At 39.8% G+C, this 57,671-nt stretch carries 47 protein-coding genes, 1 tRNA gene and 10 pseudogenes (1 of these 58 running past the window's edge); 32 read left to right on the forward strand and 26 right to left on the reverse strand.

The window, feature by feature from the left end; translation table 11 throughout:
- A protein-coding gene (locus A8O14_RS05935) for a helix-turn-helix transcriptional regulator (RefSeq protein WP_068948672.1) crosses the window boundary here: on the forward strand, positions 1-319 show its 3' portion. The gene continues 23 nt to the left of window position 1, outside the view; only the last 319 of its 342 coding nucleotides appear in the window; the start codon falls outside the window, past its left edge; it ends in the stop codon at positions 317-319.
- A complete protein-coding gene (locus tag A8O14_RS05940; RefSeq protein ID WP_068948673.1) occupies positions 319-1,626 on the forward strand; it encodes a type II toxin-antitoxin system HipA family toxin in 1,308 nt (435 codons plus the stop codon). Before A8O14_RS05935 ends, A8O14_RS05940 begins: the two co-directional genes overlap by 1 nt.
- A 29-nt stretch (positions 1,627-1,655) precedes the next feature.
- Here A8O14_RS05940 and A8O14_RS05945 read toward each other — a convergent pair whose 3' ends face one another.
- Positions 1,656-2,423 carry a metallophosphoesterase gene (locus tag A8O14_RS05945; RefSeq protein WP_068948674.1) on the reverse strand — a complete coding sequence of 256 codons (768 nt, stop codon included), beginning with the start codon at positions 2,421-2,423 and terminating at the stop codon, positions 1,656-1,658.
- Between the two features lie 155 nt (positions 2,424-2,578).
- On the opposite strand from A8O14_RS05945, the gene A8O14_RS05950 reads away from it, so the two are divergent.
- Positions 2,579-3,184, forward strand: a complete 606-nt coding sequence (locus tag A8O14_RS05950; protein WP_068948675.1) for a 3'-5' exonuclease — start codon at positions 2,579-2,581, stop codon at positions 3,182-3,184.
- A gap of 272 nt (positions 3,185-3,456) precedes the next feature.
- On the opposite strand, the gene A8O14_RS05955 is transcribed toward A8O14_RS05950, so the two are convergent.
- Both A8O14_RS05955 and A8O14_RS05960 read right to left on the reverse strand, forming a co-directional pair.
- Positions 3,457-4,056, reverse strand: coding sequence for a hypothetical protein (locus A8O14_RS05955; RefSeq protein ID WP_145915336.1), 600 nt, complete (start codon positions 4,054-4,056; stop codon positions 3,457-3,459).
- A 76-nt stretch (positions 4,057-4,132) separates the two neighbouring features.
- Positions 4,133-4,717: pseudogene (locus A8O14_RS05960) on the reverse strand (type I restriction endonuclease); the annotation flags it as partial.
- A gap of 144 nt (positions 4,718-4,861) precedes the next feature.
- Here A8O14_RS05960 and A8O14_RS05965 point away from each other — a divergent pair.
- From A8O14_RS05965 to A8O14_RS05975, 3 genes are all read left to right on the forward strand, one after another.
- Positions 4,862-5,164: a hypothetical protein gene (locus tag A8O14_RS05965; protein ID WP_068948678.1), complete on the forward strand. Its 303-nt coding sequence runs from the start codon at positions 4,862-4,864 to the stop codon at positions 5,162-5,164.
- Positions 5,165-5,213: 49 nt separating this feature from the next.
- On the forward strand, positions 5,214-6,902 hold the full coding sequence (locus tag A8O14_RS05970) for an ATP-dependent nuclease (protein ID WP_068948679.1): 1,689 nt from the start codon (positions 5,214-5,216) through the stop codon (positions 6,900-6,902).
- Between the two features lie 86 nt (positions 6,903-6,988).
- A complete protein-coding gene (locus A8O14_RS05975) occupies positions 6,989-7,315 on the forward strand; it encodes a hypothetical protein (RefSeq protein WP_068948680.1) in 327 nt (108 codons plus the stop codon).
- Positions 7,316-7,412: 97 nt separating this feature from the next.
- On the opposite strand, the gene A8O14_RS05980 is transcribed toward A8O14_RS05975, so the two are convergent.
- Positions 7,413-7,502, reverse strand: a tRNA-Ser gene (locus tag A8O14_RS05980).
- A gap of 158 nt (positions 7,503-7,660) precedes the next feature.
- Here A8O14_RS05980 and A8O14_RS05985 point away from each other — a divergent pair.
- Both A8O14_RS05985 and A8O14_RS05990 read left to right on the forward strand, forming a co-directional pair.
- Positions 7,661-7,918 (forward strand): type II toxin-antitoxin system Phd/YefM family antitoxin, encoded by a 258-nt coding sequence (locus A8O14_RS05985; protein ID WP_068948681.1) that lies wholly within the window; start codon positions 7,661-7,663, stop codon positions 7,916-7,918.
- Between the two features lie 8 nt (positions 7,919-7,926).
- On the forward strand, positions 7,927-8,337 hold the full coding sequence (locus A8O14_RS05990; RefSeq protein ID WP_068948682.1) for a type II toxin-antitoxin system VapC family toxin: 411 nt from the start codon (positions 7,927-7,929) through the stop codon (positions 8,335-8,337).
- A gap of 3 nt (positions 8,338-8,340) precedes the next feature.
- Here the strand turns inward: A8O14_RS05990 and A8O14_RS05995 are convergent, their stop codons facing one another.
- On the reverse strand, positions 8,341-9,474 hold the full coding sequence (locus tag A8O14_RS05995; protein WP_068948683.1) for an NAD(P)/FAD-dependent oxidoreductase: 1,134 nt from the start codon (positions 9,472-9,474) through the stop codon (positions 8,341-8,343).
- A gap of 100 nt (positions 9,475-9,574) precedes the next feature.
- Here A8O14_RS05995 and pgi point away from each other — a divergent pair, with 100 nt between their 5' ends.
- The 4 genes from pgi (at position 9,575) to A8O14_RS06015 (ending at position 13,198) form a co-directional block, all read left to right on the forward strand.
- Complete coding sequence (gene pgi / locus A8O14_RS06000; protein WP_068948684.1) at positions 9,575-11,077, forward strand: glucose-6-phosphate isomerase; 1,503 nt, start codon at positions 9,575-9,577, stop codon at positions 11,075-11,077.
- Between the two features lie 81 nt (positions 11,078-11,158).
- Positions 11,159-11,419 (forward strand): AbrB/MazE/SpoVT family DNA-binding domain-containing protein, encoded by a 261-nt coding sequence (locus A8O14_RS06005; protein WP_216217794.1) that lies wholly within the window; start codon positions 11,159-11,161, stop codon positions 11,417-11,419.
- Positions 11,419-11,787, forward strand: coding sequence for a type II toxin-antitoxin system PemK/MazF family toxin (locus tag A8O14_RS06010; RefSeq protein ID WP_068948685.1), 369 nt, complete (start codon positions 11,419-11,421; stop codon positions 11,785-11,787). Before A8O14_RS06005 ends, A8O14_RS06010 begins: the two co-directional genes overlap by 1 nt.
- A gap of 25 nt (positions 11,788-11,812) precedes the next feature.
- Entirely contained in the window at positions 11,813-13,198 is a 1,386-nt protein-coding gene (locus A8O14_RS06015; RefSeq protein ID WP_068948686.1) for a phosphomannomutase/phosphoglucomutase, read from the forward strand.
- A 144-nt stretch (positions 13,199-13,342) separates the two neighbouring features.
- Here A8O14_RS06015 and A8O14_RS06020 read toward each other — a convergent pair.
- The 3 genes and pseudogenes from A8O14_RS06020 to A8O14_RS06035 form a co-directional block, all read right to left on the reverse strand.
- Positions 13,343-14,431 (reverse strand): annotated as a pseudogene (locus A8O14_RS06020) (IS3 family transposase).
- Between the two features lie 145 nt (positions 14,432-14,576).
- Positions 14,577-14,771, reverse strand: a complete 195-nt coding sequence (locus tag A8O14_RS06030; RefSeq protein ID WP_099092304.1) for a transposase — start codon at positions 14,769-14,771, stop codon at positions 14,577-14,579.
- 61 nt (positions 14,772-14,832) lie between these two features.
- Positions 14,833-15,162: a VanZ family protein gene (locus A8O14_RS06035; RefSeq protein WP_099092331.1), complete on the reverse strand. Its 330-nt coding sequence runs from the start codon at positions 15,160-15,162 to the stop codon at positions 14,833-14,835.
- A 354-nt stretch (positions 15,163-15,516) separates the two neighbouring features.
- Here A8O14_RS06035 and A8O14_RS11675 point away from each other — a divergent pair.
- Positions 15,517-16,674: pseudogene (locus A8O14_RS11675) on the forward strand (IS3 family transposase).
- 35 nt (positions 16,675-16,709) lie between these two features.
- Positions 16,710-16,919, forward strand: a pseudogene (locus A8O14_RS11500) (integrase core domain-containing protein); the annotation flags it as partial.
- A 355-nt stretch (positions 16,920-17,274) separates the two neighbouring features.
- Here A8O14_RS11500 and A8O14_RS06050 read toward each other — a convergent pair.
- The 7 genes and pseudogenes from A8O14_RS06050 to A8O14_RS06080 form a co-directional block, all read right to left on the reverse strand.
- Positions 17,275-17,835 carry a WcaF family extracellular polysaccharide biosynthesis acetyltransferase gene (locus A8O14_RS06050; RefSeq protein WP_068948689.1) on the reverse strand — a complete coding sequence of 187 codons (561 nt, stop codon included), beginning with the start codon at positions 17,833-17,835 and terminating at the stop codon, positions 17,275-17,277.
- Positions 17,832-18,797: an NAD-dependent epimerase/dehydratase family protein gene (locus A8O14_RS06055; RefSeq protein WP_068948690.1), complete on the reverse strand. Its 966-nt coding sequence runs from the start codon at positions 18,795-18,797 to the stop codon at positions 17,832-17,834. The genes A8O14_RS06050 and A8O14_RS06055 overlap by 4 nt, the downstream gene beginning before the upstream one ends.
- A gap of 6 nt (positions 18,798-18,803) precedes the next feature.
- Positions 18,804-20,033 carry a glycosyltransferase WbuB gene (locus tag A8O14_RS06060; RefSeq protein WP_068948691.1) on the reverse strand — a complete coding sequence of 410 codons (1,230 nt, stop codon included), beginning with the start codon at positions 20,031-20,033 and terminating at the stop codon, positions 18,804-18,806.
- Positions 20,034-20,042: 9 nt separating this feature from the next.
- Positions 20,043-21,215, reverse strand: a complete 1,173-nt coding sequence (locus A8O14_RS06065; protein ID WP_068948692.1) for a glycosyltransferase — start codon at positions 21,213-21,215, stop codon at positions 20,043-20,045.
- A 243-nt stretch (positions 21,216-21,458) separates the two neighbouring features.
- Entirely contained in the window at positions 21,459-22,481 is a 1,023-nt protein-coding gene (locus A8O14_RS06070; RefSeq protein ID WP_456107070.1) for a nucleotide sugar dehydrogenase, read from the reverse strand.
- A pseudogene (locus tag A8O14_RS06075) lies at positions 22,478-23,441 on the reverse strand (UDP-glucuronic acid decarboxylase family protein). The gene A8O14_RS06070 and the pseudogene A8O14_RS06075 overlap by 4 nt, the downstream one beginning before the upstream one ends.
- A 25-nt stretch (positions 23,442-23,466) precedes the next feature.
- Positions 23,467-24,825, reverse strand: a complete 1,359-nt coding sequence (locus A8O14_RS06080; protein WP_068948693.1) for an undecaprenyl-phosphate glucose phosphotransferase — start codon at positions 24,823-24,825, stop codon at positions 23,467-23,469.
- Positions 24,826-24,998: 173 nt separating this feature from the next.
- Between A8O14_RS06080 and A8O14_RS06085 the strand changes: the two genes are divergently transcribed.
- From A8O14_RS06085 to A8O14_RS11925, 8 genes and pseudogenes are all read left to right on the forward strand, one after another.
- The gene (locus tag A8O14_RS06085; RefSeq protein WP_068948694.1) at positions 24,999-26,462 is read left to right on the forward strand and encodes a UbiA family prenyltransferase; all 1,464 of its coding nucleotides are present in this window, start codon (positions 24,999-25,001) and stop codon (positions 26,460-26,462) included.
- A gap of 1 nt (position 26,463) precedes the next feature.
- Positions 26,464-26,889 carry a GtrA family protein gene (locus A8O14_RS06090; protein ID WP_216235808.1) on the forward strand — a complete coding sequence of 142 codons (426 nt, stop codon included), beginning with the start codon at positions 26,464-26,466 and terminating at the stop codon, positions 26,887-26,889.
- Entirely contained in the window at positions 26,886-28,184 is a 1,299-nt protein-coding gene (locus A8O14_RS06095) for an FAD-binding protein (RefSeq protein WP_068948695.1), read from the forward strand. Before A8O14_RS06090 ends, A8O14_RS06095 begins: the two co-directional genes overlap by 4 nt.
- Entirely contained in the window at positions 28,181-28,918 is a 738-nt protein-coding gene (locus A8O14_RS06100; protein ID WP_068948696.1) for an SDR family NAD(P)-dependent oxidoreductase, read from the forward strand. Before A8O14_RS06095 ends, A8O14_RS06100 begins: the two co-directional genes overlap by 4 nt.
- Positions 28,919-28,922: 4 nt before the next feature.
- The gene (locus A8O14_RS06105; protein ID WP_068948697.1) at positions 28,923-29,462 is read left to right on the forward strand and encodes a hypothetical protein; all 540 of its coding nucleotides are present in this window, start codon (positions 28,923-28,925) and stop codon (positions 29,460-29,462) included.
- Positions 29,463-29,512: 50 nt separating this feature from the next.
- The gene (locus A8O14_RS06110; RefSeq protein WP_068948698.1) at positions 29,513-30,484 is read left to right on the forward strand and encodes a hypothetical protein; all 972 of its coding nucleotides are present in this window, start codon (positions 29,513-29,515) and stop codon (positions 30,482-30,484) included.
- The gene (locus tag A8O14_RS06115) at positions 30,474-31,430 is read left to right on the forward strand and encodes a UbiA family prenyltransferase (RefSeq protein ID WP_068948699.1); all 957 of its coding nucleotides are present in this window, start codon (positions 30,474-30,476) and stop codon (positions 31,428-31,430) included. Before A8O14_RS06110 ends, A8O14_RS06115 begins: the two co-directional genes overlap by 11 nt.
- 107 nt (positions 31,431-31,537) lie before the next feature.
- Positions 31,538-32,353: pseudogene (locus A8O14_RS11925) on the forward strand (IS3 family transposase); the annotation flags it as partial.
- 225 nt (positions 32,354-32,578) lie between these two features.
- On the opposite strand, the gene A8O14_RS06130 reads toward A8O14_RS11925, so the two are convergent.
- On the reverse strand, positions 32,579-33,865 hold the full coding sequence (locus A8O14_RS06130; protein ID WP_068948253.1) for an IS110 family RNA-guided transposase: 1,287 nt from the start codon (positions 33,863-33,865) through the stop codon (positions 32,579-32,581).
- A gap of 81 nt (positions 33,866-33,946) precedes the next feature.
- On the opposite strand from A8O14_RS06130, the pseudogene A8O14_RS11505 reads away from it, so the two are divergent.
- Positions 33,947-34,219: pseudogene (locus tag A8O14_RS11505) on the forward strand (integrase core domain-containing protein); the annotation flags it as partial.
- A gap of 48 nt (positions 34,220-34,267) precedes the next feature.
- Here A8O14_RS11505 and A8O14_RS12010 read toward each other — a convergent pair.
- The 6 genes from A8O14_RS12010 to A8O14_RS06160 all read right to left on the reverse strand — a co-directional run bounded on the left by A8O14_RS12010 (position 34,268) and on the right by A8O14_RS06160 (position 42,074).
- A complete protein-coding gene (locus A8O14_RS12010; protein WP_068948700.1) occupies positions 34,268-35,317 on the reverse strand; it encodes an acyltransferase family protein in 1,050 nt (349 codons plus the stop codon).
- A gap of 62 nt (positions 35,318-35,379) precedes the next feature.
- Entirely contained in the window at positions 35,380-36,990 is a 1,611-nt protein-coding gene (locus tag A8O14_RS06140; RefSeq protein ID WP_068948701.1) for a hypothetical protein, read from the reverse strand.
- Positions 36,977-38,038, reverse strand: coding sequence for a CgeB family protein (locus A8O14_RS06145; protein WP_068948702.1), 1,062 nt, complete (start codon positions 38,036-38,038; stop codon positions 36,977-36,979). The genes A8O14_RS06140 and A8O14_RS06145 overlap by 14 nt, the downstream gene beginning before the upstream one ends.
- Before the next feature lie 5 nt (positions 38,039-38,043).
- Positions 38,044-39,531 carry an O-antigen polymerase gene (locus A8O14_RS06150; RefSeq protein ID WP_068948703.1) on the reverse strand — a complete coding sequence of 496 codons (1,488 nt, stop codon included), beginning with the start codon at positions 39,529-39,531 and terminating at the stop codon, positions 38,044-38,046.
- A 15-nt stretch (positions 39,532-39,546) separates the two neighbouring features.
- Positions 39,547-41,028, reverse strand: a complete 1,482-nt coding sequence (locus A8O14_RS06155; protein ID WP_145915338.1) for a lipopolysaccharide biosynthesis protein — start codon at positions 41,026-41,028, stop codon at positions 39,547-39,549.
- 71 nt (positions 41,029-41,099) lie between these two features.
- Complete coding sequence (locus tag A8O14_RS06160) at positions 41,100-42,074, reverse strand: NAD-dependent epimerase/dehydratase family protein (protein ID WP_068949745.1); 975 nt, start codon at positions 42,072-42,074, stop codon at positions 41,100-41,102.
- Between the two features lie 33 nt (positions 42,075-42,107).
- Between A8O14_RS06160 and A8O14_RS06165 the strand changes: the two genes are divergently transcribed.
- Complete coding sequence (locus A8O14_RS06165; RefSeq protein ID WP_082913116.1) at positions 42,108-43,145, forward strand: glycosyltransferase family 9 protein; 1,038 nt, start codon at positions 42,108-42,110, stop codon at positions 43,143-43,145.
- A 38-nt stretch (positions 43,146-43,183) separates the two neighbouring features.
- Here the strand turns inward: A8O14_RS06165 and A8O14_RS06170 are convergent, their stop codons facing one another.
- The 3 genes from A8O14_RS06170 to A8O14_RS06180 all read right to left on the reverse strand — a co-directional run bounded on the left by A8O14_RS06170 (position 43,184) and on the right by A8O14_RS06180 (position 47,263).
- A complete protein-coding gene (locus A8O14_RS06170) occupies positions 43,184-45,484 on the reverse strand; it encodes a GNVR domain-containing protein (protein WP_068948706.1) in 2,301 nt (766 codons plus the stop codon).
- A gap of 8 nt (positions 45,485-45,492) precedes the next feature.
- Positions 45,493-46,584, reverse strand: coding sequence for a polysaccharide biosynthesis/export family protein (locus tag A8O14_RS06175; RefSeq protein WP_161484813.1), 1,092 nt, complete (start codon positions 46,582-46,584; stop codon positions 45,493-45,495).
- 160 nt (positions 46,585-46,744) lie between these two features.
- Complete coding sequence (locus tag A8O14_RS06180; RefSeq protein ID WP_082913118.1) at positions 46,745-47,263, reverse strand: arsenate reductase/protein-tyrosine-phosphatase family protein; 519 nt, start codon at positions 47,261-47,263, stop codon at positions 46,745-46,747.
- A gap of 601 nt (positions 47,264-47,864) precedes the next feature.
- Between A8O14_RS06180 and A8O14_RS06190 the strand changes: the two genes are divergently transcribed.
- The 3 genes and pseudogenes from A8O14_RS06190 to A8O14_RS11930 all read left to right on the forward strand — a co-directional run.
- Positions 47,865-48,551, forward strand: a complete 687-nt coding sequence (locus A8O14_RS06190; protein WP_161484814.1) for a bactofilin family protein — start codon at positions 47,865-47,867, stop codon at positions 48,549-48,551.
- Between the two features lie 92 nt (positions 48,552-48,643).
- Positions 48,644-49,447 (forward strand): hypothetical protein, encoded by an 804-nt coding sequence (locus tag A8O14_RS06195; protein WP_068948710.1) that lies wholly within the window; start codon positions 48,644-48,646, stop codon positions 49,445-49,447.
- Positions 49,448-49,901: 454 nt separating this feature from the next.
- Positions 49,902-50,717, forward strand: a pseudogene (locus A8O14_RS11930) (IS3 family transposase); the annotation flags it as partial.
- A gap of 225 nt (positions 50,718-50,942) precedes the next feature.
- On the opposite strand, the gene A8O14_RS06210 reads toward A8O14_RS11930, so the two are convergent.
- Entirely contained in the window at positions 50,943-52,229 is a 1,287-nt protein-coding gene (locus A8O14_RS06210; RefSeq protein ID WP_068948711.1) for an IS110 family RNA-guided transposase, read from the reverse strand.
- A gap of 82 nt (positions 52,230-52,311) precedes the next feature.
- Here A8O14_RS06210 and A8O14_RS11510 point away from each other — a divergent pair.
- From A8O14_RS11510 to A8O14_RS06230, 5 genes and pseudogenes are all read left to right on the forward strand, one after another.
- A pseudogene (locus A8O14_RS11510) lies at positions 52,312-52,584 on the forward strand (integrase core domain-containing protein); the annotation flags it as partial.
- 59 nt (positions 52,585-52,643) lie between these two features.
- Positions 52,644-52,790, forward strand: coding sequence for an IS3 family transposase (locus tag A8O14_RS12015; RefSeq protein ID WP_370623044.1), 147 nt, complete (start codon positions 52,644-52,646; stop codon positions 52,788-52,790).
- Positions 52,791-52,979: 189 nt separating this feature from the next.
- Complete coding sequence (locus A8O14_RS06215; protein ID WP_068948712.1) at positions 52,980-54,608, forward strand: DUF1800 domain-containing protein; 1,629 nt, start codon at positions 52,980-52,982, stop codon at positions 54,606-54,608.
- Positions 54,609-54,622: 14 nt separating this feature from the next.
- Positions 54,623-55,942, forward strand: coding sequence for a DUF1501 domain-containing protein (locus A8O14_RS06220; RefSeq protein ID WP_161484815.1), 1,320 nt, complete (start codon positions 54,623-54,625; stop codon positions 55,940-55,942).
- A 347-nt stretch (positions 55,943-56,289) separates the two neighbouring features.
- Positions 56,290-57,402: pseudogene (locus A8O14_RS06230) on the forward strand (IS3 family transposase).
- The last annotated feature ends 269 nt before the right edge of the window (positions 57,403-57,671 follow it).

The raw sequence follows: 57,671 nt of genomic DNA on the forward strand, positions 1-57,671 counted from the left end.
CCTAGCATCAAAGCAACTTGGCCAATCCGCTGAAATAGCGCAATGCCTAGTGTCCTTACGCCTTGCCCGTCACGTTCGCCAAGGTGAGGCTGCGGTTCGTGCCGGCCTTGCTCGTGCAACTGCCCAGCGCATTGAAAAAGGTGATCCTGGCGTTGCCATTGGCGCGCTCCTGCGCTACTTAGATGCAATCGCTCCAGGCATGACCCTAGTGCAACTCTTAAGCGGCAATGATCCTGCAATCGCTGCCTTGGAGCGTCGTTCGCGCCCTCAACGTGTACGTGACTTAAGTACAGCTGAACTGAAAGCGCTTGATTTCTGATGGCAAACACAACTAAAGACCTGTTTGTCTTTGCCAATCTTGATGGTGAATTTGTACCAGCAGGACAACTACAAGTAGATGAGGAAGGCTCAAGGCTCATTGCCTCTTCATTTGCCTATGGCTTGCGCTACTTAGATAGGGGCAATGCACAGGAAATTGACCCTGTTGCCCTTAGCCTTAAGAATAAAAGCGAGATCAAAGGCAAGCGCCTCGTTCCACCAAATGGCCTAGAAGCTTTTGGCGGAATTCGGGATGCTGCTCCTGATTCTTGGGGAAGAAGAGTTATTGAGGCAAGACTTAAGGTTCCAGCTAATAGCCTGCCAGAATCAACCTACCTTCTTGAGGCTGGTAGCGATCGCATTGGGGCGTTAGATGTTCGAGCCTCCTTAGATCAAGAAGAGCGCCTTACTCATGAAAGTATTCACAATCTATCTTACGTACTGGAAGGTGCGCAAAAGATTGAGGCTGGCTTACCAGTTTCCGAAGCACTATCCAGAATTTTGATTGTGGGTAGCGGCCTAGGGGGTATGCGCCCAAAGGCAAGCGTGCGTGATGATGACAATATTTTATGGATGGCCAAGTTCCCAGGCAATACTGATGGAGTCTTAGATGTACCAAGCATTGAATACGCCACCCTCAAACTTGCAGAATTAGCTGGCCTCAATGTAGCGCAAACTCAATTAGAGCAAGTTGGCAAGAAAAAGGTGTTGATGGTTAAACGCTTCGATCGCTCTTGGACCGCTGCAGCTCGTTCAGTAGAAATTCGTCATCATGTGGTTAGCGCCCTCACCCTCGTTGCTTGCCACGAATCGGAGTCCAATACAAAAAGCTATATGGATATTGCAGATGCTATACGCAGATATTGCCTGGTTCAAACAGTCAAATCGGATATAGAAGAACTATATGCACGCATGATCTTTAACCTTTTTGTCAGCAACGATGATGATCATCTACGCAATCATGCCTTCTTATGGAATCAGGAGCTTAAAGGCTGGAGCCTAAGCCCACTCTATGATGTGATGCCACATGCAGTCATTGCAAGCGAGCGCTATCAACATCTAGGTATTGGGCCTCAAGGCAAGCTAGCAACCCTAGACAATGCCTATGCCGCTAAAGAACGCTTTGGTCTATCTGCGCAGCAAGCAAGCTCCATTATTGATCGCGTATGGCGAGTAACTAGGCAGTGGAAAACACACTTCGAAAGCCTTGGAATTCCTGCAGATCAAATTGAAGGAATCTCCCGGGCGTTTAGGCACATTGATGATATTTGCAGTCCCGGATTAATTAAGACTTTAGCTAAGGGTTAATCCCTCGTTAAGAAGGTCTTGCTGGACAACTAGATTTCAACAATAAGGGCTGGATTGAATTCTGGGTTTTCAGCGTGATTAGATCGAACATAACCGCGGGGATTACAAACTACCCTAGTGCCATTCATTTCATAATCGCAGGAATCATGCGTATGCCCATGAATCCATAGAGACATCTTGCCAAAGAGGTGCGCCAACTCCGAAGAAAAGCAGGCGGACAATAAATCTTGCTTATAGCGCTCTGCAACTGAGCCCATTGAGGGTAGATGGTGCGTAATCACCACTGTCTTGCCATCAAATGGTCTCTCTAGCTCCTGCTGTAGCCAAGCCAATGATTTTTCATGTAATTGAATCGATTTTTTCGGGGAAAAATTTCTTCCTCCATCGCGTATTGCTCTAAAGTCATTTAAGTAAAGCTCGCCATACGATAAGCATTTAGACTTTAGATCCTGACCAAATAATAAAAAGTCAGTCCATAACGTAGCCCCCAAGAAGCGGATGGGAGTATTTGATTTTGGATCCTGTAGTTGCAGCACATCATCATCTAAAAAATGAATTCCGTTCTCAGTGGATGTGTTCCTCATCCGTTCAATGGCGTGAACACGCTGGGAACCATAGAACTCATGATTGCCAGCCACATAAATAATCTCTTGATTCGGAAACGATTTTCTAGCCCAAGTTATACCCTCGGAGCGCAGGCTAATATCACCGGCCAGGACAATAACATCTGCCACATTCAATGCAGGTGAAAAGTCGGCAAATTCTAAATGCAAATCACTTAGTACATGAATTTTCATAATTTAGATATGTCGCCATGATGATCTTGATATTGAGATCTAGTGTAGTCAATAAATTAACCATGACGTCCTACAAGGAATTGAGCTTGGCATTGACGTTAGCCTTGGGGGACTCTACATTATCAACACACTACTAAAAACCGTGTTCATCAAAAATGTATCAAGAACAAAACTATTTCTCGCTTGATTTAGAGCTCAATAATGCCCAAGATAATTCCACAGTAAATCCAAAGATCATTCAAATAGGGTTAGCAGTCGGAAACTACCATGACTATGTCAATCAATCCCTATCTACGTATAAATGGTTCTTAGATCCTAAAGAGCCTATTTTTGAGTTCATCACCCAATTAACAGGCATTTGCAATCAGGATATTTCTGACTATGCAGTTCCACATGAACAAGCAGCTAAAGAAATTGGTGAAATTATTACTAAGCGCAATTGCTTTGTTAATCCCATTACCTGGGGCGGTGGCGATTCACTTGAACTGAAATCTGAATTTAAAGATCGAGGTATCACCTTTCCCCATTTTGGTCGTCGCTGGATCGATGTCAAAACTTGGTATAGCTTGCACATGCTTGCCATGGGCAAAAAACCCAGTGGCGGCCTGTCCTCAGGCCTGGGTTCTTTTAAGCTTCAATTTGAAGGCAGTCCACATAGAGCAGATGTTGATGCTCTCAATACCTTGAGGCTTTTCTTTGAAATCCTTCACAGGCACAATCGGATATATCAACTGGTAAACGATGCCAAGGCTTTGAAATAGCCGTATCTATATACCTAAAAATAGGGTTATTTTGATTCCGCTGGATTTGATTATTTGAACTTTCCAAATCTTTGGGAAAAAATGAAGGCTTGCAACACATTTACAGATAACCCTTCACAGTATCAATTGCTTGATCCTCACGATATAAGCTAAGTTGTAGACGAAAAAGGGCTATATCTGCTGTTTTGTAGACAAAATGAGGTGCTTATGGCGTCTAAAGACATTTCTGTCTACATGCCACTGATTTTGAGTGGCATGTAATTCAGACCTATCTATATCCCCATATTGCCTAAATGCTGAGCGATACGATCCATTGGGTTTTCGGAGCTAGCCAGTGGCGCACCTAAGGTGGATGTTCGCGCCCGAATAGGCTGAAGCGTCTGCAGTGGCGTGATCTTTGCATTGGCGAAGCTAGGCTCTGGCATCCCTATTGAGTTGTAGATGGATTCAATCGTAGATTGCCATTGCTCTGGTTTATTAGTTTGCACAAACACCTGCATATAAAAAGGATCGGTCAGATACTTGTAAAAGCATTGAGCCTTAGCCGAATGATCAACCTCATCTTCGCGAGAGTTTAAGTATTTGATGATCTGGTGCTTGGCCTCTAATACTAGCTCGGCAGGTTTCTTCTGCTTGTTAGATACTGACATTGCGTTATCAACAAATTGACTTTCGATTTCATATTTATGAAGAGCATCTTGCAAACTCACCACAGTAACTTGCAAATCCTCAACCTGCTTTTCTAGATCTCGTTTTTCATTGATGATCTTTTGGATTCGTTCGCACCCACGCTTTGACTTGATGTCGCCAGAGGCTTCTTCATTAGGCTTGTTATTGTTCTCGGGGCTCGAATCCACAGGTCCAGGGTTCAACACCCGATTGATCAATTCTTCTGCGCTTTCAGTCTGAATGGCTGGCTGTGGGAGAACATCTACATTGATTGCAGCTGGTAGCCATTACCAGCAGAATACGGTTAGCGCCATTGGCCACAGCTTCAATTGTTCTGTTCACTGCATTGACTTGGTAATACCTTGGAGCGCGCCCAGTGCCATCATCGTAATAAGGCATCTCTACCGTATTTTTTGCCTCAGGGGTATTTACACCCTTCCATTTGCAGTAACGCGCCCACAGCTCTTCTGGTGTTGGGAATGCCTCTAAAGAAAGCTCTTGTTCAACCTTATCTGCCAGACCAGTTCGGTCGTGCATTAAGAATGCATCGCCATTTGAACTAAATACAAATGGCACATCCAGCGTTTCCGCATAATCTAGTGCCTGCTGCATTCCGGCACCCACGCTTAAATTATTTTCTTTGGCCTCTATTACGGCAATTGGGATATTGGATTTGTAATACAGAACATAATCAGCGCGCTTTTGTTTTCCGCGCGTATGTAACTTGCCGCGCACAATGATGCGCCCCTTGGTGAAGCTCAATTCTTCACGAATTTGAGTATAAAGATCCCATCCAGCTTTCAAAATGGCCGGGGTAATGAACTTAGTACAAATATCACGTTCGCTAAGGGATTTCTTACTCATTCAATAATGCCAAAAGTTATATGTATCCCTTAATAATATAAGGAAATCAGTCATTTACTGGCATTTTTAGTGGTTAGAGAGATTGGATCACTTTTTAAGCATTTATGCGCATAAACTGGGACTAGATTAGCCATTAGGAAATCCATGAAACATCAATTTTGCTTAATTACATTATTAATATACGGGCTTGCCCATGGGCAAGCCATTTATGGACCAAATGTCGAGTACAAGGGCTACGTACAAACCTCACCCAATGGTGTATCGAATTCATATAGCGCCACTGGAGCATTGCAGGGGTCTGCTCAAGTGCAAGGCAATCAAACTAATTTTTATGGGTCCCAAGGTCAGTATCAGGGAAATATTCAAGCGCCCATTGTTACGCCACCCAACACGACTATTAGCACACCGCGACAAGTTAATCAGTCACCATCGATTAAAGGATGGTAGTAACTCATAAATTCCAAAATTTAGCGGCCCAACACCTTAGGAGCGTTAATTGAAATTAGTAAGCTTTTCAGCAAAGAATTATAGAAGTATCACGTCCGCACATAAAATTACCCTATCAGACGTCACTGTATTAATTGGCCGAAATAATGAAGGAAAATCTAACCTTCTAAGGGCCCTTGGGACTGCGATGGTCCTACTGCAAAATCATGCTGCAGGTAAGAACGCCCTGAGGCGCATCAGAACACTGCTTACCTCAGATGACGCCTATACGTGGAAACGAGATTTCCCAATTCAATTCCAAAACCGTAAAACTTCAGCTTTCACAGTTTTAAATTTAGAATTTCAATTAACAGAAGACGAATTAAATGAGTTCTATGATGAAATTAAGTCTAATTTAAATGGACTTCTGCCCCTTGAAATACAGCTTGGTAAAGATAATGAGCCGAAGTTTAGGGTTGTAAAGTCAGGCAAAGGCGCCAAATCACTGACGCAAAAATCGGAAAGAATTGCTCAATTTATTGCCTCCCGAATTCACTTTAACTATATTCCAGCCATAAGGACTGAAAGAGATACGTTAAACCTAATTGGAACGCTCGTAGAGCAAGAGCTAAAAACGCTCGAAGAAGAGCCTAGCTATAAGGATGCATTAGATACGATCTTCAAACTTCAACAGCCTATTCTTGATAATTTGTCTCTCCAGGTAAAGGATGCGCTTCATGAATTTTTACCTAATATCAATTCAGTACGTATTGACATCCTAGAGCCGTCAAGAAGATACGCCTCAAGACGAGAGGTGAACGTAATAGTGGATGACGGCGTAGCAACAAATATTGAACAGAAAGGAGATGGTGTTAAAAGCTTAGCAGCCCTTGGTTTATTGAAAAGTAAGAACGCTAAACCTGGAGCCTCGATACTTGCGATTGAAGAGCCAGAGTCACACCTTCACCCTGCAGCGATCCACCAAGTAAATGAAATAATTCAATCAATATCCCAAACATCTCAAGTTTTAATTACTACGCATAATCCGCTTTTTGTAAAAAGAGCAGACCTTAAATCAAATATTATAGTAACCGATGGAGGGGCCACTCCCGCCAAAAACATTTCTCAAATTAGAGACCTACTAGGAATTAAGGCGTCTGATAACCTTATAAATGCAAGCTATGTACTTGTTGTTGAGGGAGCTGAAGATGCGAAAGCATTGAGGGCAATTCTTCCAACCCTAAGTGAAAAACTGAACAAGGCTCTTAAGCAGAACTTACTTGTTATTGATAGTCTTGGGGGCTCTGGAAAACTTTCGTACAAATTATCCCAACTTAAAAATGCTTTATGCGCTACTTATGTCTTACTTGATGATGATCAAGCCGGCCTTGATGCGTTTCATAATGCAAATTCTAGTGAGCTACTTTCACATGCCTATTGTACTTTTACTATTTGTAAAGGAAAAAACAATGCTGAGTTTGAAGATGTAATTGACATCGACCTATATAAGGACGCCGTATTAAAAAGTTTCGGGGTTGAAATTAACGCGAATAAACTTAAAGGTAAATTAAAGTGGTCTCAAAGGATTGAAGCCGCCTTCAAAAGCCAAGGAAAGCAATTTGATAATCAAATTCTTGCTGCTCTAAAAAAATGCGTAGCAAATGAAATTGAAAAAAATCCACATCAATCTCTAGACAAACATCAAAGAGATAGCATTGATGCCCTTGTCGTCGCGCTTGAGAAGCTGGTAAACCTTTAATATTTAACTCAATCACAACCATCGGAACACCCCCACAGGTAAATCAAGTACCCAGCATCAAGGGTTGGTAATTGGATAATGGAGGTATGACTACATACTCTTCATCCAATTGCTCTCAAAAATTTTCAGTAGATATGTTTAGCGAACGGCGCCCTCTAAGTGAGAGCCCTTGGCTACACATAGGTAAATTCGATGATTTGAACCAAGCCATCAATAGCTGCAAAAAGGTAGTTGATGATTTTTTGAGTTCTCGCGTAAATCTGGCCGAAAGTGCTGACCAGCTAGTTGCTGACTTTCTGTATCACGGCGATGTCCCAACCATCAGTGGCGCCGAGAATCTACGCTCTTTTGATGTCTATGAATACCTTGCTGAACGTAGCTCGCAAATACATAACCTAAAGGGATCTAATTAGGCCCAAATTGAGACGCTGTTTGTGTGGTGGGTAGAGTGGTGGGTAGAGGAGCCCCAAAAACAAAGAGCCCCATGATTAGGGGCTCTGCTGTCGTATATGGCGGAAGAGGTGAGATTCGAACTCACGGAGGACTTTCATCCTCGCCAGTTTTCAAGACTGGTGCATTCAACCGCTCTGCCACTCTTCCATTTGCGATTTCAGCCTTAGATTATAAGTAATTCAGTCTAGTCCTAGATAAAAATCCCATTTTCTGTATTTGGGGGTTCTCAAATAGTCTATTTAACAGAACACCTAGGCTTATGATTTCTGCTAAACTAGTCAGGTATCTAGTCAGGAGAAATAGCCATGAATAACCACTGGGCTGTACAGGATGCCAAAGCAAAATTCAGCGAGCTTCTTAACGCTTGTCTTGCCGAAGGACCTCAAGTAGTCACAAAGCGCGGTCATGAGACTGCAGTTCTAATCACGATCAAGGAGTGGAATACATTGAAAAAATTAGCGAAACCATCACTCAAATTACTTCTGCTATCGGAGGAAGCGAGGGGTGAATTAATCATTCCCAAGCGTGGCCAAGGCGTTTCTCGCAAACCTATCAAACTTTGAGATAGCGCATGTACTTATTGGACACTAACATCATCTCCGAGTTACGGAGACCCAAACCACATGGTGCTGTCTTGCAGTGGTACAAAAACATTGCCGAGGACGATTTATTCATATCTGCGGTAACTATCGGCGAAATTCAATCGGGCATTGAACTAACACGTACGCAAGATAAAAAGAAAGCTGAAACATTAGAGCAATGGCTACAAAGTATTTCTAATATTCACAATGTATTACCAATGACAGGTTCTACCTTTAGGCTTTGGGCAAAGCTGATGCACAGCCAAACAAATACTGTTAGGGAAGATGCAATGATTGCCGCAACAGCTATTGAAAAAGATTTGATAGTCGTAACGCGAAATACCAAAGACTTCAAGCGCTTCAAGCTTCAATTACTAAACCCCTTCGAAGCGATTCATTAAAGACTAGGAGCGCTTGATTAATCCCTTTAAATACATAGCAATCGCAATACTGGAGGTTAATCCTGGGGACTCAAAGCCATATAAGTTAAAGAGGCCTTGAAGGCTGTGATCTTGTGGCGTATTGAAACAGAAGTCTCCAGCTGGGCTATTGGGCGGGACAATTTTGGCTCTCACGCCTGAATAATCTGGCTGCAAGCTATTGTCTTTGAGGTCTGGCCAGTAGCGTCTCACGGCTTCATAGAATCCATCCCCCCGCTTTGGGTTCACGGTGTAATCAATTTGCTCTTCAGCATCAATCTCAAGCCACTCTACATCTGGCCCAAACTTCGCTTGACCACCCATGTCTAGCGTGAGATGTACGCCCAGACCTCCAGGCTCAGGAATGGGATAGATTAAGTGAGTAAAAGGGGATTTTCCTGAGAGGGAAAAGTAATTTCCTTTAGCGAAATACGCTTTGGGTATTTGCTCTGGGTCTAAGCCTTCAATCTGTTGCGCTACTGCTGGTGCACTCATACCGGCGCAATTAATGAGTAGTTTCGTCTGCAATTTCATACCATCGGGGCCACCGATGTCTAATTCAAAACCACCCTGCGCACCAGATCCAATTGGCTTTGCACTCATCAGTGGCGATTGATAAGCAATCATGCCGCCTGCATCTTCAAAGCCACCCAAGAGCGAGAGCATATAAGCATGGCTGTCCACAATACCGGTACTAGCAGAAAGAATCGCTGCTGAACATTTCAATTTTGGCTCAAGTTGCTTTGCCTCTTCACCTGAAATCATTTTAATTTCTGGCACACCATTATTTTGGGCTTTATAGAGAATAGCTTGCAAAGCATCAATCTGATTTTCATCAGTCGCAACAATCAATTTACCATAGGGCTGAGTAGCCACTTGATGGCTGCGACAGTACTCATAGAGGAGTCGATTACCTGCCACACAGAGTTTTGCCTTCAGAGAATCTTTGGGATAGTAAATGCCCGCATGAATTACCTCGCTATTACGAGCACTGCTGACGGTACCAAAGGCATTTTCTCGTTCAAGTAGTATCGTTTCTCGACCCTGAAGCGCCATTTCTCGAGCAACGGCCAGACCGACTACTCCAGCCCCAATGACGACACAGTCAACTTGCTCCATCTATTTGTCTCACCCAGTATTTATTAGTATGAATATACCGAAATCCTAACATTTTCAGTGCTTAGGGCGGATTGTCATCCCTTATTGATAGAATCGAGGGATGACTTCCAGGCCCTTGCAAAACCCAGATAACCCAACTAACAGCACCTTTACGGCGGTTGACGTAGTACTCGACACCGCCTATCAACATATTGATGCGGCAGAATGGAAAAAGCTATTTTCTGTAGCCAAAAAATCTAAGGTAAAAGAGTTTATTGCTGATATGTTTGCAGGCAAGCATATCAATTTCAGTGAAGATCGCCCTGCATTGCATTCTGCACTTCGCAATCTTCCTAAATCCCCTGTGTTTCTGGATGGCATAGATGTCATGCCAGCAATCGCGGATGTTTGGCGTCGTATTGATGCCCTTTGTAATAAATGGGTTGGCGTTACTGATGTGATTCATATTGGCATTGGGGGTTCGGACTTTGGCCCCCGTTTAGCAATTGAGGCTCTGGCCCATGTTCCCGGTATTGAAAGTCGTGGCATGCGCATGCACTTCTTGGCTAATATTGATACTGCCGAGCTAGCCCGCATTTTGGATCGGGCACAACCGAATAGTACCCGCGTCATTATTGTTTCAAAGTCATTTACTACTCTTGAAACGACCATGAATGCAAAAGCCGTGGTCAATTGGCTTAAAGATAATGACTGTACAAAGGGGCAAATAACGAATTCTTTATTTGCAGTAACTGCCAATGTGCCTGCTGCTAAAGAGTTTGGTATTGAGGAAGACAACATTTATCCATTTTGGGATTGGGTTGGCGGACGTTATTCCGTTTGGTCAGCGGTGGGCTTGCCCATTGCCTTGCAATACGGCTTTAAAACCTTTGAAGAGTTTTTAGCTGGTGCGCACGCAATGGATTTGCATTTTAAGAATGCGCCACTAGAAGAGAATCTTCCAGTGATCATGGCCTTAGCCTTGTTACATCAACAGCAAAAACAGGGCATTACAGCCTATGCAGCTATTCCCTATGCGGATGCCTTGGATGCATTTCCGAAGTGGCTACAACAACTCGATATGGAAAGTAATGGTAAGAGTGTGGACCGTAACGGCAAGCCGGTGAAGTATTCCTCACCAGTCGTTTTTGGAAGCACAGGTAGTAATGCTCAGCACTCCTATTTCCAACTGCTTCATCAAGGCCCAGATATTATCCCGATTGACTTCATAGCAGTTCGCAAGCCGATGAGTGAGCGTCCCGAGGCAATTGCACATCATCGTATCCTACTAGCGAATTGCCTAGCTCAAGCTCAGGCATTGGCACACGGTAAAACTGCTGATAACCCAAATCATGTTTACCCCGGAAATCGTCCTAGTAACCTATTACTCTTACCCGAACTCAATGCTTTCTATTTGGGCGCGCTCTTAGCGCTTTATGAAAACCGTGCAGCCACACTGGGTGCTCTCTGGAATATCAATAGCTTTGATCAACCTGGGGTTGAATACGGCAAAGTTCTAGCTAAGCCGATTGAGAAGGCGCTGGTGAGCGGCTCTGATCCTATCCAGGCTAATGATGACATTGATGCAGTAACCGCAGCCCGTATTAATTTATTAAATTCGTAGTTAAAGCACTATTTTAAAAGCCTTATTGACATTCTGCCATTAAATGTTTATACTTGTTTAAACATAAATAGAGGGTAAATCGTGGCTCCAACGCTAAAAGTGGCTCAAATAGTTCAGGAGTGGGGTAATGGCCTAGGAGTAAGGATTACCTCTCCAATTGCCAAAGCCGCCCATCTCTCTCAAGGCATGCCGATTTCAGTAGAAGTTGTTAAAAATGGCGTCCTCCTCAGGATTGTTGGAAAGCCTAAATTGAGCCTCAGTCAAAAACTGAAAGCGTTTGACCCAGATCAACATGGCGGTGAAGCAATGGCTTCCACGCTCATCGGCCAAGAAATTTTTTAATGGTGGAAAAATTAAAAGTTTGGGTGCCTGAGCGAAGAGACATGATTTGGATTATTTGTAATCCACAATCTGGCAAAGAAATGCAAGGTGAGCACCCTATACTCGTCATTTCTCCAAAAGCATTTAATGAAAAAACAGGCATTGTCATTGGTCTGCCAATGACTCATGCCAAGTCCAATGAAACAAACCCATTTGCAATGAAGTTCTCGCCTAGCAAAGCCGACCCAGTCTATATATTGACACATCAACCAAAGTCCTTTGATTGGCGTTTACGTAATGCAAGGCCACATCCTTGGAAAACACTTCCACCCGCCCTATTTCAAGAAGCATGTGATGGTTTGAATTCCATTATTGAAATTGCTCACTAATCAATATTAAATATCAGGACTAATCGTGCAACTATCGCCATCTATTTTCAAAGCCTATGACATCCGCGGCATTATTGATGAGACTTTAGATCCATCGATTGCCAAGTTGATTGGTCAAGCCTTTGGTACTGAGATGCGTGAGCTTGGTGAAACCGATATTGTGATTGGTCGTGATGGTCGCCTATCAGGGCCTATCTTGATTGAGGCTTTAACTGAAGGTCTACTCTCTACGGGTATCAACGTGATTGATTTAGGCATGGTGGCTACACCCATGGTCTACTTCGCTGCCAATCACACTATCAATGGCAGAACACCCAGATCGGGCATCATGATTACGGGCAGCCATAATCCACCAAACTATAACGGCTTCAAGATGGTCCTAGGAGGCGCAGCCATTTATGGCGAACAGATTCAGGCACTGCGTCAACGGATCGAAGCAAAGCAATTTGTGACTGGTAAGGGCCAACTCAGTAGTTTTGATATTTTCCCAATGTATTTGCAATACATCGTGGGCGACATTAAACTTGCACGCCCCATGAAAATTGCAGTCGATTGTGGCAATGGTGTGGGTGGCGCATTTGCCGGAAAACTGTTTAGAGCCCTAGGCTGCCAAGTTCAAGAATTATTTTGTGAAGTCGATGGGCATTTTCCAAATCATCATCCTGATCCTGCGCATCTTGAAAATTTACAAGATCTCATCAAGAATCTGCAGACGACCGATAATGAACTCGGTTTAGCTTTTGATGGCGATGCAGATCGTTTGGGCGTAGTGACTAAAGATGGTCAGGTGATTTTTCCAGATCGTCAAATGATGCTCTTTGCCAAAGATGTGCTCTCCAGAAATCCTGGCGGTCAGATTATTTACGATGTGAAATGCACGCGCAATTTAGCTACCTTTGTTAAGGAATATGGTGGCGTACCCTTGATGTGGAAAACTGGCCACTCTCTCGTTAAAGCCAAGCTCAAAGAAACTGATGCGCCACTGGCTGGTGAAATGAGCGGTCACATCTTCTTTAAAGACCGTTGGTTTGGTTTTGATGATGGTCTTTACACTGGCGCTCGCTTGTTAGAGATCCTTAGTAAAGAAAAGAATCCAAGCGATACCTTAAACAATCTACCGAATGCCATCTGTACTCCTGAATTACAACTTGCATGTGCTGAAGGCGAGCCTTTCACCATCCTAGAGTTTATGAAAGCCAATGCTACTTTCCCTACTTCCGAATCCATTAATACCATTGATGGAGTGCGAGTGGAATATGCTGATGGCTTTGGTTTAGCGCGGCCATCAAACACCACACCTGTAGTAGTCTTGCGTTTTGAGGCTGATAATGAGGCAGCGATTGCGCGCATTCAAAGTGAGTTCAAAACTGCTTTGTTAGCGGCTAAGCCGGGGGCAGAACTCCCTTTTTAATCTGAAGGATTTCTAATCTACAAACTTACTTTGGGAGTTATCGGCTATTGACGGAGTCCTGCCGCGCTTCTGATGCGTTTTTACTTAAGTACATCTGTAGTAAGTTATCCCCCCTTATTTAACCGAACCTAGAGGTAGAGTTAATTAAGCAACCATGGCCAGTCGCTGTTTCGGGGTGATACCGCCCAATTCCATGTTTGGACGTTGATGATTGTATTTATACATCCATTGCGTTGCAAACTCTTGAACTTCGTTAACACTTTCCCAATAATGCTGAGATAGCCATTCATATCTGACGGTGCGATTAAAGCGTTCTACATAGGCATTTTGTTGTGGTTTACCTGGTTGGATGTGTTATCTGTGGATTTGATGCTTTGCTGCCCACTCCATCAGTCTGCCACTGACAAGTTCCGGGCCATTATCCGCTCGTATAACAGCAGGCTTACCTCGCCAAGCAATGATTTGATCTAAGCTACGAACGACTCGCTCTGCTGGCAATGAGAAGTCCACTTCAATGCCCAAGGTCTTACGATTAAAGTCATCAATGACATTGAACAAGCGGATGGACCTGCCATCTTGCAACTAGTCATGCATAAAATCCATTGACCATACTTGGTTGATGCTCAGCGGTACAACCAAGGCATCTGGCTTATCTCGCACCAAACGTTTGCGGGGTTTGATGCGTAAGTTGAGCTCCAGAGCCTTGTAAATACGGTAGATCCGCTTATGGTTCCATTTAAAGTTTTTTACATTGCGCAGATATAAATAGCAAAGGCCAAAGCCCCAGTTACAGTTGTTGTCGGTCAAGCGGATGAGCCAGCTGGCAATGAGTTCATTCTCGGCATTATTCTTAGCTTCATAGCGATAGCAAGACTCGCTAACGCCAAAGATCTCACAGGCCAGTCTGATCGATACATGGTGTTGGGATACTGCTTTTTGGACCATCTCACGTCTGTGAGATTGGGCTCACCACTTTTTTGTGATGGCCTCGTTTAGTATTTCTGCCTTGAGCTTTTCTTCGATGTACATCTTCTTTAAGCGGGCATTTTCAGCCTCAAGCTCTTTCATGCGGGCCATCATGGAGGTATCCATACCGCCGTATTTGGCGCGCCACTTGTAGAAAGTAGCAGCGCTGATGCCTAGCTCACGGCAAACCTCTGGGACGGCTAAGCCAGCATCTACCCGTTTTAGGGCATCCATGATCTGGCTATCGGTAAATTTAGAACGCTTCATGTAGAACTCCTCTAATAGAGAAAATTCTACCTCTGAGCTCAGTTAATCTGTGGGGGGATTACCGTTTCCCTTAATAACTTCCTTAAGCATGACTTCTCGTAGCGATAAGTCTGCTACGAGCTTTTTGAGGCGAGTATTTTCTTGTTCAAGCTCTTTGAACTTTTTTAGCTTGATCGAGCTTCATACCGCCATAAATCTTGCGCCAACGATAGTAGCTTTGCTCTACTGTGCCCACTTCTTTACAAGCTTGCGCCAAGGTTTTGCCATTGGTGGTTAAAACATCAATTTGACGCAATAAGGTGACGATTTGTTCGGGTTTAAGCCGTTGTCCTTTTGCCATATTTAGCACTCCTTTAAGTAAGAGATCATCAATAATCCTCTCTTATGGAGTGTTACTAAAATCAAGTCTGTTCTCTGATAAACATAAACGATCGAATCGTCAACCACATTGCTAAAATACCCACTAGATCAGCATACCAATCAATCAACTCTCCAGTCCGCCAACCAGTAAAAGACTGAATAATTTCAATTAAACCGCCAAAAGCAGCCAGAGCAAAAAAGATAGTTTTTGGTATCCTAGGATAAGCAATTACTCCTAAGAAGCTCAATATAAAGAATATGAGCATGTGTTGAGCTTTATCCCACCAGTGAAATATATCGTCTGGAGGTAAAAGATATAGTGGTACTAAAAATAAGATTGTGAAAATAAATATAAGACTAAAAAAAATCATCTTTACTTCAATTCGGGCTAAGTACCTACGCCAATTTAATCTCATATTAGTCCAAAATAATCAGATAAAACAAATGAATAACAACCTATATCTCATGACGCTCAAATAGCGTTGAATTAAATTAGATATAGTCAGCATTGTAGTATCCCGCAAAGCAGGACTAATCGAGCTGTGTCACACCCGAAAGCTTAGTCCTTTGAGCTACATGGTATGGAATAGCGCTACCCTTAGTTTCTAGTATGCCCGAATATGTACTTGGCATTCAGGTCCTAGTGACCCCCCCAAAAAAAAGTAATACGGTCCAAAACTAGAGTAAGGTCGCTTTTAACTCTCTTCAAAATGGAGCAGATGGCGATGAAAAAATCCCGATTTACGGAAGAACAAGTGACTTATGCCTTATGTCAAGCCAAGGGCGGAACTGCTGTTGAAGATGTCTGTCGGAGCTTAGGCATTTCGCAGGCAACCTTCTATATCTGGAAGAAAAAATACGGGGAGCTTGGTGCTAGTGAAGTACGTCGTCTGCGCCAACTAGAAGATGAAAACGCCAGGCTCAAACGGCTCGTAGCGGATCTCACCTTAGATAAAAATATCTTGCAGGAGGTGATTAAAAAAAGATCTAAAACCCGTCTGCAGACGCGAAATTGCGGTATGGATTAGGCAAACTTATGGTCTGGCCATTGATAAGACCTGTGATTTTGCTAAGTTATCGTGTTCATGCTGGTACAAGCCGAGGAAAAATGAACAGCAAGAAGGCTTACGTATGCGGATTCGGGAGATTGCCAATGACAGACCTCGCTTTGGTTGTGAACGGATCCATGTGAAGCTCCGGCGTGAAGGCTGGCAAATCAATATCAAGCGAGTCCATCGCTTGTATTGCCTAGAAGGCTTGCAGGTCAGAATGCGTCGCCGACGCAAGAAACATATGTCATTGCATCGCGGTATGCCACCACCAGCAAGTGGCCCCAATGAGCGTTGGACCATGGTCCCACAGGGATTCCCTTTGGTCACTTTGTCCATGATCGGCTGAGTAATGGTTTGACTTTTCGGGTGCTTACCGTGGTCAATAATTGGAGTCGCGAGAGTGTGTTACTAGAGACCGGTTTTAGGCTGACTAGTCGGGAGGTAATTATGGCCTTAAATCGAGCTGCGCAAAGCCGTAAATTACCCGCCTCGATTACCGTGGATCATGGCACGGAATTTACCTCCTCGGTGATGGATGATTGGGCGCATGTAAATCGCGTGAGTTTGGTATTTACAAGATCTGGAAAGCCAACAGATAATGGGCTTTATGAATCTTTTAATGGTCGACTAAGAAGATGAATGTTTAAATGTGCATGAGTTCAAATCCATGGAGGAAGCCAAACGCATTATTGAAGCATGGAGATGTGAAATGACCAACGGGAATCCCTGTGGGATAATGAAAACAGGCCTCGCAGCTCACTTGGAAATCTGACCCCAAGTGAGTACCTGAAACAAGGTCAGAGAAATGCGTTAAACGTAGCTAAGTTCTAATTTAAAACCCTCCACTTTTTGGGAGGGGGTCACAACAAAATGCCTTTATTGAACGATTTAACCGCACTTACCGTCATGAAGTACTCAGTGCACATATTTTTGAAAACCTTAATCAAGTCAAGGACATCACTGAGCAGTGGATCAAGATTTACAACGAGGATCGTCCTCATGCAGCACTAGGGAAGTTGTCACCTATACACTATCGACAACTAGCAGAATTTTCCTCTTTAAGAATGTCTACTTAAATGGGGGTATTACACTAGTCGCCAACCAATCAGTAAGTGGGTTGCCGTCGATAAAAGCCTTACAAGACAGTAATCTCACCGTGCAATTTAGCCAAACTTTTTGTTTAGCGCAGAGCCAGCACTTAACATGGATACATGCCGCCTTCATCGCCTAAAAGAACAACAAAAAACCAATTACGACCATTTAAAAATTAGTCGCACAACTAAAAAAGCATGAGCCCCTGATCTGAAATATCTCAAAGGATACAATAGTTACGAAACTCCCCAATTATCATAGATAAGTATATAGTCCACCATGAATGACACCAACAACAAATCTAAAGATCAGAATAAAAACCCCCAATCTAAATAGCATTCAAGCTGGCAGTCTATTTCTTAATTTGCGAGCTGGTGATCCCACCGCCACAATTCCAGACTCCAAATCTTTTAAGACAGTACTTCTAGCAGCCACTACTGTGCCATGACCAATGGTCACGCCGGGACCAACAAATATATCATTTGGCAACCATACCTCATCTTCTATATTGATAGGATAAGATTCGATGTCAAAAGTAAGTTTTGAAATATTATGAGAGCCTGTACATAAATATACCCTGTGGGCGATAGCTACATTAGATCCAATTGTGATTTTCTCAAGATTATAAATAATAGTGTCATAGCCTATCCAAACATTGTCACCCACTTCTAATTTCCATGGAAAGGTGACCTTTGCTGATGGTCTAATGCGGACATTATTTCCCAACTTAGCCCCGAACAATCTGAGCAACCATGCTCGATAGCCATATAAAAAATCGGGAGATGTACTAAAAAGTAGTGCTTGAACTATCCACCACAACTGGACAATAAAAACATTTTTCCCCCGAAAATTCGGTGGCATCGAAAACTGTGATAAATCTTGGTAAATAGGATCTCTCATTTCTCACCCTTCATCCACAACACAGTTTCTTTAATGCCTGATTTGAGATCATAAGGAAGGGGGCCGATAACCCCTTGCAAATCATGTAAGTCATGCAACATTGGAGTATTCAAATTACTAAGTCTAAATGAAGTGAGTGGTGCTGAAAATCCAAATTTTTGAAATATATCACCAATTTTTGCTAGAGAGATAAGAAAAAAAATGGGGATTTGAAATGGATCTCGAGAGCCAAATTCATGAGCAATTAATTTAGCAAAGGGATAAACATCAATGGGATCATAATCCCCTAGATAGAAAGTTTTCTTATTAACTTTCTCAAGTGATGCCTCCATTAAATTCGCTAATTGATAAACTGTATTCCCAACATATCCAAACGACTTTAATACTTTTAAATTCATTGGATGAAAGTAGACCCCTTTTTGGACTGCATTAAAAAAATTGCGATATGGCACTGAAAACCAAGGGCCCCAAATTGAGGTTGGACGAACAATACACCAAGACCAATTTCTTCCTGGCATCTCTTTAATAATTTTTTCTCCATAAACCTTACTGTAACCATAAGCGGTTGTTGGGCAATAATCTTCATAATTTTTTGGGCTATAACCGATTTTACAAACCAAACGAGATGATGAAAAAACAACACGCTTAAGTTGTGGAAGCTGATTGCAGCATTCAATTACATTCTCCAGCCCCACTGTATTAGCTAAATAATCTTGTTCAGCAGCCCCATTTAAATCGGTTCGGGCTGCAAGGTGGTAGATATAATCTGGCTGAAATTCTTTGAAAGCTTTCAGTATTCCCTCTTTATGCAAAAGATTTACTTTTTTATAGTAAGGGTTGTGGCCTTTATTCCTTGGCTCAACATTGTCCAGACTACATACAATGTCACCATTTTTCAAATGGTAATCCACTAAATTGGTGCCTATAAATCCAGATCCACCTGTAATTAAAACTCTAGACATATCACCTCACTTTAAACCCTTAAACCTATGAAGCTCATCAAAAAAAGTCTGCAATATCACGTTTTTATCTAAATTCTTTTTCGCGTACTGACTCGCAATCAAATTTGGACGGGAACACTCTAGAGCCTGATTTATACCTTCCACCAAAGCCTGAACTGATTCGGGATCTATCAAAGTAGCAATTCCAGGGATTTCAGCACACAGCATACCCAGTGAAGTATCTGCTTTGGCTGTAATAATGGCATTACCTCCTACTGCAAATATGTTAGTAAGCTTAGAAGGTAATACGGCATCCGCAGCAGCATGTTTTTGTATTACCAGATGAACATCAGCGCAAGCTAATAAAGTCGGAAGATTCTCATAACTTTGAAGTGGTGCAAAGATTACATTTGATAAATGAAGGGATTTGGCCATCTCCATTAACCGATCCTTAGTGGCACCCTCCCCCACTATTAGAAATATCACATCTTTCCGATGCTCAAATTGCTGAGCAGTTAGCAGCACCAACTCAAGACCTTGTTTTTCGCCAATATTTCCAGAATAGAGCAGAACCCTACAACCCTCTTTAACACCTAAAGAGTTGAGTATATCAGCAGAGAACTTCACACAACTAAATCGATCTAACTCGGACCAATTTGGTAAAAGAAGCAATTTATCGGGACAAACCCCTTTTGATATGGCACGATTTAACATTGCTGTGGAAATACTGGAAACATAGTTAAAATTCTTCAGAAAAAAACTTTCTAAAGCAAGCGCAGTACGCTTAACCAAACCAGGATGGAGTAATTCTAAGCCAAAAAGAGCATCGACCTCATAATCCTGAATATGCAAAATTGACTTTGCGCCACTTAACCTAGCCGTTAAAATCGCTTGAATGGCGCAAAATAATGTAGGCACAACCAGTATCAACAATTTTGGACGCCAAAATATCTGAGATAGAACAATGGGCAATGAAGAGAAAGCGAAGCTTGCCAAATGGAGAAGGCGATTAATCGCACTTGGGTTTTTGGGCACATATAAAGGACAGCGCCATACCGTTAAACTTTTCTCAACCTCTTTGTGATAGGTTAACTTGGAAAAATTAGGCCAGACTTTCCAATCGGGATAATAAGGTGGAGCAGTAACCACTACAATCTCGTGACCCTGCTCGGCAAGCCACCTAGCCATTTCACCAGTATACTTTCCGATGCCCGTTAATTCAGGGCTAAAATTTAGACCATAAATGAGTATTTTCAGTTCATCCCCCTAGCAATTATTGGTATTTTCACAAATAATTTCGACCAAGCGATTGGCTGCCTTATCAATATGAAATCTATCCGAAAAGCATTCTTTGGCCCTTAAGGCCATTTGATCATATTCATTTTTACTTAAAGAAAGCCACCGATTTAAATTCAGAACAGTGCCCTCAATAGTGTCCTCATCTACAAAGCCTGCTTGACTCACCTCAATCTCATGCCAAATGTTCACTTTATCGCTAATCAATACTGGCTTTCCACAACCCAATGCTTCGGCAACAACAATACCAAAATTCTCCTGATGCGATGGCAAGCAAAACACTTCGCAGGCATAAAACGCCCCCCATTTATCCTCTCCTTGTAGCATGCCCAGCCAAGTAATTTTATGATCAATTCCCAGCACAATCGCCCGTTCTTTTAGAGCTTCTACCCAGCCATTTTGATCGGGCCCCGCCATAGCCAAATGTAATCCTTCATCACCTCCAACTATCCGTGCGAAGGCTTCAAGTAATAAATCGCAGCCTTTTTTTTCATGTATTCGACTAAGAAATAAAACAATACGCTTATTATGAAGTGATGGATTTTTTTGAAGGAATTGCCAAGCTAAATGATCCCCATTAGCGGGAGGATCAGATAATCCATAGCCAAACTCTGAAACAGCTTCATTTGCTTTGTAGGGAACAAAAGATTTTCGAGCAAATAGCTTCTCATCTTCACAGGTGAAGATTACAGCCTTTGCATCTTTCAGCACGAATCTTTCTACTAACAACCAATACAATAATTTTTTGAAATACTTTAGGGGATATGCCTTATTAAAATAAGGATCCAGCATTCCGTGACTGTAAACAAAATAAGGGATTTGATAAATAATTGCAATTTTTCTAGCGGAATAGCTATGATATTGCCACAATCCATCGACAATCATAGCATCATAAGCTGAAATATTCTCATTTAGCCAAGGTTGAAGTTTCGGTGTAAAGCCATAGGTCCCTAACTGTGATGGGCCAACCGCATTGACTCTTTTTAAGACTGTATTTTTAACATAAATAGAATTTGGATCATCGCAACTTACAACATCTAAAAAAATTCCCAGTCGACCCAATCCTTGTTGCATTTGAATTAATGCTTCGATAGGCCCGCCAGTAGCTGGACTAATACTCGGAATAACTCTTAACAACCTCATGATGACGCTCACTTTATGTTAAAGAACTAAATATAGCGGTTATAGGGAATCGGAGAAAAAATTAAGCAACCAACAATCAGAGATCAATATTGGATAATCCTAATCTCCACCAAATAAATCCCGTGTGTAGACTTTATCAATTACATCCATTAATTCATCATTCAAACGATTGGCAACAATCACATCTGAACGATTTTTAAAATCTTCCAGACTCTCCAAAACCACAGAATTAAGAAAAATACTCTACTTTAGCATGGGTTCATAGACAACGACCTCAATACCTCTCGCCTTGATGCGCTTCATAATTCCTTGAATACTAGAAGCTCTCCAGTTATCGGAACCAGCCTTCATAATGAGACGATAGATTCCCACAATTTTAGGGTTCCGTTTTAGTATTTCACTGGCAACAAAATCTTTCCGAGTACTATTTGCACTCACTATAGCCTGCATTAGATTTTGCGGTACATTGCTGTAATTAGCTAGCAACTGCTTGGTATCTTTAGGTAGGCAGTACCCACCATACCCAAATGAAGGATTATTGTAATGCGCTCCAACACGTGGATCTAGACCAACCCCCTCAATAATTTCTTTAGCATTTAATCCATGAAGAGCAGCATAAGTATCTAATTCATTAAAATAAGCGACACGCATCGCTAAATAGGTATTAGCAAATAATTTGATCGCCTCCGCTTCGGTAGAGTTAGTAAAAATAGTAGGGATGTATTTTTTAATTGCTCCTTGCTTTAGCAAATTGGCAAATAATTCAGCGCGTATGGATTTTTCTCCAACTACAATGCGAGACGGGTGCGGGTTATCATAAAGCGCCCTACCTTCTCTCAAAAATTCCGGGGAAAACATAACGTTATCAGATCCAAGATTTTCCTTTAATTGATTAACGAAACCTACCGGAATAGTAGACTTGATTACCACCACGGCATTTGGATTAATAGCTAAAACATCCTGAGCAATCGCTACAACAGTTCTTGTATCAAAGTAGTTAGTAATCTCATCGTAATCAGTTGGCGTAGCAATAATTACATAAGTAGCATTTTTATAAGCCTCATCTTTATCAATAGTGGCCCTTAAATTTAAAGACTTGATGTGAAGATATGCCTCCATCTCCTTGTCCTCGATTGGTAGCTCTTTTCTACCAATCTTTGCAACTCTTTCTTGGTCAATATCCAATAAAACGACTTCATTATGCTGATCCAGCAAAATTGCGTTTGACAAACCTACGTAGCCAGTGCCAACAACTGCGATTTTCATTTAAGTACTTTCTTAAAATAGGCAATGGTCTCTTTGAGGCCATCCTCAAGATTGACCTTTGGCTGCCAACCAAGCTTGGCTTTTGCTAATTCAATATTGGGCTGACGCTGCTTAGGATCATCAGAAGGTAGTGGTTGATAGATAATCTTCGATTTACTACCAGACAGCTTGAGAACAGTTTCAGCCAACTGTAGCATCGTGAACTCACCCGGGTTGCCGATGTTTACTGGTCCAGTAAAACCTTGTTCTGAATTCATCATCTTCACCATGGCATCGATCAAATCATCCACATAGCAAAAACTTCTGGTTTGCTGGCCATCACCATAAATCGTGATGTCTTTACCTTGTAAGGCCTGAACGATAAAGTTACTCACCACACGACCATCATAAGGATGCATGCGAGGACCATAGGTGTTAAAGATACGAACGACTTTTATATCTAAATTGTGTTGACGGTTGTAATCAAAGAACAAAGTTTCAGCACAGCGCTTACCTTCGTCATAGCAAGAGCGAATACCAATTGGATTAACCCTGCCCCAATACTCCTCTGGCTGAGGGTGCACCTCTGGGTCACCATAGACCTCACTGGTTGAAGCTTGCAAGATACGCGCCCGCGTTCTTTTAGCTAAGCCGAGCATATTGATGGCACCATGCACACTTGTCTTGGTTGTTTGCACTGGGTCGTACTGATAATGCACAGGTGATGCAGGGCATGCCAAGTTGTAGATTTGATTGGTCTCTACATAGAGCGGAAAAGTCACATCGTGACGCATCAGCTCTAGATTAGGATTAGGCAACAAATGTGCCAAATTGACTTTAGATCCAGTGAAATAATTATCCACCACTAATACATCGTTGCCTTCTTTGAGTGACTTTTCGGTAAGATGTGAACCCAAAAAAACCGGCACCGCCTGTAATGAGAATTTTTTGATATTCCGAAAGCTGTTGAGTTTTGTTCATGAATAGAATTTCCCATTTAGTATAGTTAATAGGCGTTTTTTGAAGTCCAACCCATGAAAGCCGTCGTTAAAACAATGCGGATGTCAAACCAGAAAGACCAGTTCGCAATATAGTACATATCAAATTCCAACCGCTTAGCTAATTTATCAAGTGTATCGGTTTCTCCTCGGTAACCATTAATCTGCGCCCAACCTGTGATCCCTGGTTTTACTTTGTGCCTTAGTAGATAACCTTCTAGCATATCGCTAAACTCTTCATTATGCTTTAAGGCATGCGGTCTAGGACCGACTACCGACATATCACCCATCAGCACATTAATGAATTGAGGCAATTCATCTAGGCTATAGCGTCGTAAATATTTGCCAACCCTAGTCACCCTTTGATCCTCTTTGGAGGCCTGAGTTACGATTCCGAATTCCTCATGCAGTTTCATGCTCCTAAATTTCAGGACATTAATAATTTTTCCATCAAGGCCAAGGCGTGGTTGAATAAAGAAAATAGGACCTTTAGAGTCAAACTTAATTAAGAGAGCCAAGAACAATAAAAGCGGCGATAAAAAAATTAAGGCAATAAAAGAGAATGATTTATCAAAAAGTGATTTGATAAATCGCCCCCTACCGATAGCAGAAGGCTCATCTAAAACAACCATCGGCAAACCCAGAAAATCTTGCATAGGATTTAACATTAACTCCATTGCCATGCGATCGGGAAACCAGCGCAATTTAACCAAAAGATTGCGCAGATGTAACTGGACCTCATTGATGTACGCTGCCTCAGTAATTGAAAGTGAAATCCATACTTCGTCTATACGATATTGCTTTACAAGCATAGGCAATTTATCTAATGCTAGAGAAGTTGGACTGTAATTACCCATGAATTCAAAACCTTCCTGAGCGCCAAAAACAAACTTATTCTTAGCCCACCTAGGATCAGAATTAGATCCTAATATCAGTACTCGTTTAGCATTCTGCCCTTTAACACGATTTAACCGCAAAAAGTAATACAAACAATACTTATAGAGATACATTAAAAAGAGGCAACACAAAAACCAATAGATAGTAAAAAGCCTAGATAAAAAGTTGACCTGCTTAATAAAAAATAAAATAAGTAGTCCACCCAAAAGAACCAATAGCCAACCAATACCGATGCGTACTATCAACTCAAATAAGGGTCTTGCTCGCCAGGAATCATAAACAGAAAGAATCTCCCAAATCGTGGGAGCTAGTATTATTGACCATGAAATCAATAAGTATTGCGCTACATTGAATTCACCAGTATTTGGAAAAATAATTTCAAATGGGTGGTAACATAACCAACTAAAAAAACCCAGTAAAAAGCTATCCAGAAACCGTTGCTGCCATAAAGGAATAAAAATGAGTTGCATTCCTTGATTGTATAAAAATACTATTAGGAATGATAGAATTAGTTTTTTCCAAATTTATAAAAAAATCGATCAAAACGTCTAATAAATCTGATAACGCCTAGTCATCAACTTCTCACTAAATTGAGATAGCTTGCAAGGAGTTGACCCGCCCCTCACCAATATAAGTAAGATATATGCAAACACTTAGTGCTGGACTTGAAAAACTAGGCTCCAATGATCTTCGATCTATTACTGTCGACCTGGATGGTACTCTAGTATTTACCGATATGCTGCATGAATCTGCTTTATGCTGCTTTAAAAATAACCCTTTATCTATTTTCATGCTACCAATATGGATTTTTCAGGGTAAAGCAAAAGTAAAAAAAGAGTTGGCATTAAGAGCAGCTACTTTAGATGTAGGCTGTTTACCATATAACCTTCAACTAATAGATTGGTTAAAAATTGAAAAGGGCAATGGGAGAAAATTAATTTTATGCACGGCCTCGGATGAAAAGATTGCCAAAAAAATAGCGGGTTATTTAGATATTTTCGACGAGGTTTTAGCAAGTGATGGCGCTTTAAATTTAGCCGGTCAAAACAAAGCGGCAAAGCTAGCTGCTCGCTTTGGTGACAATGGATTTGACTACGTAGGCAACTCAACAAGTGATTTACCTGTATGGAAAAAAGCAAAGGAAGGCGTGGTGGTAAGCAACTCTCGTAATTTAATCAAGAAAGCCAAACTACATACTTCTGTAAAAAAAGTTATTTATCCAACAAAATTAAACTTTTCATCTTGGGTAAGCGCATTAAGGATTCATCAGTGGCTCAAAAATCTGCTAATCTTTGTCCCCTTGCTTGCAGCTCATCAAGCAAATAATAGCGCTTCCTGGATCGTCCTCTTTTTAGCTTTTTTCTCATTTTGTTTGTGCGCATCTTCAGTCTATATTATCAACGATCTATTAGACCTCCAGAGCGATAGAAATCATCCCCGTAAAAAATTTCGCCCTTTTGCATCTGGAGAGATTCCAATTTGGGTGGGTTGTCTTTTGGCTCCCGCATTAATTTTAGTCAGCTTATTTATTAGTCAATTCGTCGGCGGAGGATTCTTGCCATGGCTAGCAATTTATTTTGCATTGACTTGCATTTACTCTTTGGGAGTGAAACGCCTTATTCTCATTGACTGCTTAGCGCTTGCTATTTTGTACACACTTCGAATTGTGGCAGGCGGTTTCGCCATAGATATTCCATTATCATTTTGGCTGTTGGCTTTTTCTACATTTCTATTTCTTTCACTTGCTTTTGTTAAAAGATATGCTGAACTTAAATCCCATCGAAGAAATACTGATGAAAAAGTTCACGGGCGGGGGTATGTTGCTAGCGATGCCCCACTTATAGAGCAACTAGGAATCTCCTCTGGTTACGCATCCACCCTTGTGTTAGCCCTATATCTAAATAGCGAAAATGTTACGAGATTCTATAGAACTCCCGAATTCATTTGGGGGGCAGTACCGTTGATGTTACTTTGGATCAGTTGGATGTGGTTGCAAGCGCATCGGGGAAATATGAATGATGATCCAATCATCTTTGCCCTTAAAGACAAACTGAGCACTGTAATTGTCATTGCACTTTTCATAGTATTTATAATTGCAGAGGTTTGAAGTGATAAAAAAATTATCTAGCAAAGATATCCTACTGCGTTATATATTGATAGCAATTTTAGCTACAGCTATTAATATTGCTATCCAAATAATTTTCCTAAGGGTTTATCATGGTGAAAATGCCTTGATATTATCTGTTCTATGCGCAACTGCTATCGGACTATTTCTTCGCTATGAGTTGGACAAAAAATACATTTTTAATGCTCAACATAAAAATATGCGCTCAGATGTAAGAAAATTTCTCCTGTATAGTAGTATGGGTATATTTAGTACTGCTATTTTTTGGCTAACGGAATGGGCTTTTCATATAATATTTGCATCCAATCTAATGCGTTATGTTGGCGCCGGTATTGGACTATCGACTGGTTATTATGTAAAGTATCACCTTGATAAAAAGTTTGTTTTCAATAATTCAATATCCGTATGAAAGTAAAAGGCTGGGGAGGGTATCCCACTATTGATGCAAAAGTCTTACTACCCCCTCAAAGGTCTGAATGTTGGAAGCTTATTGAAGAAAATACTCTTATCCCAAGAGGTCAAGGAAGAAGCTATGGGGATAGCGCTAATAGCTCAACCATTTTACAGACTGATCTACTCAACCATGTTATCCAATTTAATGAGCTAACAGGTTTATTAACTTGCGAATCTGGCATAACTATCCGAGAAATTCTCAAGATTATCGTACCAAAGGGTTGGTTCATTCCAGTAACCCCAGGAACCAGTTTTGTGAGTATCGGCGGTGCGATAGCCAGTGATATTCACGGCAAAAATCATCACCTTAGCGGCACCTTTACAAAACATATTAGGTCACTGGAGTTAATGGTTGGCACAGGTGAAATCTTAAATATATCGGAGTTAAATCATACAGAATTATTTCGCGCAACCTGTGGGGGAATGGGATTAACTGGGTTAGTATTGAGTGCGACAATTCAACTAATGCCAATTTCCTCAAGTCAAATTTATCAAAAAACAATCAAAGCCAACTGTCTTGAGGAGGTATGTGAGCTGTTTGATAAAAATTCAAACAGCACTTACTCGGTCGCCTGGATAGATTGTTTAAAAACAGGTAAGGACTTAGGACGCTCTTTATTGATGCTTGGCGAGCATGCTAAACAAGGGGATCTAAAGTTAAAGGCTTCACGCCACATCAAAATTCCGATCCAAATGCCGTCAAGCCTTCTAAACCCATGGACTGCTAAAATTTTTAATACGATTTATTTTAACATTGCAAAAAATTATTCTTCCAATGTAACAACACCCCTAGAATCTTATTTTTACCCCTTAGATAAAATACATAACTGGAATAGGCTTTATGGCAAACATGGCTTTATTCAATACCAGTTTGTTGTTCCCAAGGCAGTGGGTCAAAAAGGTCTCAAGCACATATTAAGGATAGTTTCGGAAAGCGGTAAAGGCTCATTTTTAGCTGTTCTTAAAGCTTTTGGGCCAAAGAATGAAAACTATCTTTCATTTCCCATTGAAGGTTATACATTAGCATTAGACTTTAAACTTGAGGCGAGCATTTTCCCTCTTATTGAATTACTAGACAAGCTAGTACTTGAATATGGTGGCAGAATATATTTAGCAAAAGATGGGGTAATGAATCAGAAAACATTTAGAAAATCTTATCATAATTGGGAAAAAATTGAAGAAATTAGATCCAAATATGACTGTATTGGTAAATTTAGATCCACTCAATCCATTAGGCTAGGATTTAAATGAAAAAAATCATGATTATCGGCGCAACCTCAGCCATCGCTGAATCTTGTGCAACACTTTGGGCTAAGGAGGGCTGTATATTCTTTCTTGTGGGAAGATCACAAGTTAAAATTGACCAATTAACCAAGAAACTCATAATCCAGGGCGCAATAGCGGTTAGCGGATTTATCTTAGATATTAATGATTTTGAAAAACACCAAAAAGCACTTGATACAGCCTCAGATTTTTTAGGTTCCATAGATATTGTATTAATAGCACACGGAAATCTACCAGATCAAAAGCGATGCACTCAATCAGTTGACTTAACTTTAAGAGAAATATCCACAAACGCTTTATCCACCGTGTCATTTCTAACAATCACTTGCAAGTATATGAAAAATCAACAAAAAGGCACAATTTCACTACTTAGTTCGGTGGCAGGAGATAGAGGCAGAGGCACAAATTATATTTATGGTTCTGCCAAGGGTATGTTAAATATATTTTGTGAGGGTATGCGTCAAGAATTAAATGGATATGGGGTAAAAATTGTTACCATAAAACTAGGTTTTGTAAATACCCCAATGACACTAAAATTTAAGAAAGGCATACTGTGGAGAAAGCCTCAAGATATCTCAAAAACAATTATAACCATTATAAATCATGGAAATGGAGAATATTATGTCCCAGGTTTCTGGAGAGCTATTATGTGGGTAATTAAGATTATTCCAAATTTTATATTTTATAGAATTAAAATATAACTATATGAGATACAGCATATATTTTTCGAAAATTAATTTTTTTAATCATAAGTTTTTATTTATATTTTTAGGATCAATTTGGTTTTTTTTTGATGCATTCATTTTCCCTCCACATTTTGGAGGGGTAGATATTTACTATTTCAAAGATGCAGGAATAAATTTTTATGAAGGTTTAGGTCTTGTATCTAGATTCACATTTGGTAATCCAACATTTGAATATCAACCCTATACTCACTATCCGCCATTGTATTCAATTCTTTTTGGTTTATTTTGTAAGATTTTTGGCCTATCGATAAAATCAAATCAAATTTATAATTCTGCAATATTAGTTACTCTTTCCATTTGCTTATTATTTTTATTTAATAAGATCTTAGAAAAATCTAATTTTAAAAATAAAAATTTTTTAAGAACCCTACTTATATTTATATGCATTCCAAGTTTAATATATATCCCAGAGCCTGATAGACCAGACAGCCTAGGAGTCTTGTTTGTATTGGCAACAATTTTAATAATTTCAAAAAAAAATCAAAACAAAAATATATAAATTTTCTGATTGGCTTTTTATGTACTCAAACTCTCCTAATTTCACCCTTTATGGGGATATGGCTTGTTTTATCATTAATAATCATAAATTTCAAAGAAATAAATAATCTTTTAGAAATAGGCATTGGTACGATCTTATCATTCTTGATGGGTTTAATTTTAATTAACTACATAACCCCGGGATGGATTCAATCCTTTTATGGAGTCTTAACTGCAAGCACAACAAATAATGAAACTGGTGGCGGTTATTTTATTCAATTGCTTCACGGAAATTTCATTTTATGGTTACATGGTTTGGCTCTCAGCCAACATAATTTTTATATTTCGCTCTTGAAACTTATAATTCCAAATATTATATTTTTGGCTTTAATTATAAACGAATATTGGTTGAAAAAAGAAAGTTTTGAAGGTAAAAGACTACTACCCTTTATTGCCATAAGCCCAATGTCAATAATACTGGTCCCGTATCAGGTGAACTATATTATTGCATCAACGGTGTTATTGATTATTAACCTATCAATGATTATTTTAAAAATGCCAATTAAATTGGCTAAATACTATACGATGGGGATTATCTTAAGCGCACTAATTATCTCGTTAATAAATTTTCCATACTTAGTAAGAGATATATTGGCAAGAAATACGGCAGGACATTCAATAATACTAGCAAAAAATGAATTTATTAAATTCAAACCTGAGTGCACTAAAAATAAAGACTTTTTTATTGCTTCCTCCCCATTAAATTACTTAATATGGAGAGAGATTGGTGTACATCCATTAACAATTACTTATAGCGGGTTTTATGACAGGGCAAATCATGAAAAATTAAGTTGCATTTCATTAACCTATCCTGGATCTCATAATTTATATGAGCCGACATACCCTGTATGGTTCAAACCTGATTCTTATGAGCTAATTTTTACACCAAACTTACCCCGAGATTCATTATTCATGTTTTGGAAATCAAATAGTAGTCAAACTTGGGAAAGTCAAATTTTTAGAAAGATAAAATATGACAAATAATAAAGCCACCTTTGCTGACTATCTAAAAATAACAAGATTGGATCACGGCACGAAGCAGGTATTTATAATCCCGGGGATATTTTTTGCGTATCTACTCCGCGGTATACATGTGTCGAATCCTCTAAGTCATATTTTATTGGGATTTTTGTGTGCAACAGCAATTGCTTCAGCAAATTATGTAATAAACGAATGGTTTGATCGAGAATTTGATAAGTTTCACCCCACAAAATTTAAACGAACTGCTGTGCAAAGAATTTTGACTGGAAAAGCTATTGCATTTGAGTGGAGCCTTCTTGTTGGCATCGGTTTACTTGCAGCGTATCTATCTAGCAAGTTAATGTTCATCGTTGCATGTATATTTTTTTTACAAGGTATTTTTTATAATATTCCTCCACTGAGAACAAAGGATCGAGCCTTTGTGGATGTATTATCAGAATCAATAAATAATCCAATCAGACTCATGATTGGATGGGCAATGATAGATCCAAATTCACTCCCCCCTGCTTCTATTATTTTTTCCTATTGGTCTGGAGGTGCCTTTTTAATGGCGGCCAAACGGTATTCTGAATACAGAGAAATAACCCAGGCATTTAACTTGGAAACTTTGACAAATTATCGAAAAAGCTTCAAGGGCTATACAGAAATTTCGCTAAATGTTTCATGCTTAGTATATGCTATGCTCTCAAATTTCTTTATTGGAGTTTTTTTTATTAAGTATAGAATAGAATACATAATCACAATCCCAGTGGTTATACTACTCTTTGGAGAGTATCTCGCAGTCTCTATGAAACCTAATTCAACAGCACAAAATCCAGAAAAACTCTACAAGGAGAAGAGTTTATTTATACTGATTTCAATTTTTTTGTTAACGCTCTTAATTGCCAGTCTATACGATATTGATTTTTTAAAAGATCTATCTCAGCAATTTTTTATTAAATTGAACTGATAAAAATATATTATCTACTACAAAAAAGTATTCAAAGATCCTACGGTAATCCCCCCACAGATTAACTGAGCTCAGAGGTAGAATTTTCTCTATTAGAGGAGTTCTACATGAAGCGTTCTAAATTTACCGATAGCCAGATCATGGATGCCCTAAAACGGGTAGATGCTGGCTTAGCCGTCCCAGAGGTTTGCCGTGAGCTAGGCATCAGCGCTGCTACTTTCTACAAGTGGCGCGCCAAATACGGCGGTATGGATACCTCCATGATGGCCCGCATGAAAGAGCTTGAGGCTGAAAATGCCCGCTTAAAGAAGATGTACATCGAAGAAAAGCTCAAGGCAGAAATACTAAACGAGGCCATCACAAAAAAGTGGTGAGCCCAATCTCACAGACGTGAGATGGTCCAAAAAGCAGTATCCCAACACCATGTATCGATCAGACTGGCCTGTGAGATCTTTGGCGTTAGCGAGTCTTGCTATCGCTATGAAGCTAAGAATAATGCCGAGAATGAACTCATTGCCAGCTGGCTCATCCGCTTGACCGACAACAACTGTAACTGGGGCTTTGGCCTTTGCTATTTATATCTGCGCAATGTAAAAAACTTTAAATGGAACCATAAGCGGATCTACCGTATTTACAAGGCTCTGGAGCTCAACTTACGCATCAAACCCCGCAAACGTTTGGTGCGAGATAAGCCAGATGCCTTGGTTGTACCGCTGAGCATCAACCAAGTATGGTCAATGGATTTTATGCATGACTAGTTGCAAGATGGCAGGTCCATCCGCTTGTTCAATGTCATTGATGACTTTAATCGTAAGACCTTGGGCATTGAAGTGGACTTCTCATTGCCAGCAGAGCGAGTCGTTCGTAGCTTAGATCAAATCATTGCTTGGCGAGGTAAGCCTGCTGTTATACGAGCGGATAACGTACTAAATGCAAGAACTTTTTCCAGCGATAGGCAAAGCCATACCGTAACTGCAATTTGCAGTTAAAAAATCAAACTTACTACTTGTCTATACCCGAACGGTCACTTCCACAAATAAATCAGGGGTCCCGATTAACCATAATTAACACAAGATCCGCCACTTCACGTTTTGGTCTTTACCCTACTTAAAACAATCTGAGGTCCCAGTGGAAGGTCCAAACATTATCTACGAGGTCCTTGCGGCCTCTACGGCCCTACAGAGAGGGATCGATCCACTGGGTAAAGCTTTTTCATAGTAACCTTGATACATCTGTTTTGACTTCACTAATCCATACACTACACGCGCCATCTTTGCTGCCACCGCAGTCCTTGCCTTGCGCTGTAAATCTTTATCTTGAGGCGCACTTTTAATATAGCGTAGATATTTTTGCTGGAAACTGTTCTCAGGTTGCTGAATGGCACGGTTGACTGACATCCACAGCGCTAAGCGCAGGCGCGCATTACCCCGCTTGGAGATTTGTTCTTGACCACGGTAGTTGCCTGATTGGTTTTTGGCTAGATCAAACCCGCAATACTTTAAGAACTGACGATGATGGCTAAAGCGACGTAGATCCCCACCTTCCGCCAGAATCGTTAGGGCATTAATCGGACCAATCCCCGGAACACTTTGCAAGATGGCAGAGTCCGGGTTATCGGCCAATACTGCTTGAGCCGTCTCTTCTAATTGCTTGCGACAAGCATTGATCTCTTGATAGCGTCTCAGTTGTATTTGAAAGGTTTTGCAAGCCAAGGAATCTGCCTCAACAGGTAGTCCAATGCTATGCAAGGCGGTCTCATAGAGCTCAATAAGCTTAGCCGCTTTATTAACCTTGCGGCCAATGACAGGGCTGGCAATCTGGCAAAACGCTTCTTGAGAGTGCTTCGTTACTGCGCTAGGGATGGGGAAGTGCAAAAGATAATTAATCCACCAGTCTGCGCGAGTACTGTTCCACCATTTACCCATCTCCGGAAAATACAAAGGCAGGTAATGCGTGAGGATGGAGTGCTGTAAGCGCGTGCGACTCAAGGTCACTTGATAGTAGGTTTTAGATAACTCTTGGAGATCATGATGCCCTGCAATTAATGGGTCAACATAACGTTGAGTAATCCCTTGCTTAAGCAGCTCTAAAAGCACTGCAGCATCCTTGGGATCATTTTTATCCCAGGAGTTGAACATCACCTCCCGATACCGGGCGCTCGCTACCGAGGAAATAAAGCAGACTTCAAACCCCGCCGCTACCAAGCGATGCCCTAATGCGCGGTGGTAATTGCCGGTTGCCTCAAACCCAATAATGCAAGGCGGCGGTAAGCTCTTTAGAAAAGCAATAAAACGATCATGATCGGCAGCAGAATTAGCCATCCGAAAATGCTGCCTTTTACCCGCCTTGGTCTCGCTTAACACGGCATTAAAGTCCTTGGCAATATCGATTGCAATCCATGCCCCAAAGGGTTTATTGTTTAAGTGGTCAGCCATAGCAATACTCCTTATTGATGATCTCGCAATCACCAGCATGGCTTAAATTGCTGCGGCTGACTACCATTCTGCATGTACTATGGCCCGGAACTTGTCAGTGGCAGACTGATGGAGTGGGCAGCAAAGCATCAAATCCACAGATAACACATCCAACCAGGTAAACCACAACAAAATGCCTATGTAGAACGCTTTAATCGCACCGTCAGATATGAATGGCTATCTCAGCATTATTGGGAAAGTGTTAACGAAGTTCAAGAGTTTGCAACGCAATGGATGTATCAATACAATCATCAACGTCCAAACATGGAATTGGGCGGTATCACCCCGAAACAGCGACTGGCCATGGTTGCTTAATTAACTCTACCTCTAGGTTCGGTTAAATAAGGGGGGATAACCCTAGAATTAATGCCGAATTGTATATCTGATAAATTTATCAAGATAAATTGATATTATTAAAAGAAATAGAATTACTATAAATGAATAGAAAATTGAAAATCCTGGTAAAAAATTTAAAGGATTACCAATAATTTTTATTATATTAGTACCAATAAAATTGTGAATTAAATATAAAGTATATGAGCAAGATCCAATAATTACTAATAGTTTACAAGAAAGTAATTTTGAAATAAATTTAATTTTGAGAGAGCTATATACTAATATGAATATTAATGGGGTTACTATAGCAGTAGCTACAGGCTCAAATAATATATAGTCAGGTTCATAAAAATTTATAAAAATATATGTATAAACATTTATAATAGAACAAGTTAGCAATATTATAAACTTATAAAAGTTATTAATATAAAGATAATATAAACTTATGCCAAATATAAAGTATCCTAAATGCCTAGAGATAAATAATTGGCTTAACAATCTAGTTAAATAAGAAAAGTGAAAGTAAAAAGCAGCGCAATTTAAAATTGCAACGCTAATGGTAATAATTGTTAAATTTATAAAAAAAATATTTTTATTGAAGAAATATAAAAAAGAAATTAGCAAGTAAAATCTTATCTCAACAAATAATGACCAGTGTGGTCCATCCATATATTTAAAATTATGCCCTGGAAATATAGCATTATAAATTTTTGGATCAAGAAATGTTATTGAAGGGATAAAATCATAAAATGCTTTACTTTGATTTATCAAAATAGAAAATAGAAAAATTAATATACAGCACAAAACCATCGTGGGAAAAAGTCTGAGGAATCTAGCATAAATAAAATTTTTTAAATTATTCTTATCTGCTATTGACTTAACAATTACGAATCCTGATAACACAAAAAAAAGTTGTACTCCAAAGTATCCATACTTAAAAATATTCCAATCTTTAAATATAGAATTATAAGGTGGATTAAATAAATTCAACTCCCAGCTATAAAAATGAAATCCAATAACAAGCAATATAGCCAAAGCTCTCAAACCATCAAACGAATCAATCCTTTTTGAAATCATGCTATCAAATAATCTTCATATTCTATTAAATTATTTCATGATGTAATATTTTAATTATAAAATTAATCATGCTCACGCTTTTTAGAGGTCAATAAACTCATATATGGGTTGGTCACAACTACTATTCTATCCAGGCCATCCCAAGTTGGGTAGTAATCTAAATCGACGTCATCGGGTCCTGCAATTACTTTATATATCCCTCTATAGTTAGCAAGATTACCCAAATAAGGCTCTTTTTTATATCCAGCCCAATGCCCCATTTCAGGATACTCCCCCAGTAGGTAAATAACAGAATCTGCTTCAGTTAATGAGTGGCTTACTATAGAATCGTTTCCAGAACCAATGCCCAATAGGTCTTTGACCTTAGGGGTTATGTATGGCTTTATTTTATTTATCAGGACATATTTTTCTACCTCTTTTTTCCATAAATTAGTTTCTACATAATTAAAGCTATTTAAGACATTATATATACTGTATAAATTCATAGAAAAAATTAAAATAAAAAATAACGATATTATTAGTTTGATAAAAAAACTTTTTATTGATATTGATAAGTAATCAAAAAAAATCGCTACATATAATGCAAAGAACGGAAGAATAACTAGATAATTTCTAATATTCATTACGGATTGCGACGAAAAATAGAAAATATACACAATAGGAAATATACAAATAATTTTTCTATATATTTTATATTTAATATTAATCAATGATAATATAAATCCAGAAACACAAAATAAAGATAACAAAATTGAAATTATAATATTTTTCGAAAATAGCCTGATAAATATAAAATCTAAAATTCTTAATAAATGTTCACCGCCCTTTTGGATTGTATTTACGCCATGACCATCAACACTATAATGCCTGATTTCATAAATAATATTAATAATAAAGTGTATTGGCTCTATTACCGCCCCCGGTGTAATAACTACAAATGTTGCAGTTGAAAAAAATATTGTATTTACTAATTTAGTTTTAAATGGTACATTTGAACCAGTACAGAGTGGTAAGATTAATAGAATACCAGCTTGATATTTTATGGCGATACAAAGACCTGCACAAACTGCAGAAATTCGAAGGCTTAGTAAATTTTTCTTATTTTGAGAATTGATGCAACTCAATATTAACATTGCGCTTGCAGAAACTAAAAGTACATCAGGGGCTATCCATCGTGAATGGTAGAAAAACTGAAAGGAAGATAAAATAACTAACGAGCCAATTACTCTGGATGGCACGCTTAACTTCATTTCTCGTAAAGATAAAAAAGTAAAAATTGCAGTGAGTGAGCTTAGAGTTATGAATATAACTCTCAAAACTAATTTAAAGTTATTTTCCAAAATTAAATACGCTGATTCCTTGCCTAATGCCATCATTAGTAGCTTAATATCAGTAGTTGAGTATATTAAATTACTTAATTTATCTAAGTTTTTAAAAATTAGATATGGCAAAGAAGCTAATAATCCAACTAAGTAGGAAAAAGATGGGTAGTTATACCACCTTGGGAGCAAAATTCCAGTTTCAACCGAATCCCTCACTGAGTTTATGATTCTCATTTCATCCCAGTGGTTTCCAAAATTAATAGTTGATATTGAACAGTAAAGAAAAAATATTAGAGCTAAAAATAATAATGTAGCCCATGCTTTATCAGATTTAGATCTATTTATTTTCATATTTTTTATTTAAATCTATAAAATTAATTATTTTTGCACATATATCCTGGTTTCCGTAAGCTCCAGCGCGTACTTTTTTCATTCCAGCGTATTTAATATCTTTTATCAAATTTTTATTACTTAATAATCTCTTGCAAATCTCAATACACTCATTAGAGTCCCTCCAAAATACTGCTTCAATACCCTCTTCGTACATTCTTTCATGCTCTATAGTTCTTTCTGCGCATAATAATCCACCAATAAATGGAATTTCGAGCGATCTTCTTGTATGGAGATCCCTATTACCATGCGACAAAAAACCTATTGCAATATCAGCCCCTTGAATTGCAGCAACATAATCTGGGCCAGACAAGCTACCACCCTTGTAGGCTATTTTCAAATCTTCCCATAGTGGAGATTTCTCCCATCTACTGCCCCATATTGAAATATTTAATCCTGCTCTGATTAAATCCAACAGAAATTTATCTCGCCCCTCGCCCCTAATCCAGGTGCCTACAAATACAATTTCAGACCTAAAAATTGTGGGAATTTGTCTATGCCGCAAAGGCTTATGAACCTCTTCGTCATAACTCATATAAACACGAATCACATTTTTAACACCAAAATCAGCGAATTCCCTTAAGTTTGGCTCCCTAACAACTGCAGCATAGTCATAGTATTTCATTGTCCGCTTTAGGGAGTCAAATCTACGGAAATCTCTCTTACTTCCAGGATCATCATTTTGATATAAAACTTTCTTGCAGTTAAAGTAGTCCAGTCTAAGTATTGACTTACTATCGAATTCTTCGCCAGAATTTATCCATATCAAATCAAATGTATTTGAACTATATCTTTTTATCAATTTTAAATCTATCCATTTGCATATTTGATTTTGTACCCAAAAATAACCCGTATAAAACGAGGCTTTATCTAAGATTTTAATTGTTAACAAACTAAAGGCTTCGCGTGGATTAACATGAGTTACTGTGTGGCCTAATCTTGATAAAGAATTAGCCCTGTGAAATGCAGTGCTTGATTTATTATTATCACCAATATAAAGAATGTTCATATAATTTAATTATTCCATTTTATTTTAGATATAAAATTTAATAAAAATGAAATCATTATGATGAGAAAATTATCTCTATAAGCAGACATCCAGGTATTTAGATCAGATTCCCCTAATCCCAAAATAAAAAGTGGAAATAAATTTGAAAGAATCATCAAAATAATTAAAGGATGCACAAAATATAATGACATTAAATATTGTATATTTACTATAAATAAAAATATAATAAGCGGGTACAAAAATAATCCAAAATAGCCGAAATCTATATATGAATATATGATTGGATTATCAGATATATCGACATCAAATAAAGGATGAAAAAGATTAATAACAACCTCATTCCTTTGTACAAGTAGTTTATCCCTAAAACTATAGAAGATACTTGGTATGGTCCATATAAAATGGTTATACAAAGCCTTACCATACAAAAATGTACTTTGGGAAAACGGAACCTCCAATGCTTTGGTTGTTGCTATCAAAACTAATGGTCTAGATGCTAAATTGATAGCGACCGCTTCATTTGCAATGGATTGGATATTTTGATCACTGAAGTAGATTTCTAGACCATTCTTCATAACAGTTATGATATTTTCATTTTTTAAATCTTTAGATCCAGACTCACCAAGCCGAACAAAATTGAAAAGAGTTGCTAACACAAAAAAAACTGGGATTAACAATAAGATTGCCTTATAAAAACTCTTTAGATTAAGATTTTTACTATTCAGTAGATTAACAAATACAATATAACTTAATAAAAATATGCCCAATGGAGCCCTACCTCTGGTAAAAAATACTACAATGGATATGGTCATTGAAAAAATTAGCAGGATTTTATATGTAGGGTTTATTTTTCGATAATTTCCTAATATTTTTATAGTTAAAACTGCCATCAATGGTGATTGTAGGTTAAAGATACTATTTAGCGCAAACAAATACCATGGAATTCTTCCTTCGTCAAAATCTTCAGTCGCTATACCTCTGTATATGATAAAACCTGATGCTATAAGAACAATCTCCACTAAAGAAATAATAAAAATACATTTTGATATTAAATCAATATCAAAATAAACAATTTTAAGTAATTTTTGATATATAAGATTAATATATCTTTTGACAATATCTGTGCTGCTAAACAATCCAACCGCAATTGCAAAGAATGTTGTGTATGCAACCGCATATGAGTAGTTTACTATCTTAATATTGAGATTTTCAATTAAATAGACTGAAAATATATCATTCAATTTAAATTGAATTATATAATAAGAAATTAACCATCCAATATTTATTGTTAAAATTAAAAAAATAGATGCTAATGCTAAATAATTAATATATAATTTCTTATTAATATTCAACTCACTTCTCAAAATAATAAATATTAGTATGGTTGCGACTAAAGCAGCTATAACTGCCAATGAAAAACTATTAATTTGACCAGCAATAAGCCATAAAGGTATTGTTAATATTTCAAAAATTACTAATCTATAAATATTCATTATTAAATTTCTTTATTACTTAAAAATAGATGTATTTAATATTCTTTTAATTTTATTAATTAATATCTTAGGAATATGTATAATGAAATATGTAAGTACTATTAAATATATTATATTGCTTACCGCTAAAATTCCGTAGCTTTTAGTAACAATACAAAATAAGCTTAGCATATTTATTGTAACTAACGCCAATGCAATTATAAATTGTTTAGCAGGCCATCTTAGATTTATCTCTTTTAGGTATACACTAGCCAAAGTTACGAAGCAAAATAAGGAAAAAATTTCTGCTATAAGTAGTGAAATCCCAACACCTAAAATCCCTAAATTCGGGATTAACAAGATTGATCCAATAATTACAATTGCGGCTAAAGCTAAAGCAATTATAATTTGCATTGCAACGTTATTTATACCCTTAACAACTGCAAAGGCGGGTTGGGATAAAGCAAAAACCAAGATTGATGCTGAGAAAAATCCAAAAAGCATTGGATTCATTGAGATCTTGTTAGCAGTCCACAGTTGAAATATTAGAGGAAAATAATACTGAAGAAGTAATATACCTGGATTAAGAATAAAAATTAGACCCAACCATACAGAAGAAAATAAACCTTCAATGCGATTTTGGTCTTTTTTAATTATGTAATTCATCAACTCTGGCATGATTGGATTTGTTATAGTGCTAAGTCCCTGCATGCTTACGTTAGCCGCTGTTCGCATAGTTGAAAATGACGTCATTTGAACAAGCCCCACTATTGGAGCCAAGAAAATTCTTACTCCTTGTTGCCTGAAGATATCTGAGTAATATTTCACTGAAAAAACGAGCGAAAGCAAAAGTCGATCCAGGCCCTTTTTTATGTTAGGTTTATGCAAACGAAGATAAGGTTTCGCTCTAATAACAGACCTTAGAAAGATAAGCAGAACTATGTGTGCGAATAAACTCCCTAGACACCAAGCTATAGTAGCCCCCATGAGGTTGGCCCCATAAAACACGGCTAAAACAGGGAGGGTAGTAATTAGCAAAATATTAAATGTATTCCACCATGCCAATTGATGATAATGCCCAAACGGCGTGATCCACCTGCTCAATATCCCACCCCAAGCACCAGTGATAGCCCAATTGCACCCCAGTAATAATAAGGAAATTTTCCATTGCCATAAAATTATTGGGTCATCGGTAACTAAATCGGCAATTAAAGGTGACCAATTTAAAATTAATATAACAACAATATCGATCAAAGCCACGAGAATAGAGAACGCAAGGGAGGAGGATATTATCTCGTTTATCTGCGCTGATCTATACTGCCCTTGTTTTAGACATTCATATCCAATATAGTCATGATATGATAAATCCATAATGTTTATAATCGCCCAAGTTGAATGCAATAGTAACCATGCACCATAGGTCTTAATTTCCCAAGAATTTAAGAACAGAGGCACCATAATAATTTGAGAAATCAAAGTAATGCCAATCCTCACCCAAGAGGCGATGCTTCCAGACATGATTCGATAGCCCGTAGATCTCATTATGCTAGGGTTAGTTTTTTTGATCTGCATCTAAATGAGGTGCAAAGTTAAGTCAATTCGTTTTCGTAATACTTTTTATACCAGGCTACAAATTTAGCCACACCATCTGATACAGATGTTTGAGATTTATAAGCAACCCACTCTCCCAATAAAGCGGTACTCGCATGCGTTGCCAAGACATCTCCAGCTTGTAGCGGTAAATATTCCTTAATGGCAACTTTTCCCAATGAAACTTCTAATGCCTCAATACAATCCATTAATTGAACTGGATTATTATTCCCTAAATTAAAAATTTTATACGGGGGTGTTTCGGTAGGAGGCTTATCTAAAACCTTCACAATTCCCTCCACCACATCATCTATATAGGTGAAATCCCGAACCATTTTTCCATAATTAAAAATAGCTATTTTCTCTTCTTGGAGTATTGATTTTGTAAATTTAAATAAAGCCATGTCTGGTCTTCCCCATGGCCCATATACAGTAAACAATCTAAGACCAGTAACTGGAATTCCAAATAGGTGGCTATAGGCATGTGCCATAAGCTCATTTGACTTCTTTGTAGCAGCATACAAACTAATAGGGGTATCAACAACTTGGTTTTCCGTGTATGGTAGAACAGTGTTTCCACCATAAACACTTGAACTGCTCGCATATACCAAATGTTCTATAGGGTTATTACGGCAGCACTCCAGTATATTTAAAAATCCAGTAATATTGGAATCGGTATATTTGAAAGGCTGTTCAATAGAATATCTAACCCCAGCCTGAGCTGCCAGATGCAAAACTCTATTAAAATAATAAGTATTAAATAGACTGCTAAGCCCCTTTCTATCAACAATATCCATCTTAAAAAATTTAAAATTAGGATACTTTTTAAGTCTGGTTAACCTAGCATTTTTTAAATTTACATCGTAGTAATCATTTAAATTGTCTACCCCCACTATCTCTACCCCCCTCTTTAAAAGGGCTTCACCAAGGTGCATGCCAACAAATCCAGCAATTCCAGTTATCAAGATCTTCATATCATCAAATTTTCTAATTAGGCCAAAAGCAAAATGAATGTACTCATTTTTAGAATAGGATCTATCGGCGATACCATTGCAAGCTTGCCTTGCTTTCATGAAATTCGTCGACAACACCCTAACTCAAAAGTCACATTACTGACAAATTTACCCAATGATACTAGAGGCTTGGCTATTAGTAGTAGTGAAGTCTTAAATAACTCAAATTTAGTGGATGCAACAATCAACTATCGAATAAAAGATATTTCAATCGAATTATTCAAAACCCTAAGGATCGAGGTTAAAAGAAATAACATATCTCTAGCGTATTATCTAATGCCTGTTCGTTCAAAATTGGCCTTATACCGAGACTATGCATTTCTTAAATTAATAGGAATAAAAAGAATTTATGGCATTAGTTTGTTTTCAAATCACACGAATTTAGCTCAACGATTGGGCATCAATGCACATCAAAACAGTGTAAACCCAAACTTTGAGCCAGAATATCAACGCCTATATAGACTGACATTTCCCAATCTAAGCCCTTCGACTCTAACTCTTTCGGACTTTAATTTAAATTTACAGAATTTTGAAATTCAAGCCTTTGACGCTAAATTTTCAAATATAAGCATGAATAAAAAGAGTATTGCGATTTCTATCGCCTCAAAATCAAATTCAGATATAAAAGATTGGGGCAAAAAAAACTGGAAAAAACTAATACGGGAAATGTCTGTAATTTACCCTGAATTTACCCTCATCGCAATTGGTGCTGATTCAGATAAAGATATACATGAAGAAATTCTAAAATGTTGGTCTGGCAATAGGGTAAACTTCTGCGGCATACTGAGCGTCAGAGAGAGTGCAATTGTTCTATCCCGATGCAAAGTCATGATTTGCAATGACAGTGGCCCTATGCACCTTGGAGCAATAGTGGGGCTTCCTGTAATAAGCCTTTTTTCAAATGAAAATAAGCCAGGAATCTGGTATCCATGGGGTAATGAAAAAAATGTTATTAGAGTGCTTGGGGACGCCCCCCTAACATCCATCGCCCCAAAGCTGGTGCTGGATAAATTAAATACTATTCTCTTATAAAATCAACCGAAATCATTCCCCAATTTATATTGAAGGCTTTATAAATCTTTTTTGTATAAGATTGAATTTCTAGCCTGATAGCTAGGTACCAAACCATAAATTCCATATCTTCCATATTCGCGATATAAATTTCCGTAACCAGATCCAAAAGCAAGTGCTAAAGGTACAAAACAATTAAAAATTAAGCCATCAATACTATGACCGGCTTTAGAAAACAAGCTGACTGCCTCCTTAACCTCAAAAGCGCTGACTAAATTTTGTCTCACAACAAATGCTATAAGGTCCGCATAAGCGCCTAGGGATAAGGTATCAATAACAGATAAAACTGGCGGTGAGTCGACTATGACATAGTCATACCGCAACTTTAACTCAGCAAATAAATTTACTGCAGCCTCTGAAGCGCAAAGATCGCCAGAGTTTTGAATTCTAGTGCCACTTGGTATAAAGCTTAAATTTGGAAACACATCCTTAATAATCACCTGATCCAAAGAATGACTCCCCTTCAAAACCTCAGAAAAACCAGGGGCTTCTTTTGAGTAACTTAAGTACCTTGTCATCGAAGCACGCCAAATATCCGCTTCCAGTAGCATGACTTTTTTACCTGTAGAGGCAATCAAATAAGCTAAATTAGCACTGATGAAGGATTTTCCTTGTCCTGGTACCGCAGAGGAAACTAGAATAAGATTACCTGCAACCTTTTCCGAAAGTGAAAATAGTAAGGAGGTTCGCAAACTCCTCAATGCCTCCACAGCCATAGCATTTGGACTCTGTTGGGACAAAAGGAACGGATGCGTTTCAAATGGGTGTTCTAGCTCTTTTGAGCTTTCATCATATTGCTCTATAGAAATAGGCAAGATAGCAAAGTTCTGCAATCCAGTTTGCTCTTCAACCTGAGCAGGATCTCTTATTAATCCAGTAAGCATTGCAAGAAGTTGGCAAACTATAAATCCAGCAAGCAATCCGAGAAATAGGCCCAATAAAACTATAGCTCGTTTTTTTGGTTTTTCAGGTAAATCAGGGACAATCGGGGGGTCTACAATCGCAACATTAGCAATTGTTCCAGCTTTCGCAATTTGAAGCTGTTGCGCATTATTAAGCAAATTGGCATAAAGTTGCCCGTACACATCTACATCACGCTCAAATCTAATGTACTCCTGCTGAACTTGGGGTAATGCGCTAATTTTAGCGTTTAACTTTACCGAGTCAGAATTAGCCTTTTGCAGCTGACTATCAAGGGCAATGTAGTTTGGGTGAAGCGGCGTATATTTGGTACTCACCTCTTGTAATTTCAAGCCGATATCGACCTTTATCTTTTCAAGATTAGTGGATTGAGCAAGCAATTCTTTAATATCGGTAGGAATATCAACAGCATTGTTTTGCCTGCGAAACTGGGTGAGATTAGACTCGGCTATCTCAAGTTTTTCTTTCAGACGAGGTAATTCATTATTCAAAAACTCTAAACTGCGACTTGCCTCTTCTGATCTTCGATTAGTATTAGCCTGCACGTAATTGTTAGCAATTGCAGACATGATAGCTTGCGCACGGATAGGGTCTTTATATTCATAACTAGCGCGAATAATATTTGATCCTTTTTTTGTTTCAGTGGCAATCAATGCATCTTGGATACTCTGAATAGTTTCAAGCGGTCTATAAACTATTATCTTAAAACTATCGCCAGGCCTTGCAATTATTTCTTTAATACTTAAGGCAAAGAGTCCATCATCGCTCACTAAAGTTGAGGAGACCCCCTTGCCAGTAAGCACAACATCACCTTTATTTGTATGTAATTGCCAATTTTGATCTTCTCCTATCTTTAAAAACAAAGGCTTCCCAATGTACTTCTCAGGAATAATCATCTGATTAATTCGCAATACCTCTCCACCCCATGAAACACCTGGAATTTTAATGAGGGCCTCAATAAGCCCATTTTTTTCTTCGGGCAATATTCGAGCAAGCCAGCGAGCAACAAAGGGGATAACACCAAGCACATCGACATCAACGTTTGCCCGTAATTGCTCTACAGCCTGACCCACCACAACTCTGGATCGCAAAATATCAATCTCGCCATAAACAGCGGATGTCTCAACATTGAGAGCACGTGATATCTGATTAAGTGCACCAATGTTTGACTCTTTCTTGTCCTCAACCTGTATCAAAGTCTCAGATACGTAAATAGGTGTAGACAAAAATGCGTATGTTAAGAACAAACCAACCACAATACCAACAGTTGCGTAAAACTGCTTGCGAAAAAAGACAATATTTTCAAATAAGGCGCTAATGGATGGCGTGCCAAGACTACCCTCTTGTAGTTCGGAAAGCTTTGAGCGATTAAGTTCCATGATTGTTTTTAGAAAGGTCTATTGCTTGCAGGTACAGCAAACGCATTGTTATATCCAAAAATTCCAGGAAGAATTTGACTGATAATACGACCGATTTCAACAAAATCGGTAGGGCTTACAAAAACCACATCCCTTGGCTGAACTTTGAATTCATCCGCCATCACTAGAGCCTCAGGCTGAGAAGCATCTAAGCGATAGATGGCAATCTTATTGTTATCCTTGTCTGCCCTAAATAAAAACACTTTATTTGCAGCAGAAGAGAATGGATTAAGACCTCCAGCATCAGATAGAACCTCGGTTAGACTCATAAGCCCCCTGCGCATCACATAAGACCTAGACTGATTTAGATTAGGCGATGTACCAACTTCACCCAAAATGAAGATCTTACGCGAAAATTTATCAGGAATAGTTACCACATCGCTCGGGTGCATCATTACATCATATGAAATCTTGCCCCTGTAAAAAAGATTTTCTAAATCTAAAGTAATGGCTTCTTTGTCGCGAGTGATCAAGACTTGGGTTAAATCAGCGTTATCGGTATAACCGCCAGCAAGACCGATCAAATCAGAGATGTGCATTAACTGGTCGGTTGCTGAGTATGCACCTGGATTTTTAAATTCTCCAGCAGCCATCATCCGCCTCGAGCGAAAACCTGAAATTTCAATATCAACCTGAGGTTTGACGATATATTTTGACAACCTGGCCACTAATTCGTCGTGAAGCTGCTCGCGAGTTAAGCCTTCAACTTTAAACCTTCCCGCATAGGGAAAATCTAAATAGCCATCTCCGTAAACCACTCGAGAGCCTGAAGGCACACCCATCACCGTTGGAGACATATTTTGGAGACCTGCGACTAAAGTAAACTCTGGATATCCAACCACGTTGACCCGAAGAGCGTCTGCCCGGCCAATGCGATAGTTCAATTCTTCATTATGCATTCCTGGGCCCAGTTTCTCGAGAGCTTCACGCTCCTTTTGCTCTCTCGCTTTATTTAAATCCGTAATGAGTTTTGGCGTAACTTGATATATTTGATAATCTGGAACTGCAGGTTGCTCAGCAGTCTCTAAAACAACCGGCGACTTAAGGTAATTAGCCTGCATACCAGGCAACCATATACTTGTGCATGCTGAAGCTAGGCACAAGGTCGCCATAGCAAAAAAAGAAGTCTTCAAACGATTTAAATGCTTTTTTAAATTTTTCGGAATCAGCCGTGACATGCCTATAGAAAGTAAGTTACGAGAATGAGAATTCAATCTTGATTTAAACAAAGCCAATTTCAACAATCTTAGAGCTCCACTCATTGCAATATTGTTTAATCAACTTGACATTTTCTATAAAAACTTCAAAGGGTTCCCCAATCGGATCGGGAACATCTTCCTTGCTTGACCAATGGGAAAGCAAACGCGTCTTACCAATTGCACTGGGATTCTTTTCAGTAATCCACTTAAGATGAGTATTTTCCATGCAAAGAATAATATCTGAAAGGCTAATCATTTGTGGGATTATGACATGAGATTGGTGCAACGCAATGTCCTTATAGCCCTCTTGGTGCATTATTTCATTAATAAACTTATGGGCTGGTAAGAAATTAACTGCCATTATACCAGCCGAGGTGACTACAACCTCCTTTGACCTTAAAAACTCTTTGAGCACTAACTGCGCTACCGGGCTGCGACATATGTTGGCTGTACAAACAGTCAATATGCGTAATTTATCCATAAAGCTAAAATCTAAGACCAAGTTGATCAATTTTTTAAAAAAGCCATCAATTGCTGCCAAAACTATCGATAACTGCCTAGACTAAGCGAGCGGTGTCTCTTGACCCTAGGGGAGAGAGCTTGCCAAAACCTACGAATAGAGGGCCCCAGAAAAAAACCTAGGCCACCAAAGATAATTGCCCCTGCAAAAAAGACAGCTACATCAATATCGCCAGAACGCAGGCTGATTGAGCTAAAAATGAACTCGTCAACAGAAAAAATGAGATAGAAAAACAGAAAAGACAAACCGCCCACCATTCGACGATATCGAGTTCGATGCTGGTGTGACTGACTTGGTTTGTATGACAATTTATCGAGAATCATGAATTGCTCAATTTATACTACCTCTACACAGAAATAGTTACTCAAGTAACCCCAAAAAGCTTCTGAGTCGCGCCCACAGACCTCCTCACACACTACAAAGGTGAGACCATGATTGAATTTTAGACCATCAACACAGAGAACTGGAAGGTAAACGCACTCTTTTTTGGGGCCACTAACCATAATTTCTATTTGCAATATGCTAGTATTACTATTAGATAATGTACAATAGAATCATTAGTCATTTTTTGTATTTTGGCTATATTCAGACATTTAAAAAAACTATCTTTAAACAGGCTAGCATGAGCACCAACGAAAATACTGAATCAACAAACCACCCCTATGCTCAGGATGTGGATCAAGACAACCTTTTAATTATTGGCAAAAATTTTACCGCAATAGGCGATTTAATGGGTCAAGGAACCGTGGTGGTTGTAGGAAGACTCGAAGGTAACATGATTACGACCAAAGCAATTATTGCGGCTGGTTCAACTGTTTTAGGTAACCTTACCTGTGTCCAGTCAGATATTTCTGGCTACGTCAAGGGGACTATTGAGGCTGCCAATGTGATTATTCGCAAGGGCGCCAAGATCGAGGGCGAAATCAATTACTCGACCTTAGCTATGGAACAAGGTAGCGATGTCCTCGGCAAGCTAAAAAAAATAAGCCCCAAACCACAGACGACCCAAGGCCCGGCACTAACCAGCTATGAAGCACGCACTGAAAAGCCCAAGCTTACGGAAACATTTGCCTTAGATATTCACCCCGAATGGAAGCAAAAGCTTGCAAGCGATCCGATATCTCGAGCTGATACCCGCTTAGAGCAGAGTGATGGAACGCCAGCCCCAGCATGGATAACACTCACTGCAGATAAGTGTGGAATTGTTGTAGCAAGCGAAGAATTTAAAGCCCTAGTAGCCCAAGGTAAGTCCCTTAAATTGCGCCTTACCAATGGCTCAGATTGTTTTGACTTCAACTTACCCGCTTAACTTTTAAACTTAACCCAGAACGCTGAAGTAATCAATACAAAGCTATATAGTTCATTCGTGGCGCATGCAATAAACATCAAGGTAACGGAAATATGAAAAAGAAAGCTAATCCGGACACACCATCAAAGATAGGTCTAAAGCAAATTCCACGGTACTGGAGTGTAAATCTGGAAAATATCTCCCTTTGGCTTCTACTAGATGGTATTTTATCATTTTTAATCTTTATTGCTTTTAGCGGTTTATCTGGATTTAGCGATTTTATTAATAGCGTTATTTCGATCTTCCTGTTTATTGTGGCTCTTGAAGTTTTTTTCTTCCTCAAAAATGTTCTCTACCATTATCTTGGGTACCGATTGAGTCGCAACCGAGTGATCTATAAAAATGTTAAGACTCTTGTATCACAGCAATTTCCATTTCCAAAAGATGAAGTCAGTATTACTTCTCCTCAAGAATATTTTTCCTCTATCATCAAAAACAGCACCAGTACAGATGGTCAAAAAGCTGTGGCTAATGAGTTCATAACGATTGGTAATTACTTAAAAGAATCTGGAAATTTTTGGTCGCTATGGTTTTCTAATTTAACGCTATTTGACACCTTAGTAGCGTACCAAACGAAAGGGGCAGCAGATGCCAGCCCCAAACCAGGATCACCCCTAAGTTCCAGCATCAATCTTTCGTCCGCTTCTCAAATTCCAGATATCAACGAAGATGCAATCAAAGGCGAACTCTTAGAAAAAATGCATTCTCTCAACAAGCAAGAATTTGAACCAATAGTCATGACAAACGAGAAGATGACCACCTTAGAGGATGGAATCCCTACTGTCGAGAAAATTGATCGCTTAATTGAAGGAAAATTAAGTAGTTTTATGAAACCACCAAATCTTCCAAAGTTATAGACTGGCAATCTATGTTTAGCTTAATCCTCCCATTAAGCTAAAACGCAACACTTTAAAGATATCAGTTGTCTAATTTAGATTATCAAACTTTTCTCGATTTTCACAATAAAAGGATTCTTAAGCATAGTGGCATTCCCCCGATTCAGTAGACAGCTAATATTGTCAACAATGAATTGAAGAAGTGAGCATGAAGCGCACCAAATACACAGCCGAGTTCAAATGAGAGGTTGTTAAAAAAATCCTTTAAAAGGACATTCCGCAACAGAGGTTTCTAGTCCTTTAGGCTTTCCAGTTGGACTTTTATATACCTGGTCATGCAAGCTCAAAGGCCCCGATAAGTAGCCGATAGAAGATGTCAAAGCACTTCAGGCTGAGATGACCAAACTGAGAGGGTAATCCCCCCACAGATTAACTGAGCTCAGAGGTAGAATTTTCTCTATTAGAGGAGTTCTACATGAAGCGTTCTAAATTTACCGATAGCCAGATCATGGATGCCCTAAAACGGGTAGATGCTGGCTTAGCCGTCCCAGAGGTTTGCCGTGAGCTAGGCATCAGCGCTGCTACTTTCTACAAGTGGCGCGCCAAATACGGCGGTATGGATACCTCCATGATGGCCCGCATGAAAGAGCTTGAGGCTGAAAATGCCCGCTTAAAGAAGATGTACATCGAAGAAAAGCTCAAGGCAGAAATACTAAACGAGGCCATCACAAAAAAGTGGTGAGCCCAATCTCACAGACGTGAGATGGTCCAAAAAGCAGTATCCCAACACCATGTATCGATCAGACTGGCCTGTGAGATCTTTGGCGTTAGCGAGTCTTGCTATCGCTATGAAGCTAAGAATAATGCCGAGAATGAACTCATTGCCAGCTGGCTCATCCGCTTGACCGACAACAACTGTAACTGGGGCTTTGGCCTTTGCTATTTATATCTGCGCAATGTAAAAAACTTTAAATGGAACCATAAGCGGATCTACCGTATTTACAAGGCTCTGGAGCTCAACTTACGCATCAAACCCCGCAAACGTTTGGTGCGAGATAAGCCAGATGCCTTGGTTGTACCGCTGAGCATCAACCAAGTATGGTCAATGGATTTTATGCATGACTAGTTGCAAGATGGCAGGTCCATCCGCTTGTTCAATGTCATTGATGACTTTAATCGTAAGACCTTGGGCATTGAAGTGGACTTCTCATTGCCAGCAGAGCGAGTCGTTCGTAGCTTAGATCAAATCATTGCTTGGCGAGGTAAGCCTGCTGTTATACGAGCGGATAACGTACTAAATGCAAGAACTTTTTCCAGCGATAGGCAAAGCCATCCCGTAACTGCAAATTGCAGTTAAAAAATCAAACTTACTACTTGTCTATACCCAAACGGTCACTTCCACAAATAAATCAGGGGTCCCGATTAACCATAATGAACACAAGATCCGCCACTTTACGTTTTGGTCTTTACCCTACTTAAAACAATCTGAGGTCCCAGTGGAAGGTCCAAACATTATCTACGAGGTCCTTGCGGCCTCTACGGCCCCACAGAGAGGGATCGATCCACTGGGTAAAGCTTTTTCATAGTAACCTTGATACATCTGTTTTGACTTCACTAATCCGTAAACTACACGCGCCATCTTTGCTGCCACCGCAGTCCTTGCCTTGCGCTGTAAATCTTTATCTTGAGGCGCACTTTTAATATAGCGTAGATATTTTTGCTGGAAACTGTTCTCAGGTTGCTGAATGGCACGGTTGACTGACATCCACAGCGCTAAGCGCAGGCGCGCATTACCCCGCTTGGAGATTTGTTCTTGACCACGGTAGTTGCCTGATTGGTTTTTGGCTAGATCAAACCCGCAATACTTTAAGAACTGACGGTGATGGTCAAATCGACGCAGATCGCCACCTTCCGCCAGAATCGTTAAGGCATTAATCGGACCAATCCCCGGCACACTTTGCAAAATGGCAGAATCTAGGTTATCGGACAATACTGCCTGAGCTGTTAGCTCTAGCTGCGTACGACAATCATTAATCTCTTGATAGCGTCGCAGTTGTATTTGAAAGGTTTTACAAGCCAAGGAATCTTCCTCAACAGGTAGTCCAATGCTATGCAAGGCGGTCTCATAAAGCTCAATGAGCTTGGCTGCCTTGTTAACCTTACGGCCAACGACAGGGCTGGCAATCTGGCAAAACGCTTCTTGAGAGTACTTAATTACTGCGCTAGGGATGGGGAAGTGCAAAAGATAATTGATCCACCATGCCGAGCGGGTACTGTTCCACCATTTACCCATCTCAGGAAAATATAAAGGCAGGTAATGCGTGAGTATGGAGTGCTGTAAGCGCGTGCGACTCAAAGTGACTTGGTAGTAGGTTTTAGAGAGTTCTTGGAGATCATGATGCCCTGCAATTAATGGATCAACATAGCGCTGAGTAATCCCTTGTTTAAGCAGCTCCAAAAGCACTGCAGCATCTTTAGGATCATTTTTATCCCAGGAGTTGAACATCACCTCCCGATACCGGGCGCTCGCTACCGAAGAAATAAAGCAGACTTCAAAACCCGCTGTTACCAAGCGATGCCCTAATGCGCGGTGGTAATTGCCGGTTGCTTCAAAGCCAATAATGCAAGGTGGCGGCAAGCTCTTTAGAAAAGCAATAAAACGATGATGATCGGCAGCAGAATTAGCTATCCGAAAATGCTGCCTTTTACCCTCTTTAGTCTCGCTTAACACGGCATTAAAGTCCTTGGCAATATCAATTGCAATCCATGCCCCATAGGGTTTATTGTTTAATTGGTCAGCCATAGCAAATACTCCTTATTGATGATCTCGCAATCACCAGCATGGCTTAAATTGCTGCGGCTGACTACCATTCTGCATGTACTATGGCCCGGAACTTGTCAGTGGCAGACTGATGGAGTGGGCAGCAAAGCATCAAATCCACAGATAACACATCCAACCAGGTAAACCACAACAAAATGCCTATGTAGAACGCTTTAATCGCACCGTCAGATATGAATGGCTATCTCAGCATTATTGGGAAAGTGTTAACGAAGTTCAAGAGTTTGCAACGCAATGGATGTATAAATACAATCATCAACGTCCAAACATGGAATTGGGCGGTATCACCCCGAAACAGCGACTGGCCATGGTTGCTTAATTAACTCTACCTCTAGGTTCGGTTAAATAAGGGGGGATAACCGTATCACAAAGCGAATTATTCAAGAAAAAATTTACCCAAGCAGGTCTGAAGCAAAATCAGAAATCTTTGAATATATCGAGGAGTTCTACAATCGGGTAAGGCGTCACAAGCATCTATCCCAATTAAGTCCATTTGCGTTCGAACAACGTCAAATTGCGTTATAAAAAGTGTCTACGATACTGGGGGAATGCAAAATAGCCAAACCACTGCAAAACTGCTGGCTTTACAAATTGCAAGAGATTAGAATGAAAGTGTCTAGACTTATAAGGTCAAAATCTTAATCTTGAACCAAGTATGCTGCCTTTCTGGATAGTTAAGCAATTATTAAATACCATATTAGCGTGACTAACAAAATGGCTGCCCTCTTCTCGAAAGCAATAACATCTACCTTACAATCATCGAGAAATCCCCCCCCCAAAGTATCTCTTATTTCCCCTTACACCTTTCTAAATCGTCTCACGTTTGGCCCGAACTCGACGAGTGTTGAAGAATTTAAAAAATTAGGCCTAAACCAGTGGTTAGACTGGCAATTGCGACCCCAGTTCGAAGATGACCCCGATTGTAAAGAGCGCATGGCCAATTTTTTACTAAAAATTTGGTATCCAGCCGATAAAGAGGGTCGCTGGCCAGCGGTAAACGAAAAACGAAAATTCTGGTCTCTTGATAAATCACCAACTGAACTAATGAAAATCATTGAGCCAGGCAAAAACTCCAACTATAAAGAACAATTCATACCTTATGAGGAGGTTGTTTTCGCGTCTATTATTCGGTCGATTTACAGTCAATGGCAAGTACAAGAGGTGATTACTAGTTTTTGGCACAACCATTTCAGTGTTAATGCAATGGACGGCTTAGCGAAGATTCTATTTCCAATTTACGACCAAGAGGTAATCAGACCGCATGCACTCGGTAACTTCCGCACTTTACTTGAGGCGGTAGCCAAAAGCCCTGTAATGCTAACCTACCTAAATAATAATTCTTCGCGAGTAGGCGCTCCTAATGAAAATTATGCTCGAGAATTTTTTGAGCTTCACACTCTTGGCGTCTCGGCTTATCTCAATAACACCTATAGTAGATGGAAAGATGTTCCAGGCGCAAACAATGGTAGACCCATAGGGTATATTGACCATGATGTTCGCGAACTTGCCAAAGTCTTTACTGGATGGACTGTTGGCAACGGCGCACCCTTGGGAGATGGTAAAAACCTTCCGCGTACTGGTGAATTTATCTATATTGATGCCTGGCATGATCCATCGCCAAAGCGCGTGCTAGCAAATGAACTGTATTCCAATCAGGGACCGTTACAAGATGGTTTAAGGGCCTTGGATCTAGCCGCATATCATCCTGCCACCGCGCGTTTTATCTCTCATAAACTTTGCGCACGCTTACTAATGGATAACCCTCCTGAAAGTCTCGTAAAAAGTGCTGCGCAAGTATGGATTGCGAAGCAACATGACTCACATCAAATTGCAGAGGTCATAAGGCACATCGCTACCAGCGCAGAATTTGCAAACACAATCAGTACCAAGATTAAGCGTCCAATAGAGCTTTTGGCAAGTTTTGTACGGGCAACTGGGCAAGACTTTACCCCTAGCGACGAGTTACTTTTTCAGATAAGCTTTTGTGGGCAAACTCCTTACGCATGGCCTACTCCCGAAGGACTACCCGATAATAATCAGCGTTGGCTTGGGGCTAGCGTACTTTTACAACGCTGGAATTTAATTTCAGGCATTACTGAAAACCGCTGGGGATGTGGCGTCATGAATCCATTTAAACTTTTAGATTTAACTAATAAAATTTCAGCACTCACATTAGCTAAAACTTGCCTAAATAAAATATATGGCGCTGAAAATGCGCCCGATATCAGCAAACAATTAATGGCGGCCGCTAAATTAGCACCAAATGATCTTGTTAGCGATCCTGCAATAGCCCGTCGCATGCTAGCATGGTCAGCGATGGCACCCCAATTTCAAATACGCTAATATCTGAAGTTACTATGAATCTCTCTCTTAAAAGGCGCGAGTTCCTTAAAGCAGCAAGCTGCGCAGGTTGCTTTACTCCAGCTCTTGGTATTCAGTCCTTAGCCTGGGGCCACTCAGGTAGCGAAAGCTCACCACTATTACTAACCGTTTTTTTACGCGGTGGTGCCGATGGTTTAAATTTTGTCAGCCCAGTCAATGACGTTAATTTTGTTGATGCAAGAGCACAGGAGTTGCGTGTTTTGGAGTCTGGTAGCCAAGCAGGTTTTTTGCTAAAACAAACCCTAAGCCCTCACACTGGTTTTTATTTGCATCGTGAAGCAGGCGCATTTGCAGAGCTCTATAATTCGAAATATCTAGCGGTGGTCCACTCTGCAGGAATTAATGATGCGACTCGCTCCCATTTTGTTGCACAGCTCATGATAGAACGGGGGGTGGGAGACACCTCAGTAGTGAAAAATACTCAAGCATCAACATCTTCTTTGGGGTGGATGACTAAGGCATTAAATGCCCTGCCACAATATTCAAACCAGATTAACGCTTATGCCGCAAGCTCAATACTACCAGTAATCTTAGAGGGAAGCCCCACTGTCTTAGTTGCGCCAGATCTTCATGCGGGTCTTGGAACCCCATGGCTGCAGCCAGCATTTGGCTTGCCTATGGAAATACTCAATACTGATAAAAAGACCATCGAATCGCAATATCAAGATCTCTATAGAGCATCAAAAGAGGCTCTTTACTTGCAAGCAAAGATTAATCAATCTTTTGGACAAAATTCCTATGGCAAGACCCTTCCCTATAAACCGAGTGGGGCAGCAAACTATCAGGTCGCAGGGAGTTTTGGGCGCTCACTTGCGTCAATTGCCCATCTTGCCAAGACGAATGTAGGTCTGCGCCTAGCTAATGTCAGCTTAGGCGGTTGGGATACCCATGACAGTCAGCCTAGTCGCTTTTCAAATGCTGTTCGCCTACTCTCTAGTGGTTTAGGTTCTTTTTACGAAGATATGACAGCAAGCAATAAATCCGTGATTATTGTCATCATGACAGAATTTGGTAGAAGGGTTCGCCCCAATAAGAGCAATGGTACCGACCATGGGCATGGGGCCTGCTGGTTTGTGATAGGCGATAAAGTCAAGGGTGGCAACTTTATAGGAAGATGGCCTGGTCTGAACATCAATGAACTCGATCAAGGTGTAGATTTAGCCGTCACCACCGATTATCGACAAATTATTTTTGAATCCCTAGTAGCTAGCGGATTAGATAGCAATAAAAGCCTATCTGACTGGCAGGCTGAGTCTACTAAAAATCCGCTGGGTTTATTTGACAAAAAGGTATGAATAATCATAAAAGTCGCTATTACTTCTATAGACCCCAAAGAAAAAGTGTGTATATTTTAAATGTATCTAAAGCGTTTGGTCACTATTGTGCAAATAATAATGACTTTAATAAATGAAGATAGCCCCGCAAATCTACTATCGTCAATACAAAATTTATAGGCGTTTCAAGGTCAATTCAGTCGGGAAATAAAAAGATTTAGAGCTAGAAAAAATTGGCTTAAAGAAACTTGTATTCAATCTTTCTTTGCCAGAGGCGGCATTTAATAAGATTGTCTACATGACTTGTCTTGGGATTTTCAGACCAAAAGCTTTTAGAGGTAATGACTCCTTCAACCTAAGGAGCAGGTATGAAGAGGGCACGGTTTTCAGACGAACAGATTGTTCGGATATTGCAAGAGGCGGATCGTTCGCCAATAGCAGAGGTTGCTAAGAGTCATGGTGTCAGCGAACCCTCTATTTACAGTTGGCGCAAGAAGTTTGGCGACCTAGGTACGGATGATGTCAAACGCTTAAAGCAGCTCGAGCAAGAGTACGGTCGTTTTAAGGAAGATATTGGCAGAGCGCGATCTCGAGATTGAAGTCATGAAGGAGATTGCCGTAAAAAGTGGTGCGCGTGCAGGAGAGACTGGAGCAGGCCCGCTATGCATTTGGGCGAGGCATCTCCCAAAGACGCGCTTGTACGCTGCTGAGTGTTGCTAGATCTGGATTGGGTTACCAGTACAAGATGGCCGTTAAAGATCAGCCTATCGCGCTTGCCATGCGCCAGTATTCCGAGCAGTATCCTCGCCATGGTGCGAGGCGCATTCGGATCTTTTTTAAGACGGGATGGGCTTGTTCTTGGGCGTGATCGGACGGCACGCATCTGGGCAGGGGCTGGTTTGCAGGTGCCCGCTAAAAGGACTCGCAAGCGTCACCGCAGTCAAAACTCTCAGCCCTTCATGGCAACCGCCCCCAATGAGGTTTGGGCCTACGACTTCGTATTTGATGCTTGCGCCAATAGACAAAAGCTCAAGTGCTTAACCCTGATTGATGAGTTCACCAAAGAGAGTCTTCGCATTGATGTGGCTGGCTCAATTAAAGGCAAACGAGTGGTGCAGGTTTTGGAGGAGGTGATTGCAGAGCGTGGTTACCCCCAGGTTCTTCGCAGCGATCATGGTCCTGAGTTTGTAAGCACTGTCTTGTTGGAATGGGCTGTAGAGAGAGGATTGCGCAATTTGCATATTGAACCCGGCAAACCTTGGCAAAACGGGACTAATGAAAGTTTTAATGGCAAATTTAGAGATGAGTGCTTAGCGATGAACTGGTTTTACAGTAGAGCGCATGCTAAGGTATTAATTGAGCAATGGCGCAAGCACTACAATTTGATCAGGCCTCACTCAAGCTTGGGTTACCAAACCCCAGCAGAGTTTGTGGTTGGATGGCAAAAGGATTTAACAACAGGAGCCAGAGTTTCTAGATGAAATTGGTCCGATAAAACCAGACAGGTCAATGGGGCTGAGCGACTTGATGCAAGACAACTGATTCTAGAGCGACATATGGGTGAAAATGAGATTAAAATTGCATAAAAACCCATCGAGGTAGCTTGCTGCTTGGCGATATTAACCTTATGCATCTTGGAGCTAGCGATACCAATCATATTTAAAGCTAATAACTTGTCTATATTGGAAATGCTGAAGATAACAAGAGTCAGATGTTTGCAATAATTGACTCTAAAGATATCTTATTTGCT

The organism is Polynucleobacter wuianus (assembly GCF_001659725.1).
Classification (GTDB): Bacteria; Pseudomonadota; Gammaproteobacteria; order Burkholderiales; family Burkholderiaceae; genus Polynucleobacter; species Polynucleobacter wuianus.

Bases quoted from the DNA above. Each gene is read 5' to 3' on its own strand.
- A8O14_RS06065 (WP_068948692.1), bottom strand. From the start codon at position 21,215: ATGAGGTTGTTAAGAGTTATTCCGAGTATTAGTCCAGCTACTGGCGGG.
- A8O14_RS06190 (WP_161484814.1), top strand. From the start codon at position 47,865: ATGAGCACCAACGAAAATACTGAATCAACAAACCACCCCTATGCTCAG.
- A8O14_RS05965 (WP_068948678.1), top strand. From the start codon at position 4,862: ATGAAACATCAATTTTGCTTAATTACATTATTAATATACGGGCTTGCC.
- A8O14_RS05995 (WP_068948683.1), bottom strand. From the start codon at position 9,474: ATGGAGCAAGTTGACTGTGTCGTCATTGGGGCTGGAGTAGTCGGTCTG.
- A8O14_RS06140 (WP_068948701.1), bottom strand. From the start codon at position 36,990: ATGAAAATAAATAGATCTAAATCTGATAAAGCATGGGCTACATTATTA.
- A8O14_RS06155 (WP_145915338.1), bottom strand. From the start codon at position 41,028: ATGTCTGGAAGCATCGCCTCTTGGGTGAGGATTGGCATTACTTTGATT.
- A8O14_RS06095 (WP_068948695.1), top strand. From the start codon at position 26,886: ATGAAAGTAAAAGGCTGGGGAGGGTATCCCACTATTGATGCAAAAGTC.
- A8O14_RS06215 (WP_068948712.1), top strand. From the start codon at position 52,980: ATGGCTGCCCTCTTCTCGAAAGCAATAACATCTACCTTACAATCATCG.
- A8O14_RS05990 (WP_068948682.1), top strand. From the start codon at position 7,927: ATGTACTTATTGGACACTAACATCATCTCCGAGTTACGGAGACCCAAA.
- A8O14_RS12010 (WP_068948700.1), bottom strand. From the start codon at position 35,317: ATGATTTCAAAAAGGATTGATTCGTTTGATGGTTTGAGAGCTTTGGCT.
- A8O14_RS06145 (WP_068948702.1), bottom strand. From the start codon at position 38,038: ATGAACATTCTTTATATTGGTGATAATAATAAATCAAGCACTGCATTT.
- A8O14_RS06220 (WP_161484815.1), top strand. From the start codon at position 54,623: ATGAATCTCTCTCTTAAAAGGCGCGAGTTCCTTAAAGCAGCAAGCTGC.
- A8O14_RS06110 (WP_068948698.1), top strand. From the start codon at position 29,513: ATGGGGATATGGCTTGTTTTATCATTAATAATCATAAATTTCAAAGAA.
- A8O14_RS06160 (WP_068949745.1), bottom strand. From the start codon at position 42,074: ATGAAGATCTTGATAACTGGAATTGCTGGATTTGTTGGCATGCACCTT.
- A8O14_RS06085 (WP_068948694.1), top strand. From the start codon at position 24,999: ATGCAAACACTTAGTGCTGGACTTGAAAAACTAGGCTCCAATGATCTT.
- A8O14_RS05985 (WP_068948681.1), top strand. From the start codon at position 7,661: ATGAATAACCACTGGGCTGTACAGGATGCCAAAGCAAAATTCAGCGAG.
- A8O14_RS06010 (WP_068948685.1), top strand. From the start codon at position 11,419: ATGGTGGAAAAATTAAAAGTTTGGGTGCCTGAGCGAAGAGACATGATT.
- A8O14_RS06100 (WP_068948696.1), top strand. From the start codon at position 28,181: ATGAAAAAAATCATGATTATCGGCGCAACCTCAGCCATCGCTGAATCT.
- A8O14_RS06030 (WP_099092304.1), bottom strand. From the start codon at position 14,771: ATGGCAAAAGGACAACGGCTTAAACCCGAACAAATCGTCACCTTATTG.
- A8O14_RS06150 (WP_068948703.1), bottom strand. From the start codon at position 39,531: ATGAATATTTATAGATTAGTAATTTTTGAAATATTAACAATACCTTTA.
- A8O14_RS06070 (WP_456107070.1), bottom strand. From the start codon at position 22,481: ATGAAAATCGCAGTTGTTGGCACTGGCTACGTAGGTTTGTCAAACGCA.
- A8O14_RS06175 (WP_161484813.1), bottom strand. From the start codon at position 46,584: ATGCAGGCTAATTACCTTAAGTCGCCGGTTGTTTTAGAGACTGCTGAG.
- A8O14_RS06130 (WP_068948253.1), bottom strand. From the start codon at position 33,865: ATGGCTGACCACTTAAACAATAAACCCTTTGGGGCATGGATTGCAATC.
- A8O14_RS05950 (WP_068948675.1), top strand. From the start codon at position 2,579: ATGTATCAAGAACAAAACTATTTCTCGCTTGATTTAGAGCTCAATAAT.
- A8O14_RS06195 (WP_068948710.1), top strand. From the start codon at position 48,644: ATGAAAAAGAAAGCTAATCCGGACACACCATCAAAGATAGGTCTAAAG.
- pgi (WP_068948684.1), top strand. From the start codon at position 9,575: ATGACTTCCAGGCCCTTGCAAAACCCAGATAACCCAACTAACAGCACC.
- A8O14_RS06105 (WP_068948697.1), top strand. From the start codon at position 28,923: ATGAGATACAGCATATATTTTTCGAAAATTAATTTTTTTAATCATAAG.
- A8O14_RS05945 (WP_068948674.1), bottom strand. From the start codon at position 2,423: ATGAAAATTCATGTACTAAGTGATTTGCATTTAGAATTTGCCGACTTT.
- A8O14_RS06210 (WP_068948711.1), bottom strand. From the start codon at position 52,229: ATGGCTGACCAATTAAACAATAAACCCTATGGGGCATGGATTGCAATT.
- A8O14_RS06055 (WP_068948690.1), bottom strand. From the start codon at position 18,797: ATGTCTAGAGTTTTAATTACAGGTGGATCTGGATTTATAGGCACCAAT.
- A8O14_RS05975 (WP_068948680.1), top strand. From the start codon at position 6,989: ATGACTACATACTCTTCATCCAATTGCTCTCAAAAATTTTCAGTAGAT.
- A8O14_RS06165 (WP_082913116.1), top strand. From the start codon at position 42,108: ATGAATGTACTCATTTTTAGAATAGGATCTATCGGCGATACCATTGCA.
- A8O14_RS06050 (WP_068948689.1), bottom strand. From the start codon at position 17,835: ATGAGAGATCCTATTTACCAAGATTTATCACAGTTTTCGATGCCACCG.
- A8O14_RS06170 (WP_068948706.1), bottom strand. From the start codon at position 45,484: ATGGAACTTAATCGCTCAAAGCTTTCCGAACTACAAGAGGGTAGTCTT.
- A8O14_RS06035 (WP_099092331.1), bottom strand. From the start codon at position 15,162: ATGATTTTTTTTAGTCTTATATTTATTTTCACAATCTTATTTTTAGTA.
- A8O14_RS06115 (WP_068948699.1), top strand. From the start codon at position 30,474: ATGACAAATAATAAAGCCACCTTTGCTGACTATCTAAAAATAACAAGA.
- A8O14_RS05940 (WP_068948673.1), top strand. From the start codon at position 319: ATGGCAAACACAACTAAAGACCTGTTTGTCTTTGCCAATCTTGATGGT.
- A8O14_RS06080 (WP_068948693.1), bottom strand. From the start codon at position 24,825: ATGCAACTCATTTTTATTCCTTTATGGCAGCAACGGTTTCTGGATAGC.